The organism is Nocardioides astragali, assembly GCF_024436375.1.
Classification (GTDB): domain Bacteria; phylum Actinomycetota; class Actinomycetes; order Propionibacteriales; family Nocardioidaceae; genus Nocardioides; species Nocardioides astragali.
On the sequence record NZ_JAFMZM010000001.1, the window covers coordinates 387,773 to 443,788 of the forward strand.

At 71.8% G+C, this 56,016-nt stretch carries 53 protein-coding genes (2 of these 53 only partly in view); 26 read left to right on the forward strand and 27 right to left on the reverse strand.

The window, feature by feature from the left end; all coding sequences use genetic code 11:
• The 6 genes from J3P44_RS02015 to J3P44_RS02040 form a co-directional block, all read right to left on the reverse strand.
• A protein-coding gene (locus tag J3P44_RS02015) for a contact-dependent growth inhibition system immunity protein (RefSeq protein WP_255888556.1) crosses the window boundary here: on the reverse strand, positions 1–169 show its 5' portion. 116 nt of this gene lie to the left of the window's left edge; 169 of the gene's 285 nt are visible here — the first part of the coding sequence; it begins with the start codon at positions 167–169; its stop codon lies beyond the left edge, outside the window.
• Between the two features lie 10 nt (positions 170–179).
• A complete protein-coding gene (locus J3P44_RS25360; RefSeq protein ID WP_255888557.1) occupies positions 180–1,562 on the reverse strand; it encodes an RNase A-like domain-containing protein in 1,383 nt (460 codons plus the stop codon).
• On the reverse strand, positions 1,559–1,858 hold the full coding sequence (locus tag J3P44_RS02025) for a WXG100 family type VII secretion target (protein WP_255888558.1): 300 nt from the start codon (positions 1,856–1,858) through the stop codon (positions 1,559–1,561). Before J3P44_RS02025 ends, J3P44_RS25360 begins: the two co-directional genes overlap by 4 nt.
• The gene (locus J3P44_RS02030; protein ID WP_255888559.1) at positions 1,855–2,172 is read right to left on the reverse strand and encodes a WXG100 family type VII secretion target; all 318 of its coding nucleotides are present in this window, start codon (positions 2,170–2,172) and stop codon (positions 1,855–1,857) included. The genes J3P44_RS02025 and J3P44_RS02030 overlap by 4 nt, the downstream gene beginning before the upstream one ends.
• A 68-nt stretch (positions 2,173–2,240) precedes the next feature.
• Entirely contained in the window at positions 2,241–4,472 is a 2,232-nt protein-coding gene (locus tag J3P44_RS02035; RefSeq protein ID WP_255888560.1) for a hypothetical protein, read from the reverse strand.
• 56 nt (positions 4,473–4,528) lie between these two features.
• A complete protein-coding gene (locus J3P44_RS02040) occupies positions 4,529–5,266 on the reverse strand; it encodes a matrixin family metalloprotease (RefSeq protein ID WP_255888561.1) in 738 nt (245 codons plus the stop codon).
• A gap of 110 nt (positions 5,267–5,376) precedes the next feature.
• Here J3P44_RS02040 and J3P44_RS02045 point away from each other — a divergent pair, with 110 nt between their 5' ends.
• Positions 5,377–6,744: a GntP family permease gene (locus tag J3P44_RS02045; protein WP_255888562.1), complete on the forward strand. Its 1,368-nt coding sequence runs from the start codon at positions 5,377–5,379 to the stop codon at positions 6,742–6,744.
• Entirely contained in the window at positions 6,741–7,265 is a 525-nt protein-coding gene (locus J3P44_RS02050; protein ID WP_255888563.1) for a gluconokinase, read from the forward strand. Before J3P44_RS02045 ends, J3P44_RS02050 begins: the two co-directional genes overlap by 4 nt.
• A 7-nt stretch (positions 7,266–7,272) precedes the next feature.
• Here J3P44_RS02050 and J3P44_RS02055 read toward each other — a convergent pair whose 3' ends face one another.
• Entirely contained in the window at positions 7,273–8,865 is a 1,593-nt protein-coding gene (locus J3P44_RS02055; protein WP_255888564.1) for a bifunctional NAD(P)/FAD-dependent oxidoreductase/class I SAM-dependent methyltransferase, read from the reverse strand.
• A gap of 65 nt (positions 8,866–8,930) precedes the next feature.
• Between J3P44_RS02055 and J3P44_RS02060 the strand changes: the two genes are divergently transcribed.
• Complete coding sequence (locus J3P44_RS02060; protein WP_255888565.1) at positions 8,931–9,491, forward strand: helix-turn-helix domain-containing protein; 561 nt, start codon at positions 8,931–8,933, stop codon at positions 9,489–9,491.
• A gap of 15 nt (positions 9,492–9,506) precedes the next feature.
• On the opposite strand, the gene J3P44_RS02065 is transcribed toward J3P44_RS02060, so the two are convergent.
• A complete protein-coding gene (locus J3P44_RS02065) occupies positions 9,507–9,896 on the reverse strand; it encodes a DUF2237 family protein (protein ID WP_255888566.1) in 390 nt (129 codons plus the stop codon).
• Positions 9,897–10,013: 117 nt separating this feature from the next.
• Here J3P44_RS02065 and J3P44_RS02070 point away from each other — a divergent pair, with 117 nt between their 5' ends.
• Positions 10,014–10,196, forward strand: coding sequence for a DUF1918 domain-containing protein (locus J3P44_RS02070; protein ID WP_255888567.1), 183 nt, complete (start codon positions 10,014–10,016; stop codon positions 10,194–10,196).
• 5 nt (positions 10,197–10,201) lie between these two features.
• Here the strand turns inward: J3P44_RS02070 and J3P44_RS02075 are convergent, their stop codons facing one another.
• A complete protein-coding gene (locus J3P44_RS02075; protein WP_255888568.1) occupies positions 10,202–11,137 on the reverse strand; it encodes an acyl-ACP desaturase in 936 nt (311 codons plus the stop codon).
• Between the two features lie 81 nt (positions 11,138–11,218).
• Here J3P44_RS02075 and J3P44_RS02080 point away from each other — a divergent pair, with 81 nt between their 5' ends.
• Positions 11,219–11,353, forward strand: coding sequence for a hypothetical protein (locus J3P44_RS02080; protein ID WP_255888569.1), 135 nt, complete (start codon positions 11,219–11,221; stop codon positions 11,351–11,353).
• A 96-nt stretch (positions 11,354–11,449) separates the two neighbouring features.
• Positions 11,450–11,956: a flavin reductase family protein gene (locus tag J3P44_RS02085; RefSeq protein WP_255888570.1), complete on the forward strand. Its 507-nt coding sequence runs from the start codon at positions 11,450–11,452 to the stop codon at positions 11,954–11,956.
• Between the two features lie 20 nt (positions 11,957–11,976).
• Here the strand turns inward: J3P44_RS02085 and J3P44_RS02090 are convergent, their stop codons facing one another.
• The gene (locus J3P44_RS02090; RefSeq protein ID WP_255888571.1) at positions 11,977–13,158 is read right to left on the reverse strand and encodes an endonuclease; all 1,182 of its coding nucleotides are present in this window, start codon (positions 13,156–13,158) and stop codon (positions 11,977–11,979) included.
• A 292-nt stretch (positions 13,159–13,450) separates the two neighbouring features.
• Between J3P44_RS02090 and J3P44_RS02095 the strand changes: the two genes are divergently transcribed.
• From J3P44_RS02095 to J3P44_RS02115, 5 genes are read left to right on the forward strand one after another with little or no spacing between them, the layout of a single operon-like run.
• On the forward strand, positions 13,451–16,777 hold the full coding sequence (locus J3P44_RS02095) for a sensor histidine kinase (RefSeq protein ID WP_255888572.1): 3,327 nt from the start codon (positions 13,451–13,453) through the stop codon (positions 16,775–16,777).
• Positions 16,774–17,208, forward strand: coding sequence for a roadblock/LC7 domain-containing protein (locus J3P44_RS02100; protein ID WP_255888573.1), 435 nt, complete (start codon positions 16,774–16,776; stop codon positions 17,206–17,208). The genes J3P44_RS02095 and J3P44_RS02100 overlap by 4 nt, the downstream gene beginning before the upstream one ends.
• Before the next feature lie 13 nt (positions 17,209–17,221).
• Positions 17,222–17,590, forward strand: coding sequence for a DUF742 domain-containing protein (locus J3P44_RS02105; protein WP_255888574.1), 369 nt, complete (start codon positions 17,222–17,224; stop codon positions 17,588–17,590).
• A complete protein-coding gene (locus J3P44_RS02110; protein ID WP_255888575.1) occupies positions 17,571–18,167 on the forward strand; it encodes a GTP-binding protein in 597 nt (198 codons plus the stop codon). The genes J3P44_RS02105 and J3P44_RS02110 overlap by 20 nt, the downstream gene beginning before the upstream one ends.
• Positions 18,168–18,171: 4 nt before the next feature.
• Complete coding sequence (locus J3P44_RS02115) at positions 18,172–18,987, forward strand: ABC transporter substrate-binding protein (RefSeq protein ID WP_255888576.1); 816 nt, start codon at positions 18,172–18,174, stop codon at positions 18,985–18,987.
• A gap of 91 nt (positions 18,988–19,078) precedes the next feature.
• Here J3P44_RS02115 and J3P44_RS02120 read toward each other — a convergent pair whose 3' ends face one another.
• Together J3P44_RS02120 and J3P44_RS02125 are read right to left on the reverse strand one after the other, a co-directional pair.
• The gene (locus J3P44_RS02120; protein ID WP_255888577.1) at positions 19,079–20,248 is read right to left on the reverse strand and encodes a calcium:cation antiporter; all 1,170 of its coding nucleotides are present in this window, start codon (positions 20,246–20,248) and stop codon (positions 19,079–19,081) included.
• 58 nt (positions 20,249–20,306) lie between these two features.
• Positions 20,307–21,335, reverse strand: a complete 1,029-nt coding sequence (locus J3P44_RS02125) for a GTP pyrophosphokinase (RefSeq protein WP_305121866.1) — start codon at positions 21,333–21,335, stop codon at positions 20,307–20,309.
• Positions 21,336–21,448: 113 nt separating this feature from the next.
• Here J3P44_RS02125 and J3P44_RS02130 point away from each other — a divergent pair, with 113 nt between their 5' ends.
• Positions 21,449–22,063 carry a hypothetical protein gene (locus J3P44_RS02130; RefSeq protein ID WP_255888578.1) on the forward strand — a complete coding sequence of 205 codons (615 nt, stop codon included), beginning with the start codon at positions 21,449–21,451 and terminating at the stop codon, positions 22,061–22,063.
• A gap of 3 nt (positions 22,064–22,066) precedes the next feature.
• Here the strand turns inward: J3P44_RS02130 and J3P44_RS02135 are convergent, their stop codons facing one another.
• On the reverse strand, positions 22,067–23,479 hold the full coding sequence (locus tag J3P44_RS02135; RefSeq protein WP_255888579.1) for a phosphodiester glycosidase family protein: 1,413 nt from the start codon (positions 23,477–23,479) through the stop codon (positions 22,067–22,069).
• Between the two features lie 116 nt (positions 23,480–23,595).
• On the opposite strand from J3P44_RS02135, the gene J3P44_RS02140 reads away from it, so the two are divergent.
• Complete coding sequence (locus J3P44_RS02140; RefSeq protein WP_255888580.1) at positions 23,596–24,786, forward strand: site-specific DNA-methyltransferase; 1,191 nt, start codon at positions 23,596–23,598, stop codon at positions 24,784–24,786.
• 46 nt (positions 24,787–24,832) lie between these two features.
• On the opposite strand, the gene J3P44_RS02145 is transcribed toward J3P44_RS02140, so the two are convergent.
• Positions 24,833–26,236 (reverse strand): WS/DGAT/MGAT family O-acyltransferase, encoded by a 1,404-nt coding sequence (locus tag J3P44_RS02145; RefSeq protein WP_255888581.1) that lies wholly within the window; start codon positions 26,234–26,236, stop codon positions 24,833–24,835.
• 96 nt (positions 26,237–26,332) lie between these two features.
• Positions 26,333–27,466, reverse strand: a complete 1,134-nt coding sequence (locus tag J3P44_RS02150) for a glutamate--cysteine ligase (RefSeq protein WP_255888582.1) — start codon at positions 27,464–27,466, stop codon at positions 26,333–26,335.
• A gap of 81 nt (positions 27,467–27,547) precedes the next feature.
• Between J3P44_RS02150 and J3P44_RS02155 the strand changes: the two genes are divergently transcribed.
• The gene (locus J3P44_RS02155) at positions 27,548–28,972 is read left to right on the forward strand and encodes a threonine/serine exporter family protein (RefSeq protein ID WP_255888583.1); all 1,425 of its coding nucleotides are present in this window, start codon (positions 27,548–27,550) and stop codon (positions 28,970–28,972) included.
• Here J3P44_RS02155 and J3P44_RS02160 read toward each other — a convergent pair.
• The 4 genes from J3P44_RS02160 to J3P44_RS02175 form a co-directional block, all read right to left on the reverse strand.
• Positions 28,961–29,536, reverse strand: coding sequence for a ribonuclease FAU-1 family protein (locus J3P44_RS02160; protein ID WP_255888584.1), 576 nt, complete (start codon positions 29,534–29,536; stop codon positions 28,961–28,963). The two genes, J3P44_RS02155 and J3P44_RS02160, sit on opposite strands and share 12 nt — an antisense overlap.
• A 140-nt stretch (positions 29,537–29,676) precedes the next feature.
• Positions 29,677–30,177 (reverse strand): GNAT family N-acetyltransferase, encoded by a 501-nt coding sequence (locus J3P44_RS02165; RefSeq protein WP_255888585.1) that lies wholly within the window; start codon positions 30,175–30,177, stop codon positions 29,677–29,679.
• A gap of 117 nt (positions 30,178–30,294) precedes the next feature.
• Complete coding sequence (locus J3P44_RS02170; RefSeq protein ID WP_255888586.1) at positions 30,295–31,707, reverse strand: sensor histidine kinase; 1,413 nt, start codon at positions 31,705–31,707, stop codon at positions 30,295–30,297.
• Positions 31,704–32,420: a response regulator transcription factor gene (locus tag J3P44_RS02175; protein ID WP_504928400.1), complete on the reverse strand. Its 717-nt coding sequence runs from the start codon at positions 32,418–32,420 to the stop codon at positions 31,704–31,706. Before J3P44_RS02175 ends, J3P44_RS02170 begins: the two co-directional genes overlap by 4 nt.
• Positions 32,421–32,557: 137 nt before the next feature.
• Here J3P44_RS02175 and J3P44_RS02180 point away from each other — a divergent pair, with 137 nt between their 5' ends.
• Entirely contained in the window at positions 32,558–34,177 is a 1,620-nt protein-coding gene (locus J3P44_RS02180) for a hypothetical protein (protein WP_255888587.1), read from the forward strand.
• On the opposite strand, the gene J3P44_RS02185 is transcribed toward J3P44_RS02180, so the two are convergent.
• Both J3P44_RS02185 and J3P44_RS02190 read right to left on the reverse strand, forming a co-directional pair.
• Entirely contained in the window at positions 34,091–35,263 is a 1,173-nt protein-coding gene (locus J3P44_RS02185) for an RNA polymerase sigma factor (protein ID WP_255888588.1), read from the reverse strand. The two genes, J3P44_RS02180 and J3P44_RS02185, sit on opposite strands and share 87 nt — an antisense overlap.
• A gap of 12 nt (positions 35,264–35,275) precedes the next feature.
• Positions 35,276–35,683, reverse strand: coding sequence for a YciI family protein (locus tag J3P44_RS02190; RefSeq protein WP_255888589.1), 408 nt, complete (start codon positions 35,681–35,683; stop codon positions 35,276–35,278).
• A gap of 153 nt (positions 35,684–35,836) precedes the next feature.
• Here J3P44_RS02190 and J3P44_RS02195 point away from each other — a divergent pair, with 153 nt between their 5' ends.
• The 5 genes from J3P44_RS02195 (at position 35,837) to J3P44_RS02215 (ending at position 42,789) form a co-directional block, all read left to right on the forward strand.
• Positions 35,837–36,262 (forward strand): hypothetical protein, encoded by a 426-nt coding sequence (locus J3P44_RS02195; protein ID WP_255888590.1) that lies wholly within the window; start codon positions 35,837–35,839, stop codon positions 36,260–36,262.
• Positions 36,263–36,301: 39 nt separating this feature from the next.
• Positions 36,302–40,117 carry an ATP-dependent RNA helicase HrpA gene (gene hrpA / locus J3P44_RS02200; protein ID WP_255888591.1) on the forward strand — a complete coding sequence of 1,272 codons (3,816 nt, stop codon included), beginning with the start codon at positions 36,302–36,304 and terminating at the stop codon, positions 40,115–40,117.
• A gap of 9 nt (positions 40,118–40,126) precedes the next feature.
• Positions 40,127–40,723, forward strand: a complete 597-nt coding sequence (locus J3P44_RS02205; protein ID WP_255888592.1) for a hypothetical protein — start codon at positions 40,127–40,129, stop codon at positions 40,721–40,723.
• Positions 40,724–40,853: 130 nt separating this feature from the next.
• Positions 40,854–41,300, forward strand: coding sequence for a type II toxin-antitoxin system PemK/MazF family toxin (locus J3P44_RS02210; RefSeq protein WP_255888593.1), 447 nt, complete (start codon positions 40,854–40,856; stop codon positions 41,298–41,300).
• A gap of 70 nt (positions 41,301–41,370) precedes the next feature.
• A complete protein-coding gene (locus J3P44_RS02215) occupies positions 41,371–42,789 on the forward strand; it encodes an extracellular solute-binding protein (protein ID WP_255888594.1) in 1,419 nt (472 codons plus the stop codon).
• Between the two features lie 27 nt (positions 42,790–42,816).
• Here the strand turns inward: J3P44_RS02215 and J3P44_RS02220 are convergent, their stop codons facing one another.
• Both J3P44_RS02220 and J3P44_RS02225 read right to left on the reverse strand, forming a co-directional pair.
• On the reverse strand, positions 42,817–44,151 hold the full coding sequence (locus J3P44_RS02220; RefSeq protein WP_255888595.1) for an HRDC domain-containing protein: 1,335 nt from the start codon (positions 44,149–44,151) through the stop codon (positions 42,817–42,819).
• A 4-nt stretch (positions 44,152–44,155) separates the two neighbouring features.
• Positions 44,156–44,776, reverse strand: a complete 621-nt coding sequence (locus J3P44_RS02225; RefSeq protein ID WP_255888596.1) for a DUF3000 domain-containing protein — start codon at positions 44,774–44,776, stop codon at positions 44,156–44,158.
• A 72-nt stretch (positions 44,777–44,848) separates the two neighbouring features.
• On the opposite strand from J3P44_RS02225, the gene hemE reads away from it, so the two are divergent.
• Positions 44,849–45,913 carry a uroporphyrinogen decarboxylase gene (gene hemE, locus J3P44_RS02230; protein WP_255888597.1) on the forward strand — a complete coding sequence of 355 codons (1,065 nt, stop codon included), beginning with the start codon at positions 44,849–44,851 and terminating at the stop codon, positions 45,911–45,913.
• 124 nt (positions 45,914–46,037) lie between these two features.
• Here hemE and J3P44_RS02235 read toward each other — a convergent pair whose 3' ends face one another.
• Positions 46,038–47,012: a DUF4349 domain-containing protein gene (locus J3P44_RS02235; RefSeq protein WP_255888598.1), complete on the reverse strand. Its 975-nt coding sequence runs from the start codon at positions 47,010–47,012 to the stop codon at positions 46,038–46,040.
• A gap of 57 nt (positions 47,013–47,069) precedes the next feature.
• A complete protein-coding gene (locus J3P44_RS02240) occupies positions 47,070–47,999 on the reverse strand; it encodes an NYN domain-containing protein (protein WP_255888599.1) in 930 nt (309 codons plus the stop codon).
• A 51-nt stretch (positions 48,000–48,050) separates the two neighbouring features.
• On the opposite strand from J3P44_RS02240, the gene hemG reads away from it, so the two are divergent.
• Genes hemG through J3P44_RS02255 form a run of 3 tightly spaced genes read left to right on the forward strand, consistent with a single transcriptional unit; the run spans position 48,051 to position 51,014 of the window.
• A complete protein-coding gene (gene hemG, locus J3P44_RS02245; protein WP_255888600.1) occupies positions 48,051–49,412 on the forward strand; it encodes a protoporphyrinogen oxidase in 1,362 nt (453 codons plus the stop codon).
• Between the two features lie 4 nt (positions 49,413–49,416).
• On the forward strand, positions 49,417–50,121 hold the full coding sequence (gene hemQ, locus J3P44_RS02250; protein WP_255888601.1) for a hydrogen peroxide-dependent heme synthase: 705 nt from the start codon (positions 49,417–49,419) through the stop codon (positions 50,119–50,121).
• A gap of 38 nt (positions 50,122–50,159) precedes the next feature.
• Entirely contained in the window at positions 50,160–51,014 is an 855-nt protein-coding gene (locus J3P44_RS02255) for a hypothetical protein (protein ID WP_255888602.1), read from the forward strand.
• Positions 51,015–51,085: 71 nt separating this feature from the next.
• On the opposite strand, the gene msrB is transcribed toward J3P44_RS02255, so the two are convergent.
• A complete protein-coding gene (gene msrB, locus J3P44_RS02260) occupies positions 51,086–51,484 on the reverse strand; it encodes a peptide-methionine (R)-S-oxide reductase MsrB (RefSeq protein WP_255888603.1) in 399 nt (132 codons plus the stop codon).
• Positions 51,485–51,677: 193 nt separating this feature from the next.
• Between msrB and J3P44_RS02265 the strand changes: the two genes are divergently transcribed.
• Positions 51,678–52,760 carry a DNA polymerase domain-containing protein gene (locus tag J3P44_RS02265; RefSeq protein ID WP_255888604.1) on the forward strand — a complete coding sequence of 361 codons (1,083 nt, stop codon included), beginning with the start codon at positions 51,678–51,680 and terminating at the stop codon, positions 52,758–52,760.
• Between the two features lie 147 nt (positions 52,761–52,907).
• Here J3P44_RS02265 and J3P44_RS02270 read toward each other — a convergent pair whose 3' ends face one another.
• On the reverse strand, positions 52,908–55,673 hold the full coding sequence (locus J3P44_RS02270; protein ID WP_255888605.1) for a stealth family protein: 2,766 nt from the start codon (positions 55,671–55,673) through the stop codon (positions 52,908–52,910).
• An 87-nt stretch (positions 55,674–55,760) separates the two neighbouring features.
• Here J3P44_RS02270 and J3P44_RS02275 point away from each other — a divergent pair, with 87 nt between their 5' ends.
• A protein-coding gene (locus tag J3P44_RS02275; protein WP_255888606.1) for a sulfotransferase family protein crosses the window boundary here: on the forward strand, positions 55,761–56,016 show its start. It continues 860 nt past the right edge of the window; the window shows 256 of its 1,116 coding nt (coding positions 1–256); its start codon is at positions 55,761–55,763; its stop codon lies beyond the right edge, outside the window.

Sequence of the window (56,016 nt, forward strand, 5' to 3'; positions counted from 1 at the left end):
CGTCCGAGTCGCCGGCGCCGAGTAGCAAGGTGATCTCGTCGATTGCGGGCGCGACGCGATGAGGCTCACGCCGGGCGAAGTCATCGACCGCGCCCTCCCACGATCCGTCGTACTCGTCCCACCAGTCCTGGTGGAAGTAGGCGGCCATCAGTTGCCGGAGATTCTCCATGTCCACACTCCTATCGGGGGAACGCTGTCAGGATCTGCCAGCCGCCCGCAATCCTGTCGCTCGGAATCAGGACCACGCGGACTGCATCGGCGGGCGTCGCTCTGCCCGCCGCATCGACGGTCACGCCTGTTGGGCCCGGGAAGATGTGGTCCAGCTCGAGTTTCGTGTCGCCGCCACTTCGCAACCATTGGCGAATGTCGGCAGATCGCTTGTCCAACACTTCCGCGATCAGGCGTTCGGCGTCCTTCTCTGTCGAGAACGATGAGGCGCGCTTGATGCCAGTCGTGCGGCACCGCTCCGCGAGCTCATCGGTTGTCTTGCCAACATGCCGCGACAACGCATGTCCCGGTGGCGTCTCGTGGACTCTCAGCCACCCGGGTGCCCGAGAGAAGCCCCACCCGCCGGGCAACAACATCTCGCCCCGCTCGTCCCGCACCCCCAGCTTCGCGTACCGGTCGAGGCGTTCGCGCAGGTCCCGCAGGGTGTCCTGCGCGGTGCGCAGGCGGCTGCCGGCCGCGGCGACGGTGGCACGGAGCCCGACCAGCAGGGCGTGGAAGCGGGGTGCCTGCGCCCGGATCCTGGCGGCGGCGGCCGCTGCGGAGGCCGAGGCGCCGAGGCCTCCGGTCAGGCCACCGATGATCACGGAGACGGCGGCACCCTCGACGAGCATCCCGGCGACCTCGGCGAGCAGGGCACGGGTCCGGTCGTGCGTGTCATCGACGGCGGCGGCGTAGTCCTCGCAGGCGACTCCGACCGCCTCGAGCTCGGCGGCGGTGTCGACCACGAGCGAGCGCAGGTCGGCCAGGGCGGCGAGCGCGGTCGGGATCTCGGGAGAGCGTTGGCGCTCGATCATCGTCGTCGCGATGTCGACCTGGTCGACGAGCGGCGCCACGGCGGAGGACGCCCGGCGCCAGGCATGTGCCGCCTCCCGCAGCAGGGACACGTCGGCCCCGGGCCACACGAAGCCCTCGATGTGGTCGAGGATGAAGCGGTCCACCACGCTCAGCGACGGCTCCTGCGCACCGAGGCTCGACGGGAGAGGCGCCGCCTGCACTCGTACATAGGTGTCGCCCGTGAGTCCCAGCCCGGTGTAGGCGGCCACGTGATCGGCGGCGGCCGCCTCCGCGGACGCGTGGTTGGTCCCCGTGGCGGTGAGGAGCCGGCCCACCCCGACGAAGGCGTGCGTCAGGTCGACGAGGGAGCCCACCGCCTCGCGGGCCGCGGCGTCGTACGACGAGGCGAAGTCGGCGCTGCTCGCGTCGTTGCCGGCCATCCCGCCGAACCCGGCGAGCTTCGCCGCGAGCGACTCGGTCAGCAGGGCCGCCGTCTGGTTGGTGGTGCGGCACGCATCGGCTGCGTCGTCGAAGCCCCCGCACTCGACGCTGATCCTCACGGGCCGACCTGCCGCCAGAGCTCGACATTGGCCGCGACGGCTCGCGAATAGCTGGCGTCAGCCGTCGAGACGATGCCGCGCAGGGCGGCGAGCGCGGTGACCATGTCGGCGCAGGCGGCCCGCCACGACTCGTACGACGTCGCCTGCGCGGCGCTCGCCACTCCCGACCATCCGGACTGCAGCGACTCCTGGGCCGCGTCGATGTCGCCGGCGACGCCGATCAGGTCGCGCTGGCAGGCGGCCAGCTCGGAGAGGGTGCTCCGCAGCTCGTCGAGGTCGACCTCGTAGGCCGTCATCCCAGGCGGCCCGTCAGCCGACCGGACGACCCCGCGCTGACCTGGTCGACGCCGGTGAGGTCGCGGCGCACCTCGTCGAGCGCCTGCACCGCCCCCGTGAGCTGGTCGATGACGGCGAGGGCTCCGCGGTTCCACTCGGCCCACCGTGCGCGGAAGCTGTCAGCAGCGTGGCCGCGCCACGTCGCGAGGACGAGGTCCACGGACCTCTCGGCGCGGCGGCGGCGATCCTCGAGCTGCTCCAGTCGTCGCCGGAGCGCGGCGGTCGTGGCGGCGTGCGACGCGGGGTCGAGGGTGATCGTTCCCGAGGTGATCATGGCTCGATCGTGGCCGGGGCGAGAGGCCGCTCGACACCCCTCCGAGCCGATCTGTGGAGAACCCCGCGTCAGTAGGTCTCGGGGGTGACGTCCAGGGAGTCGCCGGCCACGTCGACCTCGATCGTGAAGTCCAGCGTGGACTCCTCGGTCTCCTCGGTCCACTGCTTCGGGCCGAAGCCGTAGGACTCGTCGACCTCGTACGTCGCCGTCGCCACGCCCTCGGAGGCGTACAGCGTCATCGGGAACGTGGGCTCGAAGTACTCGTAGTCCACGACGGGTGGCTCACTGAGCTCCCACGAGAGGTTGCGGACGTCTCCGAAGGCATAGACCGACTGGGGGCAGCCGTCGGGCTCGGGCTCGGTGCTGGCCATGCACTCCTCGAGCCACGCACCGATCTCCTCGTCCACGCGCTCGGTGAAGGCGTCGGAGGGACCGGGCGTCGTGGTGTCGGCGGACGCGTACGCGCCGAGCGGGACAGCCACCTCGCTGGCCGCGCCGTCGAGCCACTCGTTGCCGGCGTAGAGGTCGACCGAGTAGGTGCCCGGGAGCACCACGAACGTGGGGTAGCCACCGCTCGGCGCTTCGACGCTCACGCCGTTGACGGTGAGCTCCTCGACGCCATCGGTCGAGACGTTCAGCGTCGAGGTGAGCCCCTCGGCGACCTCCCACTCCTGGAAGAGGCCGAACTTCTTCCCGCCTTTCTCCAGCGAGAGGTAGGAGTCGCCGCCGACGCCGCCGGTGGCCTCGACCTCGACCATCGCGCTGTCGCCGAGGATCGTGACCTCGCCGACCTCGTAGCCGGTCGGCCGCTCCGTCGCAGCCTCGTAGATCTCCTCGGTGAGGAGGAGGGGCGAGAAGTCGCCGCTGTCGGGGAGCGCCTCTGCGACGGCACCCATGTCTCCCGCCGCGACGGCGTCGACGTACGTCTGCGCCGCCTTCTCGGGTGAGTAGAACGCCGAGCTGATCGCGCTCACCGTCAGTGGCACCGCCGCCAGTACGGCCAGCCCCGCGCCGACCACGAGCGCGATCCGGCGGACCTTGCGCGCCTGCTCGGGCGTCATCGGGTCGGGGGTCGCCACCTCGTCCGGCTCGGCGGGGGCGACGGACCCGCGCAGACGCGCGACGAAGGACGAGGGCAGCACCTCGACGAGGCGTGGCGCCACGGTGCGCGAGAGGGCCTCGGCGGCGAGACCCCACAGGCCCAGGAGGACGCAGGTCCAGGCCGCCGGCATGACCGTCAGGGAGCCGCTGACACCGAAGGCTCCGCCTCCGACGCTGACCATCGAGACCATCGTGACCAGGACGCCGCCGACCGCGAAGGCCGCGGGCAACTGCACCCACGAGCCCGGCACGGCCAGCTCGGCGCTGGTACGCCGTGAGCGCAGGTGCCACACGAGTGAGGCGAACGTCGTGGCGACCACAGCCCCCAACAGCAGCGCGAGCGGCGCGAGCACGCCTCCGCCGCTCCAGGCGTAGCTGTAGAAGCCGGAGGTCCCGATGCCGGAGAGATGTCCCATGACGTACGTCCAGAGGCCACCGGTCGGCCACCACAGCGGGAGGGACAGGGCGGTACGGAAGCCCTCCTGGGTCCACGCGAGGACGAAGAGGAGGGGGAGGGACACGACGAGCCACAGCCCGACGTGGCTGAACCAGGCGAGCGCCGCGGCTGCCCACGTCCGAGCGAGCGCCGGGAGGCCCACGCTGCGCAGCTCCCGGCCGACCAGGTCGGCGACGAACGTCAGGAAGAGGGTGCCGACGACCAACGACACCGACAGGGCGTGGAAGGACTCGCCGTCCGCACGCAGGGCCATCGCACGGGTCACGACCGCGACGACCAGTGCCGTGCCGAGTGCGGCGGCACCCGAGGTGAGAGCCCGGTCCTGCCGCGTGCGAGAGGGCGACCGGGACTCGGCCGCCGCCGCGGAACGAGCCAGCACCACGGCGTACGTCGCGGTGAGCAGCAGCGGAGGCGCCATCAGGGAGACGGAGAAGGCTTCGTTGTCGAACCCGATCCGGCCGCCCAGCGCCATCGCGGTCAGCTGGAAGGGGATGGCCAGCAGGGCGAGCACGCCCTCGGCGGCGTCGGAGACCTCTTGCGCCTCGGCGGGGCCATCGCCGCCGGCGAGCGCCACGATCGTGAGCACTCCGAGGACGACACCCACCCCGAGGGTGACGGCGTACGCCAGGAGGGGCGCTCGCCAGGCCAGCGGCAGCCCCGGGGGGCGACCGGGGGGCGAGGAGCTCGGCGCCTCTGCCGTGGGGTGGTCATGGGGCAGCGCACCGAGATCCGAGTCAGTCACTCGCGAAGTGTAGGGAGGCGCATCCGTCGGCGCAGGCGTTCGGGACGACCGACCCCTCAGCCGCAGGGCACCGAGCCCAGGCGGGCCAGCCCCTCGCGGTCCCCGGGCCCCAGCTCCACCTGACCTGAGTTGTCGCCGAACATCAGCTCCATCGGCTCCGACACGTGGGCCAGGCCGACCACGTGGGCGAGCTCGTGCACCACGACCGCCTCCATGACGCGCGGCTGCTGGGCGACGTTGGCCGGGGTGAAGACCTCGGTGTCGAGCACCACGCCGCCCGAGATGTAGTACCGCCGTCCCTGGGAGCCGTCCTCCGCGGCGCCGCCGCCGAGTCCGGCCACGCCACCGGCGAGACCCGGATACTCCGCCGCGTCGGCCCAGCCGATGACGACGGGCAGATCACCGCCGAAGGGGACGCGGGAGCCCGTGAAGGGGCGGCGGTCCGTGTCGCCGACATCCTCGAAGGCCAGCCCGGTCGCCGCCGAGATGCGCGCGACGGCGCGGTCCACCATCGGCCGGGCGCCGTCCGGCATCCCCGCCGGGTTGACGGCGTACTCCACGGTGCGGCAGGGATCCCACCCGACCGGGTCGGAGGAGCCGGGCTGGGTCATCGCGAAGGTGAAGGTCCCTCCCGAGTCCACGACCGGAGGCGCGGGCAGCCGGCGTTCGGCGCCCAGGCCCACCAGCCGACGCACCGCCTCCATCTGGGAGGAGGGGTGGAACAGGACCGCCGCGGCCACGAGTCCCAGGGCGGCGACGACCGAGACGGCGATCGAGGAGGTGGGGCGCGGCACGCCGTCGAGTATGTCCGCCATCTGTGAAGCGGGCGGCAAATGGCGCGCACCGCTCTCCTGGGTCCGGTCTAGTGTGGATCAACCCATCTCGGAGGTATCTCGTGGACACCATGACACCCGTCTACGGTGCGGGCACCCTGCTGCTGATCGCAGGGCTGGCCGTCGCCGTTCTCCTCGTCCTCATCATCGCCCTGCGGATGCACGCCTTCGTCGCGCTGGTGCTGGTCAGCCTCGGCACGGCCGTCGCGGCGGGCGTGCCGCTGGCCGACGTGCCGACGATCTCGATCGCCGCCTTCGGCAGCACGCTCGGGTCGGTCGCGCTGCTCGTCGGGCTCGGCGTGATGATCGGACGACTGCTGGAGGTGACCGGAGGCGCCCAGGTCCTCGCCGACACCCTCGTCAGCCGCTTCGGCGAGAAGCGCGCACCGATGGCGCTCGGCGTCGCGGCGCTGCTCTTCGGTCTGCCGATCTTCTTCGACGCCGGACTCGTGGTCTTCCTGCCGATCATCTTCTCGGTCGCGAAGCGGTTCGGGGGCTCGGTGCTGATGTACGCCCTTCCTGCGGCCGGCGCGTTCGCCGCCATGCACGCGATCGTCCCGCCTCACCCCGGCCCCGTGACCGCTGCCACGGAGATCGACGCCAGCATCGGCCTCACCCTGCTCGTCGGCGTCGTCGTTGCCGTGATCGCCTGGTTCGTGGGCGTGTACGTCGTCACCACGTCCTGGCTCGGCAAGGTGTACGTGCCGATCGACGACACGGTGCTCACCGGTGGCCGCGAGGCGGACACCGAGGCACCGCCGGCCTTCGGCCACGTGCTCGGGATCCTGCTCCTCCCGCTGGTGCTGATCGGGGCCAACACGATCCTCACCACCCTGCGAACGAACGGCACCATCGCCGAGGAGGGTGGCCTCGTCGACGCGGTCGTCTTCATCGGGCAGACCCCGGTCGCGCTGCTCATCGCCCTCCTCGTGGCGACGTACACCCTCGCGATCCGGCGGCACTCCCGCGGGGAGGTCGAGACGCTGCTCAACGACGCCCTCGGACCCATCTGCGCGATCATCCTGATCACCGGCGCGGGCGGCATGTTCGGAGGCGTGCTGCGCTACAGCGGCATCGGCGAGGCCCTCTCGGACTCGCTGGCCGACCTCGGCCTCCCGCTGATCGTGTCGGCCTTCGTCATCGCCACGATCCTGCGTGTGGCGCAGGGATCCGCGACCGTCGCGCTGACGACCACCGCCGGACTGCTGTCCGCTGCCGTCGCCGATGCCGATCCGTCCTCGCTCCAGCTCGTCGCCCTGGTCCTGGCCATCGCGGCGGGCGCGACGGTGCTCTCGCACGTCAACGACTCCGGCTTCTGGCTGGTCAGCCGGTTCTTCGGGATGGACGTGAAGACCACCCTCCGGACGTGGACGGTGCTGGAGACCACGCTGGGCGTCACGATCTTCGTGCTGGCGCTCGGAGTCTGGGCAGTGGGATGACCACCCCGCTGAGCACCGCCCCGCTCCACCTCGTCTTCATGGGCGTCTCCGGGTCGGGGAAGTCCACGGTCGCCGAGGCCGCCCGGGGTCGCCTGGGCTGGGAGTTCGCCGAGGGCGACGACTTCCACCCGCCCGCCAACGTCGCCAAGATGCGCGACGGCATCCCGCTCACCGATGCCGACCGGTGGGGGTGGCTGGAGTCGCTGGCCGACTGGACCGCCGAGCGCGATGCCCGAGGGGAGCCGACGATCATCGCCTGCAGCGCCTTGCGGCGGGCCTACCGCGACGTGCTGCGACGAGGTGGCGAGGGCACCTTCTTCATCCACTGCACGGGGGACAAGCACATGATCCTGGAGCGGATGGGCGCTCGCGAGCACTTCATGCCGCCGAGCCTGCTCGAGTCGCAGCTCGACACCCTCGAGCCGCTGCAGGCCGACGAGCAGGGGATGGACGTCGACGTCGGCCTGCCGGTGGACCGGATCGCCGCGCTCGTGCTGGCGCGGCTGGACCTGTCGACCTGAAGGCGGATCAGGCGATCCGTCGCGCCCGCAGCACCGCGTCGCTGATCGCGATCTCCTCGCCGGAGTGCGGGTGCGTGGCCGTCCGCGGCCGCGACTCGCACACCTCGACGACGAACTCCGGGCCGAGCGCCGGCAGCAGCGACTCGGCGGTGAAGAGGAAGGAGTGGTGCCCGTGGCACAGGCCGGTGGCCATGTCGTCGGGGTGGTGCCCCACGACCAGCAGCGTCCCTCCGGGCGCCACCGCCGACGCGAGGCGGCCCACGAGGTCGACCATCCGCCCGTCCGGCAGGTGCATGAACTGTGAGGACACCAGGTCCCACGTCTCGCCGTCCCACTCGTGGGTGCGTACGTCGACCCGGCGGGTGCTGACCCGCCCGTCGACCCCGGCCTCCGCGGCCTGCGCGGCCGTCTTCTCCAAGGCCGCCTCCGCGAAGTCGACCGCGGTGACCTCCCAGCCCTGGGAGGCCAGCCACACGGTGTCGCCGCCCTCGCCGCACCCGATGTCGAGCGCCCGGCCGGGGGTCAGGGACGACGCCTCGGCCTCGAGCTGCGGGTTGACGCGACCGCTCCACACCTGCTCGCCGGAGTAGCGCTCCTCCCAGGCGGGCTGCTCGAACAGCTCGGCCCGGCGCTCCTCGACGGCGCGGGCGGCGTCGGCGGCGGCGAGCTCGGCGTTGATCCAGGCACCGACGCGGTTGCCGTGCGCGGCCGAGGCCATGAGGGTCATCGCGACGTCGGTCGCGTTGCCGGCGGCGTACACCCCGGGCACCGAGGTCGCCCCGGTCGGCTCGACCGCGAGCACCGAGCCCAGCGCGGCCCCGCCCATCTCGAACGGCTGCGGATCGATGCCCAGCGGAGCGAGGTAGTCGGCGCGCGCGTGCGGCTTCGCTGCGACCACGATCGCCTGCCGCTCCAGCACCGAGCCGTCGGCCAGCCGCAGGCCGACCAGGGTGTTCCCGTCGGTGACCACCTCCTGCGGGGTGCCGCGCTCGAAGCGGACGCCGATGGCGGCGAGCTTCTCGACGTCCTCGTCCGGGATCTCGACCCCGTCGTGCACGATCATCACCACGTCGTCGGAGAGCTGGCTGAACAGCAGCCCCTGGTGGCCGGCCATCGGGCCGGTGGCCAGGACGGCGATCGCCTGGTCGCGCACCTCCCACCCGTGGCAGTAGGGGCAGTGCAGCACGTCGACGCCCCACCGCTCGGCCAGTCCCGGCACGTCGGGCAGCTCGTCGACGACACCGCCGGTCGCCAGCACGCGCCGGGCCCGGAACCTGCGGCCACCGGCGGTGGTGACGAGGAACCCGTCGGCCTCCCCGGACAGGCCCACCACCCGGTCGGCATCGACCTCGACGCCGTACGCCGCCACCTCGGCGCGGCCGATCTCGAGCAGCTCCAGCGGGGAGATCCCCTCGCGGCTCAGGTAGTTGTGGGCGTGGTCGGCCGGCGCGTTGCGGGGCTCGCCGGCGTCGATGACCAGCACCGACCGCCTGGATCGGCCCAGCGCCATCGCGGCGCTCAGGCCGGCCGCGCCGCCGCCGACCACGACGACGTCGAACTTCTGGCGGTCGTAGGTCTCACGATTGGTGTTCTCGCTCATGACACGAGCATGCGTCCGCATCGCACTATTGACAAACATCCTTGCCACAATGGCAAACTGGCCGCATGGACGACGAGGGAGTGCTGCGAGGGGTCGGGCCGCGCCTGCGCCAGCTGAGGCTGGAGCGCGAGGCGACCCTGACCGACCTCGCGGAGGAGACCGGCATCTCGGTCAGCACGCTCTCTCGCCTGGAGTCGGGGCAGCGCAAGCCGACCCTCGAGCTCCTCCTGCCGCTCGCCCGGGCGCACCGGGTCGCCCTCGACGAGCTCGTCGACGCGCCCGAGACGGGCGACCCTCGGATCCGCTCCAAGCCGGTCGTGCGCCACGGCCGCACCTTCATCTCCCTGACCAGGCGTCCGGGCGGGCTGCAGTCCTTCAAGATGGTGATGCCGGTCGAGAGCGACCCGCAGCCGACGCTGAAGACCCACGAGGGCTACGAGTGGCTCTACGTCCTCAGCGGCCGCATCCGGCTCCTGCTCGGCACCCGCGACCTGATGCTCGAGCCGGGCGAGGTCGTCGAGTTCGACACGCGGACCCCGCACTGGATCGGCAATCCCGGCCCGACCCCCGCCGAGGCGCTGGCCATCTTCGGGCCGCAGGGGGAGCGGATGCACGTGCGCTCCTGAGGCGGATCCCGAGGGTCACTCCCAGGCGCGGAGGTCCGGCGGCACGTCCACGGACAGCGACTTCAGTGCCTCGAGCGGAACGACGTCCAGCGCCCGCTCCGACGTCGCGGCCAGGACCACGGGGGCGGCGACGCCCGCTTCGTACGCCTGGAGCCAGCGCGCGGCGACGACGCACCAGCGGTCGCCGGGCACCAGGCCGGGAAAGCTCCACTCGGGGCGGGGCGTGGAGAGGTCGTTGCCGACGGATCGTTGGTGGGCGAGGAACTCCTCGGTCATCACAGCGCACACCGCGTGCAGGCCGGCGTCGTGGGGACCGACGGTGCACGTGCCGTCGCGGTGGAAGCCCGTCACGGGGTCGGTCCCGCACTGCTCCAGGTCGCCACCGAGGACGTTGCGCTCGCTCATGGGTAGAGCATGCCCCAGTGGGCGTCGGACGGGCCGGGCGACTTGATGAGAACTGCCGCGACCCCTTGTCCCGCACCGCGTCTCGGAGCATCGTGGTCTGGGAAGAAGGAGGTCGACATGCACGCGAGCGTGGGGGACCGGATCATCACCGAGAGCAACAAGGTCGACGCGCCCCGGCGCGAGGGCGAGATCATCGAGGTGCGCGGTGCGGACGGCGGTCCGCCGTACGTCGTGCGCTGGAGCGACGGCCACGAGGGGCTGACCTACCCAGGGCCGGACGCCCACGTCGTCGAGCGCTGACAGCGTCAGGACGACTGGCGCGCGGCCTTCTTGGCCTCCGCCTCCGCGCGGCGCTCGACGAAGCGGGTCGCCTCCCCGTCGAGGGCCGAGACCGCGGCCGCGAGCTCCTCGCGCGCCCGCTCGCCCTCCTCGTCGAGGCCCTCGAGCTCCCAGACGCCCCACTGCCGCAGCAGCGGAGTGACGATGTCGTCGTGGTGGATGCGCAGGTCGTAGATCCCGGCCTTGGCCATCTGCACCGCCTTGCGCGAGAAGCCCGGGATCACGCTGCCCGGCATCTGGAAGTCGACGACCTCCTCGGTGATCGCGCGCATCGTCTGGCTCGGTGTCAGCTGGAGGGCCGCGGTGACGATGTTGCGGTAGAAGATCATGTGCAGGTTCTCGTCCTTGGCGACCCGGCTGAGCAGCTTGTCGGCGATGGGCTCCTCGGTGTAGCGCCCGGTGTTGCGGTGCGAGATGCGGGTGGCGAGCTCCTGGAAGGAGACGTAGGCGCAGACGTTGAGCAACGACTTGTCGAGCGCCTCGTAGCCCGACTCCATCGTCTCCATGCGGGCGCGCTCCAGCTCGACGGGATCGACGCCGCGGGTGACGAGGAGGTAGTCACGGATGCAGAAGGCGTGCCGGCCCTCCTCGGCGGTCCAGCGGTTGACCCACGTTCCCCAGGCGCTGTCGCGGCCGAACGCCCGGTCGATCTCGCGGTGATAGCTCGGCAGGTTGTCCTCGGTCAGCAGGTTGACCTCGAGCGCGGTCCGCGCGATCGGCGAGAGCTGTGACTGCGCCAGCTCCCAGGGTTCGCCGCCCAGGTCGGCGAAGTCGCGCCCCAGGCTCCATGGCACGTACTCGTGCGGCATCCACTCGTCCGCCAGCGCGAGGTGGCGGTTGAGGTTGTCCTCGACCGTCGGCTCGAGCTCGGCCAGCAGTTGGGCGGTGTCGAGAGCGGCCATCGATCCATCTCCTCAAGTGAGTGCGAGGACGCCGTGCCCTCGCGACCCTGCCTACACCCGGAAGGCACGGCGTGACCAGAGGTGTGGACCCTGTCGGTGCTGCGCGGCGGCACCGGCGAGGCGTTCCAGTACGCCTTCCAGGGCCCGGGGTTCGTCGTGGTCCAGCCCTCCGAGGGCCCTGTCGTGCCGCCGCACAGCCACGGCTCGAGCGGCTGACCCGGCCCTCGCCCACGCGACGGTGGAGCCCCCGGCCGTACCTACGGGCCGGGGGCTCCACTGTCGACGGGGCGGCGTGCTGGCTACGGTGAGGACATGGACGTCCGTGAAGGGGATCGTGCGGCCAGGGAGTTCTCGGCGTTCGTGGACGGCCTGGACTATCCCATGTACGTCGTCACCGTGGCGGAGGGCGGTGAGCGGTCCGGCTGCCTGGTCGGGTTCGGCAGCCAGGTGAGCCTGGACCCGCCGCGCTTCCTGGTCTGCATCTCGGTCGCCAACCACACCCACGCCGTCGCGCTGGGCGCCGACCTCCTGGCGGTGCACCTGCTCGGCCCGGAGCAGCACGGGCTCGCCGAGCTGTTCGGCGCCGAGACGGGCGACGAGGTCGACAAGTTCGAGCGATGCACCTGGCAGGCCGGGCCGGGCGGCGTGCCCGTCCTCGACGACTGCCCGCGCGTGCTCGTCGGTCGCGTGCGCGAGCGACTCGACCTGGGCGACCACACCGGGTTCGTGCTCGACCCGGTCTCCGTGACCGCGCGGGACGGGGAACCCGGGCTGACCTTCCACGACGTGGACGACATCGACCCGGGGCATCCGGCCTGAGGTCCCGCGGGGGCCCCCCGTCAGTTCCAGATCGCGGCCGCCCACTCCGGGTGGTCGATGAACGGGTTGCGGTTGCCCTGCCACTGGGCGTGGATGCGGTCGTTGCGCCGCATCTCGAAGGCGTCGACCGGGTCGGCGGCGTTCCACTGCAGCAGGACGTCGAGGTCTCCCAGGCGCGGCACGGCGCTGCCGACGGTGGTGCTCATCTCGAGGTTGGTGAAGCCGTCGTCGCCTTCGTAGCGCACCGCCATGTAGAGCAGCATCCGCGCCACGTCGCCCTTGACCGCGTCGCGCGGCTCGAAGGAGTCGGAGTCGGTCCAGCAGTCGTTGCAACCCGACACCGCGGAGCCGCCGTTGTCGAAGTCCTTGTTGCCCCGGGTGCCGTTGACGGTGACGTCCTCGGCACGGAGGTGGTGCAGGTCGGTGCCGGGTCCGGCGCTGGTCGTGAAGCCACCCCGCGATTGAGCAAAGACATGTTCCCGGTTCCACTGGCCGGCGTTGCCACCGTTGTTCGCCTTCGAGATCGAGCGGCCGGTGTAGAGCTCGATCACGTTGGCGGTGTTGGCGGGGTCCTGGTCGGTGTCCTTCAGCGCGGTCCACACCGCGTCGTACGACAGCTTCGTGTGGTTGTCGATGATGTCGTGCAGCGAGGTGCGCAGTGCCGTGCCCGACTTCCCGACCGCCGGGGCGTAGTAGGTCGAGTCCCACGGACTCGTGCCGCCGGTCGGTGGTGGGTCGGTGGGACCGCCGCTCGAGAGGGCGAACGCCGAGGTGCTCGTCATGCCGGGGTGCGAGAAGTACGCCGACAGCGCGCCGGTGACGTCGATCTGCTTGCCCATCAGGGACGGGTTGGACCTCAGTCCCCACTGGGACCGGAAGGCCGAGGGGATCTGGACGTAGAGCATCGACGACGTGTTCGTCTGGCCGGCCGAGTCGGCGATCGCGAGTGCGTAGTCACTGGGGAAGCCGGAGCGTACGACGGTGCTGGTGGCGGTCGGCTGTCCCACGACGTAGCCGCGCACGGTCTGCGTGGCGCCGGTCTGCTGTCCGATGGCCTGGCTGACGGTGAGAGGCGTGGCGGCCTGCGCGGGCCCGGTGAGGGCGGGCAGCACCAGCACGGACAGCGACGTCGACAGGGAGAGGACGAGGGAGGTGACAAGGGCGGCCGCGAACGACCTGCCCTTCCCGAGAAGGAGGGTCATGGACGGTGAGCCTGCCGCAACTCGTCCCGGGGCGGAAGAGAGGCGAAGATACAGGCTTCCCGTGTGCCTCACCCGTCACTCGACACCCCTGCTGAAACGGGTCTGGTGTGACCAGTGGTGCCGGTGGGACACTCGGCACGCTCAACGAGGTCCCTCTACGCCTCCTTACACCTTGTCATACCCAGTTCTGCGAAAACGCCACGGAATGTCGCGAGAGTCTTTAGGTTGAGTCTCGCTCCGGTCCTGCCGGGCACGTTTCGTCGGCGAAGTCACCCCCTAACGCGAGGCACACATGACTCTGGATGCAGCCCAGTCCCGGAAGGGCGCGGGTCTCTCGGTCGCTGGTTGGCCGCTGCGCCGCAAGATTGCGCTGGCCCTGGCGATCCCGCTGCTCCTCGCGGCCACCCTCGGTGGTCTCCGGGTGCAGGGCGACCTCGGCGACTCCCGGCAGGCCGCGTCCGGCGCCAAGCAGGTCACGATCATCCAGCCCGCGGTCGACTACCTGACCGCGGCCGAGGCCGCCATGGTCGCGGCGCAGTCCGACAGCGCCTCGAGCCAGGGCGACCTGATCGACTCGATCGACGACATCATCACCGACGCCGAGACGCTCGTGCAGACGCGCGACAGCGCCGACCTCAACGACCTCCAGAAGGCCCACGTCAACGCGCTGCTCGACCTCAGCCAGGCGCTGCGCGCCGAGGGGGCCGAGGAGCTCGGCCCCGCCACCTGGGTCGCCCTGGTCCGCCAGCTCGAGTCCAGCGTCTCGCAGCTGATCACCAGCGTGAACGCCGCCCAGGAGACGCCTGAGCCCCGCCTCGAGCAGCTCTCGCAGGCGATGAGCGGTCGTCTCTCGCTGGCCATGCAGCAGGGACTGACCGCCAGGACGCTGTCCCTGTCCACCTCCCAGGACCTCTTCTCGGAGCTCGGCGTGGAAGCGGCGGCCATCGACCGTCTCGCCGGTGCCGTCGAGGGCGGCGAGGTGTGGGCGGCCGCGCTGCGTACGGCCAACACCCGCCACGCCGGCGAGATCCGCGACGACGCCGTCACCGACCTCGGCGGACGCGACGCCTTCACTCCCTACGACGAGATCACCAAGAAGCTCATCAGCGGAGTCACCGCCTCGCTCGACGACGCGGCCTCCGACGCACAGCGCGCCGCGCTCGTCGGAGCGGTCATGACGCTGATCGCCCTCGGTGCAGCCATCCTCATCGCGTTCGTCATCGCCCGAAGCCTGCTGGAGCCGATCGGCCGGGTGCGTGAGGGTGCCCTCGCGGTGGCCCGCCACCGCCTGCCCGACGCCGTCGCCCGGATCCGTGCGGGCCAGGAGCCTGAGCCGATCACGACGATCGACGTCACCACCAACGAGGAGATCGGCCAGGTCGCGCGAGCGGTCGACGACCTCCACCGCCAGGCCATCCACCTCGCCTCCGGTGAGGCCCAGCTCCGCCAGACGGTCAACGCGATGTTCGTGACGCTGTCGCGCCGGTCCAACTCGCTGGTCAACCAGCAGCTGGCCCAGATCGAGCGCCTCGAGCACGACGAGGAAGACCCCAAGCGCCTCGAGTCGCTGTTCCGCCTCGACCACCTCGCCTCGCGCATGCGTCGTACGGCCGACTCGCTGCTGATCCTCGCCGACGCGCCCAACCGTGCAGCCGGCCACTTCAGCCTCAGCGTCGGGGAGACCCTCCAGGCCGCGACCTCCGCGGTGCAGGACTACCAGCGCGTGCAGATCCTGTCGAACCTGGGCACCCGCGTCGGCGAGGACGCAGCTCCCGACGTGGTCCACCTGCTCACCGAGCTGGTCGACAACGCGCTGACCTACTCGCCGCCGGCCGAGCCGGTCCGCCTGGCCGCCAAGCTGGGCGCCGACGGTGTGACCATCACGGTCACCGACTCTGGCCTGGGCGTCCCGGCCGCCGAGCTGGAGCAGCTCAACCGCGACCTGGCGCACGGCGCCGAGGCGACGCCCGACACCGCACGACGCATGGGTCTGTTCGTGGTCTCCCGCCTCGCCGAGCGCCACGGCATCGAGGCCCACCTGGCCCGCAACCCCGGTGGCGGCATGACGGCCACCGTCCTGCTCCCGCCGTCGATCCTGCCCGAGCTGCCGCAGACAGCGGCACCGGCCACCTCCCCTGCGGAGTCGGCGGAGACCCTCGAGTCCCGCACCGTCGAGACGCACGAGGTGTCCAAGCGCGAGGCCCGCAACCGCTCGCGTGCCGAGAAGGCCCAGGCCAAGGCCGCGGAGAAGGCTGCCGGTAAGGCCGCCGCCGAGAAGGCCGCTGCCGACGAGGTCGAGGCAGCCTCCCGGGCCGCCGAGGCCAAGGCTGCCGAGGAGGCCGCCGAGCAGGAGGCCGCCGCGAAGGCCGCCGCCGCGCCCGATGCCGACGACTCAACCGGTACGCCTGGCCGGCCGTCCCTCGAGAGCCTGCTGCCGCGTCGCGAGCCGGGCGCCAACATGCCCCGCACGGGTGCGGACGCGTTCCTCCCTCCGGAGACCTCCAGCGCCAGCGGACCGCTGTTCGGCAAGCGCACGCCTGCCGACGCGACGTCGACTGACGGCGTGGGTGCCGACGCAGCCGAGTCCTCGGAGCCGACCAAGGCCGAGAAGGTCGCCCGGGTCGTCCCGATCACCGCACTGGCCGCACGTCAGCGGGCCCAGGCCCAGGAGGCGCGGGTCTCCGAGCCCGTCGTCGAGGAGCCCGTCGTCGAGGAGCCCGTCGAGGAGCCCGTCGCCGAGGAGCCCGTCGAGGAGCCCGTCGCCGACGAGCCCGTCGCCGAGGAGACTGCTCCCGAGGAGACTGCTCCCGTGCCCGTCGAGGAGCCCGCCCGGGCCCACGACCCGCTGTCCGACCCGCTGCCGGCGGACGCCTTCGAGGCGGCCGAGCCCGTCGCCGAGGACGAGCCCGAGTCGGAGCCCGAGCCCGAGCCGGTCGTTGCGGCCGAGCCCGAGCCCGAGCCGGAGGCCCAGCCCGCCGCGGAGGTCGACGAGCACCACATCGAGGTCGACGCCGACGACCCGCTGGGCCTGGGGACGCCCCGCCAGCCCGAGCCGGTCGCCGAGCCCGTCGCCGAGGAGCCCGCGCCGGCCGAGGAAGCTGTCGAGGAGACCTTCGAGGAGCCGGTCGCCGAGACGCCCGCCGAGGAGCCTGTTGTCGAGGCCCCCGCCGCGTTCGTCGAGGCCGCCCCAACCGGTCCGCACCACAACGGTGCGTCCCCCAACGGTGCGTCCCCCAACGGTGCGTCCCCCAACGGTCTGCCTCGCAACGGTGCCGAGCCGGCCCGTGCCGGCGGCGACTCGCCGATCTTCAAGTCGATGCGTTCAGGCTGGCTCGCCGACGAGGGTGAGGGCGAGTGGCACGAGACCGAGGTCGACCGCGGCTGGGAGATCGCCGAGCACGTCGACGAGGTTCCCGTCGCCGAGTCCACGGTCACCGGACTTCCGCGACGCGCCCCCGGAGAGCGTCTGGTTCCGGGTAGCGTTACCCCGCCCGTGGCGGCCAAGACGCGTGACCCCGAAGCCATCCGTCGCCGGCTCCAGGCACACACCGCGGGAGTCTCCCGCGGTCGACGAGCAGCCCAAAGTCCCCCACAGCACACGGAAGCAGGCCCCGCATGACGCACGAATCCTCCGCCCCCGCCGCCAGCGCCGCTGGTGACGACCGCGACCTCGACTGGGTGATGTCGCGCTTCGTCGAAGAGGTTCCCGACGCCGCGCACGCCATCCTGGTCTCCGCCGACGGTCTCCTGATGGCCTCGAGCACCAGCATCCCTGGTGAGCGCGCCGAGCAGGTGGCTGCCGTCTCCTCCGGTCTCGCCAGCCTCGCGGTCGGTGCCGCGCGCCTCTTCGAGGGCGGCTCGGTGATGCAGACCATCGTGGAGATGGAGATGGGCTTCCTCATGCTGATGAGCGTCGGTGACGGGTCGAACCTCACCGTGCTCACCACCGAGGAGGCCGACATCGGCCAGGTCGGCTACGAGATGGCCCTCCTGGTGGACCGCGTGGGACGTACCGTCGAGGCTCAGGCCCGCGTCGGTACGGGCGGCTGACCGGACTCGTGTCATGACGCCGCCACTCGAGCCGGAGGACGAGGCATACCGCCCTCGTCTCATCCGGTCCTACACACTCACCGCGGGCCGGACGGCAACCAATGTCGACCTGGCCATGGAGGCCACCCTGCGCCTCCAGGCCGGTGCGGAGGCGCCCGTCCTCACCCCCTCTGCCGCGCAGGTTCTCGAGGTCTGCGATCGGCGTTCCGTCGCCGAGGTGTCGGCACTGACCAAGATGCCGATCGGCGTCACCCGGGTGCTGCTGGGTGACCTCATCGAGCAGGGTCTCGTGCGAATCCAGGCCACCATCAACGACAAGACGTCGACAGATGAGCGACTCGAGCTCATCGAAAGGACCCTCCGTGGACTTCGAAACTACTAAGGCACAGCGAGCGGCTGCCTCGACGAAGATCGTCATCGCCGGCGGCTTCGGCGTCGGCAAGTCGACGCTCGTCGGCGCCGTGTCGGAGATCGACCCGCTGCGCACCGAGGCGCTCGTCACCAACGAGTCCGAGGGCGTCGACGATCTGGCCGCCGTGCCCACCAAGGCCACCACGACGGTGGCCATGGACTTCGGTCGCCTCACCCTGGCCGAGGACCTGGTCCTCTACCTCTTCGGTACGCCGGGACAGCGCCGCTTCTGGTTCATGTGGGACGACCTGTGCCGCGGTGCCATCGGCGCCATCGTGCTGGTCGACGTGGCGCGCCTCGACGAGTCGTTCTCGCCACTGGACTACTTCGAGTCCAAGGGCATCCCCTTCATCGTCGCCGTCAACGAGTTCGACGGCGTGCCGCGCTACCCCGTCGAGGAGATCGCCGCCGCGCTGGCCCTGCCGGCCGAGGTGCCGATCATCAGCCTCGACGCCCGCGACCGCGAGCAGGCCAAGGGTGCGCTCGTGAAGATCACCGAATACTCCCTCATGCGACTTCGTGAGTCGCTCACCGCGAATGCGAACTAGTGACATGACCCGAGCAGCTCGTCGTCCCCACCCTGCCCGCGCCGCGGCAGCAGCCCTGTCCTCAGCGGTCCTGATGGTCACGCTGAGCGCCTGCGGTGGCAGCGCCAGCGGGGAGTCCACGGACGCCCTCAGTGACGTCTCGCCGGTCTTCGAGGGCGCGCTCACCGTGTGCACGGACATGCCCTACGCGCCGTTCGAGTACGAGGAGAAGGGAAAGCCGACCGGTTTCGACATCGACCTGGTGCGGAAGGTCGCCGATGAGCTCAAGGTCGACCTCGACGTGGTCGACGTCGCCTTCGACGACATCATCTCGGGCACCTCGCTCAACAACGACGTGTGCGACGTGGCCATCTCGGCCATCACCGTCACCGGTGAACGGGCTCGTGTCCTCGACTTCTCCAGCCCGTACTTCGACGCCAAGCAGGCCCTCGTCACGCCGCGCGGCTCGGGCCTCGACGAGATCGCCGAGCTGAGTGGCACCCGCGTCGGCGTGCACCAGGACACCACCGGTGAGATCTACATGGGCGACTACGCACCCGAGGGCACCGAGGTCGTCCCCTACGAGGACTTCGCCGACCTGCTGGAGGCGCTCGAGGCCGGGGAGCTCGACGCGGCGATGCTCGACAACACGGTGTCCGGTCAGGTCGTCACCGACAACCCGAGGCTCAAGCTCGCCCGCGAGTTCGACACCGGCGAGCAGTACGGCATGGCGGTGAGGAAGGACGGCAACATCCCGCTGCTGCGCACGATCAACAGCACCATCGCCGACCTCCGTGAGGACGGCACCTACAACAAGATCTTCAACAAGTACTTCGACTGATCCACATCGACGCCGATCCGGTCCCCCCGACCGGGTCGGCGTCGTCGTGCGTCCCGGCCAGGATGGCGGCATGGCTGTGGCGCCCCCGGGTCTACGGGGCGACGGTGAGGAAGAGGAACGCCGCCAGCAGGACGAGGTGCACGCCTCCTTGCAGCGGCTTGGCCCGACCCGGTACGACCGTCAGGATCGCCACCGCGGCCGTCAGGAGCAGCAGCACGCTCTGCAGCTGGTTGAGCCCGAGCTCGAGCGGGCCGTCGAGCCACAGGGAGGCGACGGCGATGGCGGGGATGGTGAGGCCGATGGACGCCATCGCCGACCCGAGCGCCAGGTTGAGGCTGACCTGGACGCGGTTGCGCGTGGCGGCGCGGACCGCCGCGATCGTCTCGGGGGCGAGCACGAGGAGTGCGATGACCACGCCGACCACCGCGTGGGGGAACCCGAGCGCGGCGACGCCCGACTCGATGGCCGGGGACTCGATCTTGGCCAGCCCCACGACGGCCACGAGGGACGCCACGAGCAGGGCGAGGCTGGTGTAGGCCGCACGGTCGGTGGGCGGGTCGGCGTGACCGTCCTCGTCGAGGTCGACCGGGTCGTGCTCGAAGGAGCCGGCGCTGTCGCCTCCGGCGGCGCGGTGGGCGGCGGCCTCGCCGGCCGAGGTGACCAACGGCGAGTGCCCGCCCTGGGTCACCGGGAGGAAGAAGTCGCGGTGCCGGATGGTCTGGGTGAAGACGAACATCCCGTAGAGCGCCAGCGACGCGATGGCGGCGAAGGTCAGCTGGGCTCCGGTGAACTCCGGCCCCGGCTCCGAGGTCGTCACCGACGGGACGACCAGGCACAGCACCGCCAGCGCGATCACCGTGGCCAGGGCGGCACCGGTGCCCTCCGGGTTGAAGACCGCGAGGTGGTGCTTGAGCGCCCCGACGAGCAGCGAGATGCCGACGATGCCGTTGACGGTGATCATCACCGCGGCGAAGACCGTGTCGCGGGCCAGGCCCGCGGTGTCCTTGTCGGTGGTCACCATGAGGGTGACGATGAGTCCCACCTCGATGATCGTGACCGCGACCGCGAGGACCAGCGAGCCGTAGGGCTCGCCCACGCGGTGCGCGACGACCTCGGCGTGGTGCACCGCCGCGAGCACGGCACCGACGAGCAGCAGCGCGAGCACGGCCAGCACGAGCGATCCCGGGTGCCGTCCCCACGTCAGCACCAGCGCCACGGCAGCCAGGAGGGGAGTGACGGTCGTCCACGAGAGCCGGGGCATGCCGCCACCCTAGGGACCCCGGCCCAGCCCTCGACTCAGCCCTCGAGCCTGCTCCCGCTCAGCTCTCGGGGGTGGTGAGCTTCTCGAGCCGTGCCCGCAGCAACGGGACCCGGTGGCTGTTGCCGGCGAGCGTGACGTACTGCTCGCCGAAGATCGCCAGCAGGGCGTCGTCGAGGCGGCGTACGGCTCCGGCGGGGTAGCGGTAGCCCATCCGGCGGATCACCGCGTCGGCGTCCACCGAGGTGAGCAGGTCGCCGAGGTCGTCGACGGTGTCGATGCCGAGCTCGGCCAGGAGGCCGGCGATCCAGTCGTAGTGGTCGGTGTGCGACCAGCCGGCGTCGCTGTAGTGGCCGGCCAGGAAGGTGGCGAGGTCCTGGCCGACGATGTGGTCGGCCTCGCCCTCGGTCGGGTTGCCGGGTGCCGCGGCCTGGATCCGCTCGCGGATGGTCGCGAACTCGCGGTCGGCGAGCTCGATCAGCCCGGCGGCGAGGGTGAAGCGACGGTCGAGGTCGGCCGCCGCGTCCTCGGGGACGTTGCCCTTGTAGCGGATGTCGTGCTCGAACTCGGCCCACGCGTGCTGCAGGACCGTCCGCACCTGGACGCTGGCTCGATGGCCGGCGAGGTCCGCGTGGGCGTCGCCGTCGCCCGGCTCGCCCTGCGCCGGCCCGTCGGTCGTGCGCACCAGCAGGTGGCGGCTGGCATAGCCGAAGCGGCCCGACCGGGCGGTCTCCTCGCCGAGGTCGCGGTCGTCGAGGATGGTGAGCTCGTCGGCGAGGAGCTCGGCCACGGCGGCGACGTCGCTGTGGACGTAGGTGATGACGCGTACGCCGATCTGGTCGGTGATCTGCCCGAGCGGCTCGGGGTAGAGGGGGCTGCCGTCCTCGGTGCGGTTGGCCTTGGCCGCGAACGAGGCCACGCTCTTGGTACGCCCGGTGACGCTGAGGTAGTCGATCCCGGCGTCGTCGAGCAGGGTGCGGATCAGCGTGACGTAGCCCGCCGTCGCGGCGGCGAGCTGCGGCTGACGCGAGGCGTAGGTGCGTACGGCCTCACGCACCGGCTCCCGCTCGGCGGATCCAGGCTCGCTCATGGCGCACACCCTGCCAGACCGGCAGGCCGGCCGGTCACGACGAGCCCGGCCGACGAGCCCCGACGACGAGCCTGGCGGGGGAGCGGCCGCGGGGTGGCTATCGTCAGATCACCATGACATCCACGTTGAGCACCTCACTGCGCCGCTCGGGCGCCCGCACCCGGTCCGCCCTCGTCCTCGCCGCAGGCATCGCCCTGTCAGCCGGTCTCACCGGCTGCGGCTCAGACGGTGCGTCCGGCGGTGGCGACGACACCGCGACCGACCCGGCCCCCTCCTCCAGCACACCTCCACCCGCGGAGGACGCCCCCGCCGAGTCCCCGACGGAGACGAGCACACCCGAGACCGGCAGCGGCTCGCTCGAGACGATCGAGGCGATCGGCTCGGCAGGCGTCACCGAGGCCACCCTCCTCAGCGCCACGGAGGCGGGCGGTGCCGAGTCGACGCTCGCCTTCGCGCTCGACACCGACCAGGCCAGGGCCGACTTCGGCGCGCAGTTCGAGGGCCGCTTCGGCGACACGGTGAGCGCCGCGGCGGTGGACGCCATGGAGCAGGCGCCGGACTCCACGACCTACGGCGCGACCGTCTCCATCGGCTGCGACGCGCCCCGCGGGGTCGCCGTCGAGGCGGGAGAGGCGGGCTTCGAGGTCATCCCCCGGCTGCCGAAGAAGGGCGTCCAGTGCCTGGCGCCGGTCACCTACGTGGTCCTCTTCAACGCGCCGAACGCCTGAGCCTCAGGACGGCGTCGGGGCCGGCGGAGTCGGCGTCACCGTCGGGGTCGGGGTCGGGGTGGGCGTGGGCGTGGGCAGGATCGGGACCACTGGCGGCAGCGGGGCCCCGTAGAACAGGCCGAAGCCGTTGGGCACCTTGCGCTCGCTGCCGTCCGACGGCTCGTTGACGATCGCCATGGCGCCGGTGCCGTTGCGGGTGTACATCGCCGACGAGCCGCCACCGTCGAGGTTGATCGCGTTCTCCACCCCGAGCGCCGTCATGAAGTCGGCGAGCTCGACCATCGTGTAGCCGCGGCTGACCGCCGATCGCCCGTCCACGACGAGGATGTGCAGCTTGCGCCCGTCGGCGTCGATGCCGACCGCCGTACGCGGGTGGGCGATGGTGTTGTTGATGACGGTGCGCACCCCGTTGACGAGCAGCGGTCGGTCGCCGCTGATCGCTGCCGTCGGGCGGCCACCCTCGATCCGCTTCGACAAGGTGATCCGCTGCCGCGGCTGCACGCTCTTGAGCTGCTTGGCTGCCTTCCCGACGCCGATGAGCACCCGATCCTTGGAGCGGATCTTCCGGCCGGACGAGAGCTGGCTCCGGTTGGAGACCACCCGGTTCTTGCGGAGCACGACCTCGCGGGCGTTCTTCTTCCCGCCGGTGACGTCGTATCCCTTGGTCCGGTTGAAGGCGTGGGTGAAGACCCCGATCTGGCCGCGCGGCACGCGCGGGTGGTTGAAGCCGCTGACGAGCCAGTCGCGCTGCTGCCGGATGGTGTACTGCACGCTCAGCGGGCTGACGTGCGGGCCCGACTCGTCGAACCACAGGGTGGAGTTCACGCCGGGGATCCACCCCTCGCGCGACCCGGTGAGCACGCCGCCGTCGTCGATGGTCACGCCGAGGGGCGCGTCCGTGCGACCGATGTCGAAGAAGTCGCCGTTGACCGCGGCGAGGGCGCCGCTCCACCGGCCGAGCTGGCTCACCGTGCGGCGGCTGGTGACGAAGCTGGGGGTCAGGGCGCCGAAGCTGATGCTGGCAGCGTCGAGGTTGACCGTCACCAGGTTCATCCGGACCTGCCCGATCGGCTGGCGGCCGTCCACCTGGTCCCACTCGCGCAGCGTCACGCCGGGCGCGATCTCGTACGTCGTCTCGTTGGCGACCACCGCGGCGCGGCCACGCCCGTTGACCGGGTCGCCGACCACGACGCCCGGTTTGCCGTCCGAGGTCTGGTTGCGACCGCGGTAGCCGCTCTTGCCGCCTGACGTGAGCTCCGCACGGCTGGAGGTCGTCGACTCACCGCTCGGGTCGCCGTCGTCGGCGACCGACGGGCCGACCCCGAGGCCGGCGACGAGCACCCCGGCGGTGGTGAAGGTCAGGGCCCGGCTGCGGGTCAGCTGGGAGGGCAGGGAGCGGCGCGGGAAGACAGACACGCGTTCCAGAGTAAAGGACGTCGTGGGACTGGTGGGAAAATTGGGAACACCGGCGCTGCGGCGCGTCAGGCTGTCCACCCCCTCCCGGACGCCGGCGAGCGCCTAGGCTGCCGGGCGTGCCCGAGACGCCCCCTGTGTGGAACACCTTCCACGCCGGCGACAACCTCGACGTGCTGCCCCGCCTCGAGCCAGGCTCCGTGGACCTCGTCTACACCGACCCTCCCTACAACACCGGCAACGACTTCGCCTACGCCGACCGCTTCCGCGACGACGCCCACGCCGATCCGTACGCCGGCCGGCACGCCGCGTGGACGGCGATGATGCGCCCGCGGCTGGAGGCCGTGCGCGAGGTGCTGGCACCCCACGGCGCGGTCTTCATGAGCATCGACGACAACGAGGCGGCGCACCTGCGGCTGCTGATGGACGAGGTGTTCGGGGAGGCCAACTTCCTCGCGCAGATCGTGGTGAACCTCAACCCCAAGGGCCGCCAGCTCGGCCGGGGGTTCGCGACCAGCCACGAGTACGTCCTGGCGTACGCCCGGAACCTGTCGTCGTGCGCGGTCGACGGCAGCTCGACCGCGTCCGTCGACGAGGCCGACTTCCCGCTGCGCACGCCGGACGGGCGACGCTTCCGCTACCTCCCGCTGCGCAACACCAACAAGAAGTTCAACCCGGTGAGCGCCCCGACCCTGCACTTCGCGCTGCACGGCGACCCCGTCACGGGCCGCGTCGCCACGACCGAGTTCCCCGGGAGCCAGGCCCTCACCCCGGTGTTCGGCGACGGGCGCCCGGCCGTGTGGCGCTGGTCGCGACCGCGTGTCGACGAGCGCCCCGACGACCTGGAGTGCCGCGTGATCCGCGGGCGTACGGGCGCGCGGGTCGACATCTTCCAGCGGGACTGGCTGCACCGCGAGGGCGGACGTCGCAAGAAGCTGCGGACCATCTGGCTGGCGGAGGAGATCGGCTCGACCGACACCGCAGTCGCCGAGCTCAAGGCCCTGGTCGGCCACGTCTTCGAGTCGCCGAAGCCGACCGGGCTGGTGCGGCGGATCCTCGAGACCGTGCCCCGTGACGTGGTGGTGCTCGACCCGTTCGCCGGCAGCGGCACCACCGGTCACGCGGTCGCGCTGGCCAACGCCGCGGACGGCGGCACCCGCCGCTGCATCAGCATCAACTCCACCGAGCCGACGCGGGAGGGCTCCAACGCCCGGCTCGCGGGCCTGGCGACCGTCGCCGACATCACCCGCGCCCGGCTGGCCGCGGTCGCCGAGTGCGTCGGCGGCGGGCTCGAGACCTCCGTTGGTTGAGGAGGTCGCGCAGCGACCGTCACGAAACCGCTCGACCAGCGGCAGGTCAGACCCCGGCGGCCCTCTCGAGCGCCTTCAGCTCGTCGTCGAGGTACTGGAGCAGCACCTGCAGGTGGGGCACGGTGCGGCGGCAGCCGGTCAGCCCGAAGCACATCTTGCCGTCGTAGGACGTGCAGGTGATGTTGAGCGCCATGCCGTTGATCGGGATGGAGAGGGGGTAGGTGCCGGTCAGCTTCGCGCCGTTCCAGTAGTGGGTCGTACGCGGGCCCGGGACGTTGCTGACGATGAGGTTGTAGGGCGGTCGCACGATGCCCTGCATCCGCAGGACCGGGCCGAGGATCGCCGGCGCCTGTCCGAGAGCGCTCATCGCGAGGATCTGGGCCGGAGTCATCGCCGAGAGACCCTCCTTGCCGTCCTTCATCGAGCGATGGATGGCTGACAGCCGCTGGGCCGGGTCGGGCAGGTGCGTGCCGAGCTGGACCATCACGGCGCCCACGGCGTTGCCGCCGTCGGAGGAGGCCAGGTGGGACTGCTTGGCCGCGAGCCCGACCGGGACCATCGAGACCAGCGTGGTGTCGGGCAGCGCGTCGAGCTCGGCGAGGTAGGTGCGCATCGCACCGCTGACCATCGCCAGCACCACGTCGTTGATCGTCGTGCCGGTCGACCTGCCGACGGCGCGCAGCCGCTCGACCGGCCAGTCCTGCGCGGCGAAGCGGCGCGAGCCGGTGATGCTCTGGTTGAGGATCGTGCGCGGGGCGTAGAGCGACAGGGCGGAGGTCTCGTTGCGCACGCTCTTGTTGAGGGTGCGGATCAGCGCACCGGGCATGCCGGCGGCCTCGGACGCGATCGCGAGCGCCGTACGCACCGTGGTCGCGGAGACGTCGGAGAGCGACGCGCCCTCGCCGGGGACCTCGTCCTCGCGCGGCCTGGGCGGACGCTTCGCCCACGGAGCCGGCATGTTGCGCTCGTCGGGGTCGGTGGAGAGCACGCTGGCCAGCAGGCGCATCGCCGAGACGCCGTCGACGAGGGCGTGGTGGGTCTTGGTGTACATCGCCACGCGACCGTCGCGCAGGCCCTCGATGACGTGGGCCTCCCACAGGGGACGCTCCCAGGCGAGGCGGGTGCTGTGCAGCCGTGAGCAGAGCTCGAGGAGCTCGCGGATCCGTCCCGGCTTGGGCAGCGCGCTGTGCCGCACGTGGTGCTCGATGTCGAACTGCTCGTCGGGCTGCCACACCAGCTGGCCGGCCGTGCGGGCCGAGCGGTGCGGGTGCTTGAGGAACAGCGGGGCGATCTCCTCGACATCGCGCATCTGCTCGTACATCTCGCGGACGTAGCTGCGCCCGGCTCCCGCGGGCTTCTCGAAGAGCTGTAGCCCGCCGACGTGCATCGGCATGTTGCGGTTCTCGGCCAGCAGGAAGCCGGTCGCGGTCGGGTCGATCGGGTGGACCACGTGACCTCCTCTGCCCCCGGTCTGGGAGCGTCCGGGCATCCTCTCGTCCCGCGAGCACCGCCACAAGTGAGGGCGCCCAGAGTCTCAGGTCTCGGCTCAGGACTCCAGCGAGTGGGCGAGCTCGTCGACCAGCGCGTCGACGACGGCGACGAGGTCGCCGCCCGACTCGTGCGCCACCGCCCGCTGCCGCTGGTAGGACGCCCCCCGGGCCGGGATGTCGGCGACGGTCCGCAGCTCGGCCTCGCAGCCGAGCCGCCTGGCCACCGGGGTGAGCCGCTCCAGCAGGTCGGCGACGTCGTCGGTGACGAGTCGCTCGTGGTTGCGGTCGTCGATGATCACGATCGCGTCCAGGCCGTAGCGGGCGGCACGCCACTTGTTCTCCTGCACCTGCCAGGGCGGCAGCGTCGGGAGCCTCTCGCCCGCGGCGAGACGGGTGTCGAGGTCGACGACCAGGCAGTGGACGAGCGCCGTCAGGGCCGCGAGCTCACCGAGGTCGGACATCCCGTCGCAGACGCGGTGCTCCAGGGTGCCGAGCTGCGGCGACGGCCGCAGGTCCCAGCGCACGTCGGCCATCGACTCGATGATCCCGGTCGTCGTCTGGTCGGCGATGCACTTCTCGAACTCCTCCCAGGTGTCGAAGGTGAAGGGGAGCCCGGCGGTCGGCAGCTGCTGGAACATCAGGGCCCGGTTGGAGGCGTAGCCGGTGTCCTGGCCGGCCCAGATCGGCGAGCTCGCCGACAGCGCGAGCAGGTGGGGGTACGTCGTCAGCAGCGAGGCGAGGACCGGCATCACCCGGCCGCGCTCGGGCATGCCGACGTGCACGTGGACGCCCCAGATCAGCATCTGCCGGCCCCACCACTGGGTGCGGTTGATGAGCTCGGCGTAGCGGTGGCCCTCGGTCAGCTGCTGGTGGGACCAGTCGGCGAACGGGTGCGATCCGGCGCCCAGCAGGTCGGCGCCGAGCTCGCGGGCGGCGGGCGCGACGACACCGAGCGTGTCGCGGAGGTCGCTCACGGCCTCGCCCACGGTGTCGCAGACGCCGGTCACGACCTCGACGGTGTTGCGCAGCAGCTCCTTGTGCAGGCGCTGCGGCTCGTCGAGGCGCCCAGCGGCCAGCTCGTGCACCTCGGAGGCGATGCTGACGAGGTCGCGGCTGACGCCGTCGACGAGCGCGAGCTCCCACTCCACGCCCAGTGTCGGCTTGGGCGACGCGTGGAAGTCGATGCGCATGCCGTCACTCTAGGGAGGGCGGGCGTGGACGGGTTCACCCCTGCGACAGGTGGGCCGGTCGGCGGGTGCGAGCATGGCCGGGTGGACCAGCAGGACGGGCTCCCTCCCCACGAGAGCGGCGAGCAGGGGACTTCCCAGGAAGTGGCGGCGGAAGAGGCTGCGGAGCGGACCCGTGAGATCCACCTGACGATGGACCTGTGCCTGCGGGTCGGGGAGATGCTCCTGTCCTCGGGAGCCGGTGCCGCCGACGTGACGGCGACGATGCGGTCCGTGGCCGACCACTTCGGGCTGCGCCAGGCCGAGATCGACGTCACCTTCACCGCCCTGTCGATGAGCCACCAGCGCTCGCCCGACGACGTACCGGTGCTGATGATGCGCCACGTGATGCAGCGCGACATCGACTACGAGGACCTCACCGCGGTCGACCACCTCGTGCGCGACGTCCTCACCGACCGGGCCGACCTCTACCTGGCCCGCTCGCGGATGGCCACGATCGTCTCGCTCGGGCACGCCTTCCCGCGCTGGGCGGTGACGATCGCGTGGGCCGTCATGGCGGCCGCGGTCGGCGTCTTCCTGGGCGGTGGCCCGGTCGTCTCGGTCGTGGCGGCGGTGGCCGCCGTGCTGATCGACCGGGTCCAGATCCTGATGGCGCGGCGCCGGCTGCCCTTCTTCTACCTCCAGGTGGCCGGTGGTGCCATCGCAACGATCCTCGCGGCGGCGGTGGCCGCCACCCCGATCGACGTCGACGAGTCCCTGGTGGTGACCGCCAACATCATCCTGCTGCTCGCGGGCATCGGCCTGATGGGTGCGGTGCAGGACGCCCTCACCGGCTTCTACCTGACGGCCAGCGCACGCCTCATCGAGGCCATGATGGCGACCGCCGGGATCATCGCGGGCGTCGCCCTGGGCATCTCGGTCGCCGACGGCGCCGGCATCCCGCTGGGTCCACTCGTGCCGGGCCGGTTGGGCGACACCGACCTCCCCGTCGTGCTTGCGGGCGCCGCCGTGTCCGCGGCCGCGTTCAGCGCGGCGTGCTACGCGCCGCGTCGTGCGGTGCTCCCCATCGGCCTGATCACGGCCGTCGCTGCGCTCGTCGCCCAGACCGTCGAGGTCAACGGCTTCGGTCGCGCCGCCGCGGCAGGCGTCGCGGCCTTCTTCATCGGCCTGGTCGCCTACGCCGTGGCCGGCCGGGTGCGGGTGCCGCCGCTGGTGGTCGCCGTGCCCGCCATCGTGCCGTTCCTGCCAGGTCTTCAGATCTACCGCGGGCTGACCTTCCTGGCCGACGGCGGCTACTTCGTCTCCCAGGGCATCTTTGCGCTGATGACGGCGATGTCCGTCGCGATCGCGCTGGCGTCCGGCGTGATCCTCGGGGAGTACGTCGCCCAGCCCCTCAAGCGCGAGGCCCGCAAGCTGGAGAACCGGCTCGCCGGACCCCGCCTCGTCGGCCCGTTCCGCGCGCTGACCCGTGCCGAGCGGCGCGCGCTCAGGCGGACGTCAGGCGAGTGACTCGGACATCCGGCTGAGCTCGGCGAGCCAGCGGAGGTGCGTGCCGTCGTACGGCGCCGCGCTCGCGCGCACCGCGGCCAGGACCGCGTCGCAGCTGTCCTGCGCCGCCTCGATGATCTCGGCGGGGTAGCCGAAGGCCACCTGGTGCTCGGCGAACTCGTCCTCGTCGTCGACGTAGATCTCGCCGGGCGTGCGGCCGGCCTCCCTGGCCCCCTCGAGCGCGAAGTCGGGAAGGGGGTCCGCCAGCCGTACGACGTCGAGGTCGAGGTCGACCATCCGCAGCACGTGGCCGTCCCACACGCCCTCCGTGGTGATGTCGACGTAGGTGTGGCACCAGGTGCCGGGGGCGTGGAAGGTCGCGGCGTACCAGCCGCCGGCCGGGACGACCGTGACCGTGTCCACCTCGGAGTGGAACTCGTGGCCGGGGCGGTGGTAGCGCCTCCCCGCCGGTACGCCGATCCACTCGCCGTTCTCGTCGGAGCCGAGGTGGATGCCCTCGAACTGCCAGTGGGGCCGGTCGCCCCACTTGGTCATCTCGCAGCGGATCGGGGTGCCGGGCTCCATGTCCCCATCTCTATCAGCCGAGCTGACGCTTGTGCACATGCCGGACCGGTCGAGCTGACGCTTGTGCGCACACAGGACGGGTCGAGCTGACGCTTCTGCACGCGCTCCCGACAGGGGCCGTGCAGCAGCACTGGCGTTCCTCACTCAGGACCGAGATAGACCCAAAGGTCCAATGAGTTCCGATCGGTGACTTCCAGCGACAGCGGCTCCAGGCGTGTCCAGCCATTCGCCTCGTACAAGGCGATCGGCGCAGCAGCGTCCTGCACGACGTCAAGCACCGCGCGACGCCCCCTCATACGGGCATGTGACGTTGCGGTTTCCAAGAGGGCCTGACCAAGTCCTGTCCGACGCGTGAGGGGTGCAACGAGCAAGCGGGCAATGACCGCGAGTTGCTCGGCCCCCAGACCCGTGGCTCGCTGCGCGGCATCGAGGATGGGATCGCCGGCGGCCTCGTGAACGCCGACGTGACCGACTATCTCGCCGTCCTCTTCGGCCACCCAGGCCGCCGACTCGTATGGCGGCGTGATGAAGCGCGGCGCATCGTCAGGCAGGTATCGCGGGTATCCGTCTGTGCGGTGCACCTCGAGAAGTAGCGCGAGGCAGCCAGGTCCGTCCGAGTCTGCCTTGGGACGGATGTGCACCGTCACGAGCCTAGCGCCCGGGCGTCCTGCAGTCGGTGCCGCGTGCACAAGCGTCAGGTCGGCGTCCTGTCGGCGTGCACAAGCGTCAGGTCGGCTCTGCGTCCGCGTGCACAAGCGTCAGGTCGGCAGGTGGACGGTGAGGGTCGTGTCGCCCGGCACGCTGGCCAGGTCGACCGTGCCGCCGTGCGCGGCCACGATGGCGTGGACCATGGAGAGGCCGAGCCCGGCACCGCCCGCGCGGGTGCGGGCCGCGTCGCCGCGGGTGAAGCGCTCGAAGGCGCGCGGCACGAGCTCGGGCGAGAAGCCCGGCCCGTCGTCGTGGACGGTGAAGCCGCCAGTGGAGCCGGTCACGGTGACCGTGCTGCCCGGTGGGGTGTGGCGGCGCGCGTTGGTCAGCAGGTTCGTGACCACCTGGTGCAGCCGGTCCGCGTCGCCGGGGACCGTGATCGGGGCGTCGGGCAGCACCAGCCGCCAGGACCGCTCCGGGTCGACGACCCGCGCGTCGTCGACCGCCTCCAGCAGCAGGCGCGAGAGGTCGACGGGCTCGCGCTCCAGAGGGCGGCCGGAGTCGAGCCGAGCCAGCAGGAGGAGGTCCTCGACCAGCGCGGTCATCCGGCTGGACTCGGTCTCGACCTTGTCGAGCGCGGTGCCGGAGGTCTCGGGCCGGCGACGGGCCAGCTCGGTGTAGCCGGCGATGGTGGCCAGCGGCGTACGCAGCTCGTGCGACGCGTCCGCGACGAACTGGCGGACCTGCTGCTCGCTGCGGTGGCGCTGGTCGAGCGAGGCCTCGACGTGGTCGAGCATGGTGTTGAGCGCCGAGCCGACCTGGCCCACTTCCGTGCGCTCGTCGGTGAGCCGCTCGGGCACGCGCTCGGTCATCTGGATCTCGCCCGACGCGAGCGGCAGCTCGGCGACGCGGTGGGCGGTTGCCGCGACCTCGCGCAGCGGCGCGAGCTGGCGGCGTACGACGAGGGTGCCGGCGGCCGCTGCGCCGGCCACGCCGAGCAACGTGGCGAGCAGCTCCCACTGGACGAGCGAGGCGATCGTGTCGTCGACCTCGTCGACGGGCAGTCCTGCCACCGAGCGAGGACTGCCCTCGCGCGCGGCCATGACGCGGTAGCTGCCCAGTTCGGGGAGGGTGATCGTGTGGATCCGGCCGTCGGGGGGCACGCGCTCGAGGATCCTGAGGGCGTCCTCCGGGAGTGGTTCGAAGTCGGCCGGGCCGCGGCCCGCGTCGGCGAGCAGGTCGCCGGTCGCGTAGTCGGCGTAGAACTGCGCCGTCACGGTGCCGATCCGCTGACCCCGTCCCTCGGGCTCCGGGCCGCGTTCGACGTGGAAGTCCATCGGCGGGTCGGCATAGCTACGGCCCAGTGCGCCGCGGACGTCGTCGTCGAGCTGGCCGTAGAGATAGCTGCGCATCGCGACTGTCGTCGTCAGGGCGATGAGCAGCGCCGAGACCGCGACAAGGAGCACCGCCACCGCCACCAGTCGCACCGTCAGCGTGCGTGGCAGCCGGTCGGCGAGCCTCACGAGGCCGGCTTCAGGACGTAGCCGGCACCGCGCATCGTGTGGATCATCGGCTCCCGCCCGGCATCGACCTTCTTGCGGAGGTAGGAGATGTAGAGCTCGACCACGTTGGCCTGCCCGCCGAAGTCGTACTGCCAGACGCGGTCGAGGATCTGAGCCTTGCTCAGCACCCGTCGCGGGTTGCGCATGAGGAAGCGCAGCAGCTCGAACTCCGTGGCGGTCAGGCTGATCTCCGCGCCGCCCCGGTGCACCTCGTGGCTGTCCTCGTCGAGGGTGAGGTCGCCGACCGCGAGCACGTTGCGGGCGTCGGCCTGGGCCGCGCTGCCGCTGCGGCGGATGAGCCCGCGCAGCCGGGCCACGACCTCCTCGAGGGAGAACGGCTTGGTGACGTAGTCGTCGCCGCCGGCGGTCAGCCCCGCGATCCGGTCCTCGACCGCGTCCTTGGCGGTGAGGAAGAGGACGGGTACGTCGTTGCCGTCGGCGCGCATCCGGCGCAGCACCTCGAGGCCGTCGAAGTCGGGGAGCATGATGTCGAGCACGACCGCGTCGGGGCGGAAGTCGCGGGCGGCCGAGACGGCGCCCTGCCCGCTGTAGGCCATCCGGAGGTCCCAGCCCTCGTAGCGCAGCGCCATCGCGAGGAGCTCGGCGATGTTGACCTCGTCGTCGACGACGAGCACACGCACGGGCGAGCCGTCGGGGCGGGTGAGCTGCAGCACGCGACCATCCTGCCGCCCTTTCCTGTGCGGTTGCTGTGCAAGCCGTGTGGCATGGCCGTCAGCTCCGGGCCAGTCAGTTGCACCGCGTTCGGCGATTTCGGCACCAAGGAGGCTTCGCGAGATCTATCGTCCCGCCCATGACACGGGGGAAACGATGGGTCATCGGCGTCGCCGTGATCCTGGTCGGAGGACTGTTGAGTGTGGTGCCGGCGTCGGTCTCGGCGGCGACCGGCCCCATCGCGTGGCCCGAGGAGACGATCCTCAACCCGCACGCCACGCCGTACACGATCACCGTCAACGACGCCGGTGGAGTGGGCACGCTCATCGCCCAGTGGCGACCGGCCGAGGATCAGGTCCGCGAGCTCGTCCTTCCGCACGAGGGTGACGTCACGTTGCCGTTCGCCGAGTCCGCCGACAACTTCTCGACGACCGTCTACGTCTACCGATGCCCGGGCACCGTCGTGGACCGGACCTGCGCGAGCGCCGGCTACAGCCGCCCGTTGCGCATCTACGTCGAGGCGGACACCACTCCGTTGGTCGGCGGTCGAGGAGCGATCGGTCCCACCGCTCAGGCCTTGTCGTTCAGCTACGTGCCCGAAGGGCTCGGTACGACCTCGTGGCGGCTGCTAGCCGCCGACGGTGCGGTGCTCCAGACCGGGACGACCCCGCTGAGCACCCGTGGCGAGATCGTCGTCAGCGTTCCTGCGGGTACGCCGGAGCAGCGCGGCTCACTGGAGATGGTCATCACGTTGGACGGAACGGCGGTGGGGCACCTGGAGGGGACCCAGGTTCTCCTCGCCAACATCGACGGCGTCGCGCCGCCACCGCCCGTCATCAGCACGACAGGCTCGGTCATCTACTCCTACGACGACGGCTACCTGGACTCCGTCGGGGTCACGGTCAGCACCACGGGCGCCCGAACCGTCGAGGTCGTCGCCGTCAACGAGGCCACGGGTGTCGTCCACTCGGTCCTGCCCGCCTTTCCCCGAGCGGATCCGTACACGTTCGAGTTCGCCGGCCGTGACAGCCGACGGAGGTCGCTGCCGCCCGGCACCTACCGGTTGCGCGCAGTCGCCACCGATGCGGGCGACAACTCGAGCACCGGCCTTGGCGCGCCGATCGAAGTGCGCGCCGAACGCCTTCGCCAGGACACGTGGACCCGGACCGTCCCTGCCGCCAAGACCATCGTCAAGAAGTTCGTCGGCGACTGTTCGACCCTGCACAAGCCCGCCTCGCGGGGCTGGCGTGGGTCGCTGGGCTACTACAGCGCCACTCGGTGCCGCCGGCCCAAGGAGTCGTTCGTCCAGGTCGTGCATGGGATCTACGTTCCGCAGAGCGTCCTCGACAAGTACACCCGGATGCGGATCTCCCTCACGGGAGGACCCAGCCGGGGTCGCGCCGGTTCCTACCTGATCCTGGGCTACTACTCCGACAACAAGCCGTGGCGTTTCACGAACCGTTCGGTACATCGGGGATCGGGGGTGGGCATCAGGCGCGGAGCATCGGTCGTTGGCGGACAGGTCAACCGACTCGTCCACGACCGTTTCGAGGACCGACCCTTCGTGGCGTGGAGCACGGGCCTGACGGCTGGGAGCCGCTACGACGTCAAGAGCTTCACCGTCCAGCTGACCCGTCAGGTCCTCGAGCTGCCGGACTCCCGACGCGGTGCATCACACCTGGTTGAGCCGAGCCGCCTGCCGGGTGAGGTGGGTGCGCTCGGCCAGGTTGGTCGCCAGCGCAGCGGCTTCGACATATAGGCGAGCGGCCGTCGCGAGGTCGCCCGACTTCTCGTGGAGGTACGCCGACACCGCGCGGTGGCGGGGTAGCTCGGGGTCCACCTCGCGCAACGCGGCGAGACCCGCCTGTGCACCGTCCGCCTCGCCGACGGCGACGGCCCGGTTGAGCCGGACGACCGGGCTGTCCGTGATCGCAGCCAGCTCGTCGTACCAGGCAAGGATCTGGACCCAGTCGGTCTCGGCGGCGCTGCGGGCATCCGCGTGGAGGGCGGCGATCGCCGCCTGGAGCTGGAACTCGCCGCGTCGCTCGCGCGCCAGCGCGGCCTGCAGGATCGTCACGCCCTCCTCGACCAGCCCGGCGTCCCACAGGGACCGGTCCTGGTCGGCGAGCGGCACGAGGGTGCCGTCGGCGCGGGTGCGCGCCGGCCGGCGCGCGTGGTGGAGCAGCATCAGCGCAAGCAGGCCGTCGGTCTCGGGGTCGGCCCGCTCCCGGTTCGTGAGCGACGCGAGCTGACGGGTGAGCCGGATCGCCTCCGCGGCGAGGTCGACGTCACCGGTGTAGCCCTCGTTGAAGACGAGGTAGAGCACCCGCCGGACGGTGTCGAGGTCGCCCGGCCGGTCGAAGGCCTCGCCCGAGACGGTCCGCTTGGCGCGGCTGATCCGCTGGGCCATGGTCGCCTCGGGGACGAGGTAGGCCTCGGCGATCTGACGCGTGGTGAGGCCCGCGACCGCACGAAGCGTCAGCGCCACTGCCGACGCGGGCGTGAGCGCGGGGTGGGCGCAGAGGAAGAAGATCCGCAGGGTGTCGTCGACGTCCTCGATGGTCCCCCGCTCGGGCTCGCTGTCCACGGCGACCTCGCGTCGCTGCCGGGCCGTGTCGGACCGTACGACGTCGAGGAACCGGCGCCAGGCGACCGTGACCAGCCAGCCCTTCGGGTCTCGCGGGACACCGGTCTCGCCGAAGGTGCGCACCGCCTCGACCAGGGCGTCCTGGACGGCGTCCTCGGCCGTCGCGAAGTCGGCACCGCGACGGACGAGGACGCCGATCACAGCCGGGATGAGCTCCCGCAGGGGGACCTCGTCGAAGGCGTCCACCGGCTCATGCATGGTGGCTGAGACTCACTCCCCGGTGGCGGACGGGGCGCCGTAGAAGGGGCGCACCTCGAGCCACTCGTGGATCGGCCTGCCGCCGGCCCCGGGCGCCGCGGACAGCTCGCCCGCGAGCTCGACCGCCCGGTCCCAGCCCTCCACGTCGACGACGTACCAGCCGGCGATGAGGTCCTTGGTCTCGGCGAACGGGCCGTCGGTGACCGGGGGCTTGCCGGGACCGTCGTAGCGGACGAACGCCCCCTCCTGCGACAGCGCCTGCCCGTCGACGAACTCCCCGTTCTCCTCCAGGCGCTTCGCGAAGTCGCCCATGAACGCCACGTGCGCGTCCACCTCCTCCGGCGTCCAGCGGTCCATCGGCACGTCGTTCGCGGGGGCGGGGGCGCCTCGGTAGTGCTTGAGGATCAGGTACTTCGGCATCTCGATCTCCTGTGTCAGGTGCAGCCATTGTGCTGCGTCCACCCCGGGGACGGAGCCGTGCGCCGGTTCTCGACATCAGGGGCCGGACAGGTCTTGGCCCGCTCAGGGCGCGCTCACAGGTGACGCACAGCCGGCCCGTCCACGCTCGGTGCCATGAGCGACGACACCAGGAACGACGACAGGACGAACGACGACAGGACGGACGACGAGACCCAGCCGGTGCGCGCGGAAGGTACGCCCCCCGACGCACCCCCTCCGGAGGCGGCCGGCAGCGGCCGACGCGGGTTCCGTGAGCGACTGCGCGCCCTGCGCCGGTCGGAGGACGGGAGCCGTACGTTCGGCCTCGCCGCCCTGGTCGCCTCCGCCCTCGCCGGCATCATCGTCGGCGGCGTCGGCGCCGCGACGTTCCACGCGGTCACCCGTGACGGCCCGGGCGAGCGGCCCGGATGGGTGCACCGCCGCGACATGGGGGGCGAGGGGGACTTCGGCCGGCACGGACCCAAGGAGCGCGGACCGCACGGCGTACCGGGTCTGGTCCCGCCGAGCATCGCGCCCGAGGACGAGGGCAGCGACGGCTGACCGGCTCCGCCCGAAAGGCGGTTGCCGCGGTGGGCGAGAATGTCGCCCGTTGTGAAGATCACCTACCCGCCCCAGCTCCCGGTCTCCGCGCGCCGTGAGGACATCGCCGCGGCCGTCCGCGACCACCAGGTCGTGATCGTCGCCGGCGAGACGGGTTCGGGGAAGACGACCCAGCTCCCGAAGATCTGCCTGGAGCTGGGCCGCGGCGCCGGACCGGCCAACGGCGGTCGGCTGATCGGCCACACGCAGCCGCGCCGGATCGCCGCGCGGTCGGTGGCCGAGAGGATCGCCGAGGAGCTCGGCACCGAGCTCGGCGACGTCATCGGCTACCAGGTCCGCTTCACCGACCGCACGAGCCGGGCCAGCCGGGTCAAGCTGATGACCGACGGCATCCTGCTCGCCGAGCTCCAGCGCGATCGCGACCTCCGCAAGTACGACACGATCATCATCGACGAGGCCCACGAGCGCAGCCTCAACATCGACTTCCTGCTGGGCTACCTCAAGCGGCTCCTGCCCCGCCGCCCCGACCTCAAGGTGATCATCACCAGCGCCACGATCGACGTCGACCGGTTCGCCGCCCACTTCGACGCGCCCGTGGTCGAGGTGTCCGGGCGTACGTTCCCGGTGGAGGTCCGCTATCGGCCCCTCCTCGAGCTGCCGGAAGCCGACGACGAGGGCGAGCCGGTGCAGCGCGACCAGACCGAGGCGATCCTCGACGCGGTCCGTGAGCTCTCCGCCGAGGGGCCGGGCGACGTGCTCGTCTTCCTGCCTGGCGAGCGCGAGATCCGCGACACGGCCGACGCGTTCGACGCTCTGCGGGGCTCGATGTCGGGGGGCGACCGGCTGGAGATCGTCCCGCTCTACTCCCGGCTCAGCGCGGCCGACCAGCACAAGGTGTTCTCCAGCCACCCCTCCACCGTGCGCCGCGTCGTGCTCGCCACCAACGTCGCTGAGACCTCGCTGACCGTCCCCGGCATCCGGTACGTCGTCGACACCGGCGTCGCGCGGATCAGCAGGTACTCCGTGCGCACCAAGGTGCAGCGGCTGCCGATCGAGCCGATCAGCCAGGCCTCGGCCAACCAGCGCTCCGGGCGGTGCGGGCGCGTGGAGGAGGGCATCGCGATCCGGCTCTACTCCGAGGAGGACTTCGAGGCGCGGCCGGAGTTCACCGACCCGGAGATCCTGCGCACCAACCTTGCCAGCGTCATCCTGCAGATGGCCTCGCTGCGGCTGGGCGACATCGCCCGGTTCCCCTTCGTCGAACCTCCCGACCGTCGCAACATCAAGGCCGGCACCGACCTGCTGGAGGAGCTCGGCGCCCTCACGACTGCGCCTGCCCAGCGGGGCGTACGCCTCACCGAGGTCGGCCGCCGCCTGGCCCGGCTCCCGATCGACCCGCGGCTGGGCCGGATGATCCTCGAGGCCGAGCGCATCGGCTGCGTGCGCGACGTCCTTGTGATCGCGGCGGCACTCTCGATCCAGGACCCCCGCGAGCGGCCCGAGGAGCAGCGCGCCCAGGCCGACCAGCTGCACGCCCGTTTCAAGCACGAGTCCAGCGACTTCCTCACCTGGCTCAACCTCTGGCGCCACGTCAAGGCGCAGCAGCGCGAGCTGTCGTCGAGCGCCTTCCGCCGGATGTGCAAGCGCGAGCACCTCAACTACCTGCGCATCCGCGAGTGGCAGGACTACGAGTCCCAGCTGCGCCAGGTCGCCAAGGAGATGGGCTTCGAGGTCGGGCACGCCCCGGACGCGCCCGACGAGGACGGCATCCACCAGGCCCTGCTCTCGGGCCTGCTCAGCCACATCGGTGCCCTCGAGGAGCGCGAGAAGGCCCGACCCGGTGAGCGACGGCCGATGCGGGAGTACCTCGGTGCCCGCAACGCCAGGTTCGCGATCTTCCCCGGCAGCGTGCTCAAGGGCCGCAACCCGAGCTTCCTGATGAGCGCCGAGCTCGTCGAGACGTCCCGCCTGTGGGCGCGGCAGAACGCTGCGATCAAGCCCGAGTGGGCCGAGCAGCTCGGCGCCCACCTGGTCAAGCGGACCTACTCCGAACCCCACTGGTCGCGCAAGCGGGCCGCGGTGATGGCCCGCGAGCGCGTGACCCTGTACGGCGTACCGCTGGTCGCCGACCGGCTCGTCCAGTACGGCAGGGTCGACCCGCCGCTCGCGCGTGAGCTCTTCATCCGCCACGCCCTCGTGCAGGGGGAGTGGGAGTCGCGCCATCGCTTCCTCGCCGAGAACGCGCGCCTGCTGGAGGAGGCCGAGGAGCTCGAGCACCGTGCCCGGCGCCGCGACATCGTCGTCGACGAGCACACGCTGTTCGAGTTCTACGACGCCCGCGTCGGCGCCGACGTGGTGAGCGGGCAGCACTTCGACCAGTGGTGGAAGCGCGCGCGCCAGAAGCGGCCGGACCTGCTCACCTTCGACCCGGCCATGCTCACCCACGACACCGCCGACCAGGTGCGCCAGCACGACTTCCCCACCGAGTGGCACGACAGCGACGAGGCCGGCCTCACGTTCCCGATCAGCTATCACTTCGAGCCCGGCGCGGCCGACGACGGCCTGACCATCGAGGTGCCGGTCGCCACCCTCAACCGGATCGAGGCCGACGACTTCTCCTGGCTCGTGCCGGGACTCCGTGAGGAGCTGGTGACCGAGCTGATCCGCTCGCTGCCCAAGAACCTGCGCGTCGCGATGGTGCCCGCGCCCAACACCGCGCGCGAGTTCCTCGAGGCGACGCCGCCCGGTGCCGAGCCGTTGCTCGACGCGCTCGAGCGCTTCGCGCGCAGCACTCGCAGCCTGGTCATCGGCCGTGAGGCGTGGGACTGGTCCAAGGTGCCGGCGCACCTGCGACCGACCTACCGCGTGGTGACGGAGGAGGGCGTGGAGGCCGGGCGGGGCAAGGACCTCGACGCCCTCAAGGAGCCGCTCCGCCCCACGTTCGAGCAGGCAATGGCGGACGTCGCCGCCGACTCGGGCATCACCGCGACGGGGCAGACGACGTGGACCTTCGGCGCCGTCGAGGAGTCCTTCGTCCAGCGCCGTGCCGGACACGAGGTCCGCGGCTTCCCGGCCCTCGTCGACGAGGGAGCCACGGTGGGCCTGCGGATCCTCGCCACCGTCGACGAGGCCGCCGCGCACCACCGCCTCGGCGTACGCCGCCTGGTGCTCCTCGCGCTCGGCCCGCCGGCGCCCGTGGACGACGTCCTGGCCGCCGCCGGCCTCGACCAGCGGGCCAAGCTCGCTCTCGTCGGGTCGCTCTACCCGTCGGTCGCGGACCTGCTCGGCGACGTACGCGCCGGGCTGGTCGGCGAGGTCGTGGACGCGCGGCAGGGCGTGCGGGACGAGGCGGCGTACGACGCAGTGGTGGCGGCGGCACGCGACGCGGTCGCGGACGGCCTGAGCGCCGCCGTGCACGAGGTGATGCGTGTGTTGGAGGCGTGGCGCACCACCGACAAGGCCATCTCCGGCCGGGCCGACCTGATGACCCTTCCGGCGATGACCGATATGCGCGCGCAGGTCGCGCGCCTGATGGCGCCCGGCTTCATCGGTGAGGCGGGCGTGGCGCGGCTGCGTGACTACCCGCGCTACCTCGCGGCGGTCACGCAGCGTCGCGAGCGGCTCGACGGCCAGGTCGCGCGCGACCGGCAGCTCATGGACCAGGTCTCCGGGCTCCAGGAGGCCTGGCTGCACGCGGTGGCGGCACTGCCCGACGGCCAGCCGATGCCGCAGCACCTGCGCGAGTCCCGGTGGCTGCTGGAGGAGTACCGCGTCTCCCTCTTCGCCCAGCAGCTCGGGACGCGCGAGAAGGTCAGCGACCAGCGGATCCGGAAGGTGATGGGCAGCGCGATCTAGTCTGTGCAGATGACCGGCCGCACCCACCACCGTCCGATGACGCCCGGCGACGGCTTCTTCGCCGAGATCGCCGGCGGTGCGGATCCCGCTCTCCTGCGCGAGGCGGGCGACCTCGCTGCGACCGTCCTGGTACGGGGAGCGCGTGAGTCCGACGACCCCGCGCTGGCCGAGCGCATCGTGCACCTGGCCGAGAGCGAGGGCCTCGAGATCCTCGCCGAGGTCTGGTCGGGCGCTCCCGCCGACACGCTCGCGGGCAGCCTGTGGCGGCTGTTCCTGCTGCGCTCGTGGGTGTACGCCGACCCCGAACGCGTCGCGGTCGAGTTCGAGGCCGGGCAGCGGAGGGCCGACGTCGCCCGTGTGGTCGCCGGTGTGGCGAACCCGCCCGGACCCGACGAGCTGCGCGGCATGCTCGACGACGTGCTGCGGGGCATCGCCCGCGGCGACTTCGCCGTCACGTTGTTCCGGGCCGCGGCGTTCGCCCGCATCGTCGCCGCCGGCCGTGCCACCCGCGGGGAGTCCTCCCACGAGGACATCAGCCGGATGCTCGCGCTGTCCGAGCAGCTCGAGGCCGCGGGACATGGGGAGATCAAGGACTCGCTGGGCTGAGGCCATTACACTGTCCCCTGAGTGCGTCGGGCTGTGGCAGCCCCGGGTCCCACAATGAGCCGCTACGAGCGGCCTCGCGCCGTGAGGCGCTCCCGGTCCGGCGCACTCACACATTGTCTAGGCTCTTCCTATGGGTCTCCTCCGCCGCGTCACCGGCCTCCTCCGGGGAGGGTCCTCCGGGCGTGAGCCGCGCGAGGGCGTCTCCGCGTTCTACGCACCCGACATGGACGGCGAGCCGGATCCCGGCGAGGTCGTCTGGGCCTGGGTGCCCTACGAGGACGACCCGGGCCGGGGCAAGGACCGGCCGGTCCTGCTGCTCGACACGGACGGCGACGGCTGGGTCGGGCTGATGCTCAGCAGCAAGGACCACGACCGTGACGCCGCCGAGGAGGCCCGCTACGGCCGCGTCTGGATGGACATCGGTCCGGGCGGCTGGGACGCCCAGGGGCGTCCGAGCGAGGTCCGGCTCGACCGGCTCGTCCGTCTCGAGCGCGACGGCGTACGACGGGAGGGTGCCGCCCTCGAGGAGACGATCTTCCGCGACGTCGTCGAAGCCTGGCGCGGACTCGACCGCTGACGGCATTCGGCACCCCATGGCCTGCTGCGCGGAGGTCCGGGGATTGGGAGACATGGCCTAGGGTCACTGCGTGGTTCTCAGCCCTCTCGCCCTCCGCCGCGCCGCCCTGGCCGGCTGCGCCCTGACGGTCGCACTCGCGACCGCGGCGTGCACCGGCAACGCCGAGCCGCAGCCGCGGCCGACGAAGTCGCCGGGCAAGGGCCAGTCAGGTGCCACGGACAAGCCGCGCGAGGTCGTCTTCGGCGCCTACGGCAGCGAGGAGGAGGTGGCGGCCTTCCAGGACGTCGTCGACTCCTTCAACGCCGCCTCGACCACCCGGCAGGTGACGCTGAAGTCCTGGCCGGACCACGAGTCCGCGCTCGAGGACGTGCTCGCCGGCAACGCCCCGGACGCCTTCCTGACCTCCCGCATCGACCTCGACCAGCTGGTGGAGGCCGAGGCCCTGCAGCCGGTGAGCCTGCTGCTCGACGAGCGCGGCGTCGACTTCGGCGACCGGTTCTCCCGCGACGCCGTCGACGCCTTCGCCATGGACGACGAGCTGCAGTGCATGGCCTACTCCGTCTCCCCGATGGTCATCTACTACAACACCGATCTCGTCGACTTCGACAAGATGGAGCGCCGCGAGTACGACGTCCCGACGGCCGACGACGAGGGCGTACGGGACCGGTGGACGCTGGCCGAGTTCGGTGCCGCCGCGCAGTTCGCGTCGCGACGCGGCGACCGGCGCGGGGTCTGGATCGACCCGACGCTGCAAGGGCTGGCGCCCTTCATCTACTCCGGCGACGGCCAGGTCTTCGACGACGACCGCGAGCCCACGTCGCTGGCCTTCTCCGACGACAACACCCGCGAAGCGCTGGACCAGACGCTCGCGATCCTGCGCAACGCGGCCGTTACGCCGACCAACGCCCAGCTCGCCCGGGCGACGCCGGTGCAGCTGTTCAAGCGCGGCGAGCTCGCGATGATCGCGGGCTTCCGCAACCTGGTGCCAGAGCTGCGCGACGCCGTAGGCCTCGAGTTCGACGTGCTGCCGATGCCGACCATCGACACCCGGGCGACGGTCGGCGACATCAGCGGGCTCTGCCTCTCCGCGGACTCCGAGGTGACCGGCGACGCGGCCGACTTCATCGCCTACGCCGTCTCCGACGCCGCGATCGCCACGGTCTCCTCGACGGGCTACATCGTCCCCGCCAACACCGAGGTCGCGGCATCCGCGGACTTCCTCGCGCCCGACCTCGAGCCGGCCAACGCCACGGTCTTCAACACGAGCATCCGCTACATGGAGGTGCCGCCGTTCATCGACCAGCGCGTGGAGCTGGTCGAGGCGGTGACCCCGCTCCTGGAGCGCCTCGTCACCGCGCCCGGTGTGCTCGACCTCGAGGCAGTGACCGAGCAGATCGACGAGACCTCGCAGACGATCCTCGCGCCTCCCGAGGAGGGCGAGGAGACCGAGTCCCCGACGGACTCGCCGAGCGAGTCCCCCTCCGAATGAGCGGGCACGGGGCCGGTGCCTCGCGCCCTACTCCTCCGCGTCGGCCGCGAGGATCGCGCCCACGAGCGCACCCGTGACGAGCTCGGCCTGCCACGGGCGGGCACCGTAGGCCGCCAGCTGGGCGCGGACGGCCTCGGCCAGGGCGGCCGGCTCGCGGGTCGCCGGGGGGGCCCACATCAGCCGGCGGAGGTAGTCGGGGGTCAGCAGGTTCTCCACCGGCAGGTGGTGGACCTCGGCCAGGTTGAGCATCGACTCGCGCGCGGCCTTGAACCGCCGGTCGGCGACGGGCTCGCGCTCGGCCCACGTGCGGGGGTGCGGGGGACCGTCGCCACGCGGGGCGCGGCTGGGCAGCTCGTCCTCGGTCATCTCGCGGACCCGCTCCAGGGCCTCGACCCAGGTCGCGGCATAGCGGCTGGCGCCGCGCCCGTGGAAGCCCGGCGTGGACAGCAGCGCGCGACGGTCGGTCGGCATCGCGGTGGCCGCGGCCACTATCGCGGAGTCGGGCAGGATGCGTCCGGGGGTCACGTCGCGCTCGGCGGCGATCGCGTCGCGGGCCTCCCAGAGGGCCCGGGCGGCACCGAGCGCCCGGCGACCGCGCAGCCGGTGCACCCCGGACGTACGACGCCACGCCTCGTTGCGGACGGTGGGCTCGAAGTCCAGGAGGTGCTCGAACTCCTGGCGGGCCCACTCCGCCTTCCCGGTCCTCTCGAGCTCGGTGACCATGTGGGTGCGCAGCTCGAGGAGCACCTCGACGTCGAGTGCGGCGTACTCGAGCCAGGGCTGGGGCAGCGGGCGGGTGGACCAGTCGGCGGCGGAGTGCTCCTTGCGCATCCGCTGGCCGAGCACGGTCTCCACCAGGGTGGCGAGGCCGACACGCGGAAGGCCCAGCAGCCGGCCGGCGAGCTCGGTGTCGAAGAGGCTGGTGGGTGTCAGGCCCACCTCTCGCAGGCACGGGAGGTCCTGGGTCGCTGCGTGCAGGATCCACTCGGTGCCGGCAAGGGCCTCCTGCAGCGGGTCGAGCGTGGTCAGCGGGATCGGGTCGACCAGCCAGGTGCCGGCACCCTCGCGACGGAGCTGGATGAGGTAGGCCCGGTTGGAGTAGCGGTAGCCAGAGGCCCGCTCGGCGTCGATGGCGACCGGTCCGGTGGCGGCCGCCAGCGCCGCGCAAGCCTCGGCCAGCCCTTCGTCGGTGTCGACGATCTCGGGGAGGCCGTCGCGCAGCTCCAGCAGCGGGGCCGGGGGAGCTTCAGGTGCCCCGGGTGCTTCTGGTGCTTCTGGTGCTTCTGGTGCGTCCGCTGCCTCGGGTGCCTCAGGGACCTCGTCGGCGGACTCGGGCTCGATGTCAGGAGGAGTGTCGGGCATCGGCTCAGGTGCCGCGCTGCCCGCGCCGGCTCGGGATGGCGGTGACACCTTCGGGGACGGGCGGTAGGCCGACGGCGGTGCACATGAGCTCGCCCCAGGCCTCGACGTGCGGCGTCATGTCGAGCGCGCCGTCCTCGTCGACGGCGGGGGTCCACGACGCCCGGATCTCGACCTGGGCGGTGCCGGCCTCGTCGGCCATCCCGCCGAAGCTCTCGGTGGTGACGCAGGTGACCGTCCCCGACGCCGCGTGGTAGCCGGCGCCGTGGGCCTCCAGTGCCTCGGTCAGCCAGGACCAGCCGACCGCAGCCAGCATCGGGTCGGCGCCGAGCTCGGGGTCGATGTCGGCGCGGGCGTAGGCGACGCAGCGGAAGGTGCCGTCCCACGCGTCGTTGCCGGCCGGGTCGTGCAGCAGGATCAGGCGGCCGGTGCCGAGGTCCTCGTCGTCCACCGTGACGTCGCCACTCAGGGCCGACGACCACGGTGCGATGCGCTGGGGTGCCGGCATCTCCTCGCAGAACACCTCGGGGCGCAGAGCCGCCTGACGCATCGACTCCACAGCCGCGCGGAACTCCGCGGGCCCAGCCGCGGCAGCACTGCCCGGGTGGGTCTCGTGACGGGCCACCATTCGTCCAGAGTAGGCCAGTCGTGCGCACTCCCGATGCGCCGCCACGCCGCCTGACCTGCGAAGATTCGCATCGTGACCGACGCCGACAGCACCGCGCGCTCCGGGGCCCACCCGGGACTCGCCGAGAGCCCGTTCCTGAAGGCCGCGCGCGGCGAGGAGCCGGCCCACACGCCGGTGTGGTTCATGCGCCAGGCGGGTCGTTCGCTGCCGGAGTACCTCGCGGTGCGTGAGGGCATCGGCATGCTCGAGTCCTGCATGGACGCCGACCTCGTCACCGAGATCACGCTCCAGCCCGTACGCCGCTACGGCGTGGACGCGGCCATCTTCTTCTCCGACATCGTGCTGCCGCTCAAGGCCGTGGGCGTCGACCTCGACATCGTGCCGGGGGTCGGGCCGGTCGTCGCCTCGCCAGTGCGCACGCTGGCCGACGTCGAGGCGATCCCCGACCTCACGCCCGCGCACGTGCCCTACATCTCCCGCGCCGTGCGCCAGCTCGCCGCCGAGCTCGGCGCGACGCCGCTCATCGGCTTCGCGGGTGCCCCCTTCACCGTGGCGTCCTACCTGGTCGAGGGCGGGCCCTCCAAGGAGCACGCGAAGACCAAGGCGATGATGTTCGGCGCCCCTGAGCTGTGGGACGCGCTGATGCGCAAGATCGCCGGCATCGCGGCCGCCTACCTGCGCATCCAGGTCGAGGCGGGTGCCTCGGCCGTGCAGCTCTTCGACTCCTGGGCGGGGGCGCTCACCCCGGCCGACTACCGCGACTCGGTCATGCCGCACTCCCAGCGGGTGCTGGCGGCCGCCGGCGAGCTCGGCGTGCCGCGCATCCACTTCGGCGTCGGCACCGCCAACCTCCTCGGCCTGATGGGCGAGGCGGGCGCCGACGTGGTGGGCGTCGACTGGCGTACGCCGCTGGAGCACGCCATCCCGCTGGTGGGTGGCCGCGCCGTGCAGGGCAACCTCGACCCGACGCTGGTGTTCGCGCCCACCGAGGTGATGACCGCCCGGGCCGCCGAGATCATCGATGCCGGCCGGGCCGCCAACGGGCACATCTTCAACCTCGGCCACGGGGTCATCCCGTCGACCAACCCCGATCAGCTCACGGCGCTGACCGAGTTCGTGCACGGCTACCAGCCCTGATCGGCGTCACCGGCGTCAGGTCGGGTGCGGCGGCGCGCACGCGGTAGACACGCGGACATTGCTCCAGCTCCGGGCGTGGTGGCACGCTCGTCCCGAGGCGGGCGACGGACCAATGTCCGCGTGTCTACGCGGCCGGGGTCGGTGCGTCGGTCGTCCGGCGGCGGCGTACGACCAGCCAGATCGGCAGGCCGACCACGAGGGCGAGCACGGCGAAGGGGAGCAGGGCGCCGAGGATGGTGGCGACCGTCACGAGGATGGCACCCAGGGCGTTCGTCCCGCCCTTGAGCCCCGCCACGAACCCGGCGGGCTTCTCCTCGGTCTCCTCCTCCTCAACCTCCCCGTGGTGGGTGGAGATGTCGACCGTGATGGTCGACAGCGAGGTCTGGTCCTCCAGCCACGCCTGCTGCGACTTCAGCGAGTCGAGCTCGGCCTGACGGCTGGTCAGCTGGGACTCGATCCAGATGACGTCCTTGAGGCTGTCCGCCTCCGCGAGCAGCAGCTCCACCCGCTCGAGGCTGGCCTCCTGGGCGCGGACCCGTGCCCTGGTGTCGATGACCTGCGTAGTGACGTCCTCCGAGCCTCGGGTGGACGAGCGGAGCAAGGCCGCTCCCTCCAGTGCCTCCATCGAGGCGCTGAACTTCGAGCTCGGCACCCGGATCACCATGCGTGCGTACGTCGTGATGCCGTCGTCGTTGGTCTCGGTGTTCTCCTCGGCCACGTCGCCGCCTTGCGCGTCCACTATCCGCTGGACCTCGCGCCGGGCCGCACCGACGTCCTTGCTGACCAGCGAGATCGCACCGGTCGCGATGATCGAGCGTTCCGTATCCGGGGTCGCAGCCGAGTCGGACCCCGGTCCGGCTCCTGACTCCGAGCCGGTGTCGGATCCGGAGTCGGACGTGGAGGCACCGCCGTCGTCGTCACTGACCTCGTTGCCCGAGGCGACCTCCGGTGCCTCGGCCGCCCCGGAAGCGCGGTCGTCCTGGGACGCGACCGCGGAGCTGTCACCGCCCCCGTCGGCGTCGTTGGCGGAGCAGGCGGCCATCAGCGCCGTCATGGTGATCGCGGTGAGGATTCCTGCGGCGCGGATGCGAGTCGTCATGGATGTCGGACGTGGACCCCGTCGACGTCGGTTCCGGCCGTGACGGAACTGTGACCCTCAGTCCTTCCGGGTGGGCCGGACGACGGGCTTCTCGGCCGCGGCCACCTTCTTGGCGGTCTTCTTCGCTGGGCGCGTCGCGGTCTCGGCCTTCGCGGGGGCCTTCGCCGTGGTCTGCGGGGTGGTCTTCGCCGTGGTCTTCGTGCTGGTCTTCGTGCTGGTCTTCGTCGGCGCCGTCCCCTTCAGCCGCACGCGCATCCCGTTGCCCGAACCGGAGGTCTCGAGGTAGGGCTGGGCCGCCACCAAGGTGCTGAGCCGCGCCCCGCTGCCGCCGAACGTACGCGCGTCGAAGGACGGGTGGGTCCGGTTGATCTGGTTGCCGAGGGCCCCCAGGCTGGCCCAGCCCTCGTCGTCGGACACGGCGTTGAGGGCGCGGGTCAACGCGCTCTGGAGGTTGATCGTCGGCGCGGGTGCGGCCCCGGACTCGTCGTCGGTCTCATCGTCGGGCTCTGCGGTGGCCGGCTCGTCGGCGTCTGACCGCTTGTCGTCCTGGACCACCTCGAGGTCGATGAACTTGTCGCACGCGTTCTTGAGCGCGTCCGGGGCCTTGTTCTCGCCGAGGACGTAGACGATCTTCCCCGACTCGCGCAGCCGGTGGGCGAGGCTGGTGAAGTCGCTGTCGCTGGTGACCAGCGCAAACGCCTCCACGTTGTCGTCGTAGAGCAGGTCCATGGCGTCGATGACCAAGGCCAGGTCGGTGGAGTTCTTGCTCTTGGTGAACGCGTTCTGGTGCATCGCCCGCAGGCCCAGGCTGTTGAGCTTGCGCGCCCACTGCGTCAGGTGGGGGTTGGTCCAGTCGCCGTAGACCCGCTTGATCGTCGGCTTGCCGTACTTCGCGACCTCGCTCAGCACCTCGTCCGCGTAGGCGGGCCTGGTGTTGTCGCCGTCGATCATCACGGCGATCCGGTCGGCCTGCCCACTGGTCTCCATGCCGAGCAGCCTAGGGCGGTCCGGGGCGTGGGGGTCTGGCAGGCTGGCGGCGTGGCGTGGGACGTGGTGGTCGTGGGTGGCGGTGTGGCCGGCCTGGTCGCGGCCCGCGACCTCGCCGCGACCGGCCGCGACGTGCTGGTGCTGGAGGGTTCTCCCCGGATCGGCGGCAAGCTGCGCAGCGCGGAGGTCGCGGGGCTGACCGTCGACGTCGGCGCTGAGGCGATGCTCGCGCGCCGACCCGAGGGTGTCGGGCTCGCGGCCGAGCTCGGTGCCGAGGTCGTCCATCCCACCGCCGCCACGTCAGGTCTCTGGTCGCGCGGCTCCCTCCGCGAGCTGCCCCGGTCGCTGATGGGTGTGCCGTTCGACCTCGACCGGCTCGCGGCCAGTGGGGTGCTCAGCCCGGAAGGGCTGGCCCGGGCAGCTGCCGAGACCGCCACCAGCCCGGAGATCCTGGCGGCCGACGACGTCTCGGTCGGTGACCTCGTGGCCTCACGCCTCGGCGACGAGATCGTCGACCGGCTCGTCGAGCCCCTGCTGGGCGGGGTGTACGCCGGACGTGCTCGGCGGATCTCCGCCGCCGCCGCCGTGCCCCAGCTGCTGGCCATGGCTCGGCGTGGGAGCCTGCTCGAGCAGGTCGCGGCCGTCCCCACCTCCACAGCACCGGTCTTCGCCTCCCTCCCCGGCGGCATGGGCCGGCTGCCCGCCCTGGTGCGCGAAGGCGGGGGCTTCGAGGTGCGCACCTCGGCGACGGTGCGCGCGCTGCGGCGTACGACGAACGGCTGGGCGCTCACGGCCGGGCCCACCACCGACCCCGAGACCGTCGAGGCGGACGCGGTCGTGCTGGCGACGCCTGCCGGCCCGACGGCGCGGCTGCTCGGGGAGGAGGTCGGCGGTGCGGCCGCGGAGCTCGCGGAGATCGAGGCCGCGAGCGTCGCCGTCGTCACCCTGGCCTTCCGCGCCCAGGACGTGCCCGACGCGCTCTTCGAGCGGTCGGGCTTCCTGGTGCCGCCCGTCGAGCAGCGCACGATCAAGGCGTCCACCTTCTCCTTCGCCAAGTGGGGCTGGGTGCGCGACCTGGACGCGGACGTCGTCGTCCTGCGGACCTCGCTGGGCCGCCACGGCGAGGAGGTGACGCTCCAGGCCACGGACGAGGGGCTGGTCCGGGTCTCCATGGCCGACCTCGGGACCATGGCCGGCATCACCGCGCGTCCCGTCGACTCCCACGTGCAGCGGTGGGGTGGCGCCCTCCCGCAGTACGCCGTGGGCCACGTCGACCGGGTGGCCAGGATCCGCGCCGCCGTCGCGCAGCAGCGGGGGCTCGCGGTCTGCGGTGCGGCGTACGACGGGGTGGGCATCCCCGCCGTCATCGGGTCGGCCCGCCGCGCTGTCGCCTCGGTCACCCGGGCAGAATGACGACATGAGTGAGAAGAGCAAGGCCGCTCGCACGAAGGAGCTCAACGACACCATCCGCTACACGATGTGGTCGGTGTTCAAGCTCCGCGACGTCCTCGGCGACGCCGACCGGGAGGCGGAGGCGATCGACGTCGAGGCGTTGTTCGAGGTGCTGGCCGAGCAGGACGTCGTGGTGCGCGGCCTCTACGACGTCAGCGGGCTGCGTGCCGACGCCGACCTGATGATCTGGTGGCACGCCGCGGACTCCGAGCAGCTGCAGGCGGCCTACAACGCCTTCCGCCGCACCGCCTTCGGGCGCCGGCTCGAGGCGGTCTGGTCGCAGATGGCGCTGCACCGGCCTGCCGAGTTCAACAAGTCGCACATCCCCGCGTTCCTCGCCGGCGAGGAGCCCCGCGCCCACATCTGCGTCTACCCGTTCGTCCGGTCCTACGAGTGGTACCTCCTCGAGGACGGCGAGCGCCGCCGGATGCTGGCCGAGCACGGTCAGCTGGCCCGCGGCTACGCCGACGTGCGCGCCAACACCGTGGCGTCGTTCGCGCTCGGCGACTACGAGTGGATGCTCGCCTTCGAGTCCGACGAGCTGCACCGCATCGTCGACCTGATGCGCGACCTGCGCGCCTCCGACGCCCGACGCCACGTGCGCGAGGAGGTGCCGTTCTACACCGGTGCCCGCGTGCAGCCGGCTGACCTGCTCGCCCGCCTGCCCTGAGCGCGGAACGGCGGGCGGGGCAGTAGCGTCAGATCACCATGACTCTCCGACCTGTCATCGCCGCCCCGTTCTTGGTCCTGCTCCTGGCCCTGCCGCTCACCGCCTGCTCCACCGAGGACGAGATGCGCGCCGTCGACCCCGCCGCAGCGGGTGAGCCCTTGACCGGCACGCCGTCGCCGGATGCGCCCACCCCCGTCCCCGAGGGCCGGGTCCGCACCAACGGCCTGGTCACCGTGCTCGACCCCGGCACCGGACCGCAGATGTGCCTGGGTGCGGTGGCCGAGTCCTACCCGCCCCAGTGCGGTGGCCCCGCCATCGAGGGCTTCGAGTGGGGCGAGGTGGGCTTCGAGGAGGCCGCCGGCGTGAAGTGGGGGTCGTACGCCCTCACCGGCACCTTCGACGGCACCACGTTCACGGCCACCGACGCCATCCCGGCCGCCCTCTACGACACCATGGCCGAGCCCCAGGAGGAGCCGCTCGGGGCCGCCTGCGAGACGCCGGCCACGACCGACACCGCCAAGGCGACGCCCGAGGACATGGACGCGACCCTGGCCGCCGCGTCCGCCCTGCCCGGCTACGCCACGGCGTGGCTGACGGGAAACACCATCAACGTGGCGGTCACCGAGGACGCGGCCGGTGCGGAGAGCACCCTGCGGGCGACGTGGGGCGGCCCCCTGTGCGTGACGACCGTCGAGCGGACCGACGCCGACCTCAACGCGATCAACCAGGAGCTCCAGGCGGCCCTGCCGACCCTGCTGACCAGCGGCTCGTTCGCACCGGACACCCTCGACGCGCAGGTGGTCTTCGACGACGGGTCGATCCAGGAGTGGGTCGACGCGACGTACGGCGAGGGGCTGGTGCGGGTCAGCTCGGCGCTGACCCCGACGGACTGACGCGCGGGGTATCTAGGGACGTTCTGGTCGGCAGATGGTCTTGATCGCCTACCACTTCGTCCCTAGATACCTCACTTCTTCTCGTTGAGCGTGATGCTGATCGAGTTGATGCAGTAGCGGTCGCCGGTCGGGGTTCCGAACCCGTCGGGGAAGACGTGGCCGAGGTGCGAGCCGCACTTCGCGCAGCGCACCTCGACGCGCTTCATGCCGGCGCTGTTGTCCTCGATGTACTCCACCGTGTCGGTCATCGGCTGGTAGAAGCTCGGCCAGCCGCAGCCGGAGTGGAACTTCGTGTCGCTGGTGAACAGCTCCGACCCGCAGGCCTTGCACGAGTACGTGCCCTCGGTCTCGGTGTCGGTGTACTCGCCGGTGAAGGCGCGCTCGGTGCCGGCCTGCCGGAGGACGGCGTACTCCTCGGGCGAGAGCTCCTCACGCCACTGCTCGTCGGTCTTCTGCACGTCATAGGGCATGCCCCAAGAGTACGAGGCGGCGGAAGGTCACGATTCGGCAGCGTCGCCGGGAGCCCGAGCAACCGGCTCGAGCTCACGGTGTTCCATGACGACGGTCGGATCCAGCGGTGGGTCGACCACGAGCACGGCGAGGGCGTCGTCGTCGTCGAATCGATCCTGCAGCCGGTCGACTGACCGGGCTAGGGTCTCGACCATGGCGAAGGCGTCGGAGGCGTACGTCCGGGCGGGGGAGCGCGAGGTCCGCATCTCGTCCCCGGAGCGGGTCATCTACGAGGCGACGGGGTCGACCCCGGAGGCCACCAAGCTGATGGTGGCGGAGTACTTCGCCTCCGTCGAGGACGGCCTGATGCGCGCGCTGCGCGACCGGCCGACCGCTCTCGAGCGCTGGACCTCGGGCGTGCGCGAGGGCATGAAGCTCGCGACCGGACCGCAGGACCGCGACGCCGACGCGTTCTACCAGAAGCGTGTCCCCAAGGGGGCTCCCGACTACCTCGAGTCGGTCGAGATCACCTTCCCCTCCGGCCGCACTGCCGACGAGATCTGCCCGACGGAGATCGCGGTGCCGGTGTGGTGCGCCCACATGGGCACGCTCACCTTCCACCCCTGGCCGGTCCGTCGCGACGACGTGGACCACCCGGACGAGCTGCGGATCGACCTCGACCCCCAGCCCGGTACGACGTTCGCCGACGCCGTACGTGTCGCCGGGGTGGCGCGCGAGCTGCTCGCCGACCTCGGCATGACCGGCTTCGCGAAGACCTCGGGCAACCGGGGCGTCCACATCTACGTCCGGATCGAGCCGCGGTGGGAGTTCGCCGACGTCCGGCATGCCGCGATCGCGTTCGGCCGCGAGCTGGAGAAGCGCGACGACGGCGTGACGACGGCGTGGTGGAAGGAGGAGCGGGGCGAGCGGATCTTCGTCGACTTCAACCAGAACACCCGCGACCGCACCATCGCCTCCGCCTACTCGCTGCGTCCGATCGCCGGTGCTCCCGTCTCGACGCCGGTGACGTGGGACGAGCTCGCCGGGCTGGACTCGCCGCGAGCGCTCAACCTGTTCACCGTGCCGGACCGACTCGCCGCAGACGGCGACCCGTGGGCCGCGATCGACGAGGTGCACCACTCGCTGCAGCCGCTGCTCGACCTGTGGGGGGAGCACCCCGTGGAGCTCAACTACCCGCCCGACCACCCGAAGATGCCGGGCGAGCCGCCGCGCGTACAGCCGTCGAAGAAGGTCGAGTCCCACTGGGACGCCGAGGGCAACCGGATCGCCGACTGATCGGCGTCCCGCTCGCTCCTCCCGGCGTCGGTTCACCATGGGATGTCGCCGAACCGTCACTTCCCACGGTCAATTGAGGCAGGGAAGTGCGGGTTCGCCGACATACCGTGATGAACCAGCAGCGAGGCGGACGACCAACGGCCCGCGCTACTTCTCCCAGGGCGCGGCGATCGGGAAGTACTGCTCGAGGAAGTCGTGCAGCAGCGCGTCGGCGCGCTCCTCGTCGAACGCCGCCAGCAGGTTGTCGGCGATGCAGAAGAAGTCGCGGTCGCGCCTGAGCATCGACCTGAGCTGCACCGGCAGCTGCTGGTGCCCGAGGTCGACGTAGCCGTGGTGGGCGCTCGCGCGGAAGGCCTGCCCGGTGATCAGGCCGTAGTTCTGCGCGAAGGACGAGAGGAGCGACAGGTCATCCTCCGAGCGGAAGGGAGCCGCTGTGGTGCGCGCGACCTCGTCGGGGAAACGCGCCGCAATCTCCTCGAGCACGGAGCGCCGCTGCGGGTGCGGGCTGTGCATCATCGTGTTGGTCAGCGTCACCCCGAACGCGTCGGCCAGGACGCGGCGGTTGTTCTGCGCCGCGGACAGGTAGGGGCGGTCGTCGGTGCCGGGCAGACCCACCGCGCGGTGGTCGGCGACGAAGGCGGCGTACTGCCCACCCGGTGCGAAGAAGTGCTCGGGACGTCGCGGTCGGCCGAGGAAGACGTCGTCGTTGACGTAGACGAAGGCCTCGGCCAGGCCGGGCACGGCGTGGAGCCGGGTCTCGATGGCGTGCGAGCTGAAGGTCGGGAGGGCCGACGCGGGCAGGATGTCGCGGTGGTCGACGACCCGGATCCGGTCGTGGCCGGTGTCGAGCCACGACGGCACCTGGCCGGCGGTGACCAGGTGGATGCGGCGCACCCACGGCGCGAAGAGGTGCAGGCTGCGCATCGAGTAGCGCAGCTCGTCGCGGCTGCGGTAGCGCGAGGCGCCGCCCGCCCGGGCGCTCGGCGTTCCGCCCAGACCCGTGATCCGCTCGTCGCGCGCGGTCAGCCACGCCTCGTCGTCGCCGTCGACCCACGTGTAGACCACGTCGACATCGAAGCGGACGTCGTCCACGGTCGGCAGCGCCATCGCCTCCAGCGTCGGGACGCTGACGCCGTCGACCTCGATCGTGGTGCGCGCGGCGCCGGCGGGGACGCGGTCGCCGAAGCGGTTGAGGCTCGGCGCCAGCAGGTCGCCCTCGGGGGACTCCTCCCAGAACTGCACGCCCACCTCGACGCCCTCGCCGAGCACGCCGTCGTGCCCGCCGCGCATCGGCCACGGCTCGAGGAACAGCGAGGCCGTACGCGTGCGGGCCAGGTCGTCGGTCATGGCCGCGACCGTGCCGCGGCGCTCGTGCCAGCCGCGCTCGGCCGGGTCGCGCACCGAGAGCCAGTCGGGGACCGAGCTCGCTGCCAGTGCGGCGAGGAGGTCGCCGCGGCGCGAGGCGGGTACGACGACGACCGGGTGCGGATCCAGCCCGCGGGCCGGCATCACGAACCACCCGTCCCCGGTCGCGACAGCGGCGGAGATCAGCGCCTCGAGCGCCGTCGTACGAGCCTGGGCGGGGGTGAGGCCCGCAGCACCGGTCGTCTCGGGCAGGTCGCCCAGCGGGCCGGGGCGCAGGCCGTGCAGCACGCGGCGCGGGGCCAGCGGGTCGGCCCGGCGGGCGATCGCGTTGCGGAAGGTGTCGACCCACTGGCGCGCCAGGGTCTGGCCGTCCCAGCGCTCGGACCGCGCGAGCGCAGCGGCGCCCAGCCTCGTGCGCAGCTCGTCGTCGGTGGCGATCCGCAGCATCGCGGCCGCGAGCGCGGCCTTGGACGCCGGCGGCACGAGCAGCCCGTCGACGTCGTGGGTGATGATCTCGCGGGGTCCGGACGGGCAGTCGTACGACACCGGCGGGACGCCCGCCGACATCGCCTCCTGCAGCACGAGCGGGTAGCCCTCACCTCGCGACGCCAGCACGGCCACGCTGGTCCGGGCCCACTCGGCGGCGATGTCGGCCGTGGTGCCGGGGAGCTCGACGCGGTCCTCGAGGCCGAGCTTGCGGACCTGGGCGGCGAGGTTGTCGGCGCGCGGACCGTCGCCCCAGATCCGCAGCGTCCAGCCGGGGACCTGCTCGTGGATGCGCCAGAACGCGTCGACGACGTGCTCGAACTGCTTCTCGGGCGCGAGCCGGCCGGCGGTGACGAAGGTCTTCTGGTCGAGCGGTGAGCGGAGCTGCGGCTCGGCCGGCAGCGGGTTGGGGATCACCAGCAGCTCGGGGGCCGCACCGCCGAGCCGGCCGGCGAGCCAGCGCGACATGGACTCGGTCAGGGAGACGACGATGTCGGCGCGCGGGGCGAACTCCAGCAGCGCCCCGAGGTCGTTGACGCGGGCGGAGGACGCCCGGTGCTCCTGGTGGACGAGGGCCACGTCGAGGGGTGCGAGCTGGGCGACCACGGCCAGGAGCTCGGGAGTCGTGGTGACGACCACGTCTGCGTCGAGCCCGCCCAGCGCCTCGCGCAGGGTGACGTCGGTGAGGCCGTTGAACTGTGCGTCCCAGGCACGCGGCACGATCACGGACTCCCGTGGCGCCAGCTCGTGGGCGAGCTCGGCAGACGGGCGGCCGGAGACCGCGGTGGGTCGCTCACCTCGTACGTCGACGAGGTAGGTGACCTCGAGACCGTCGGCCAGCGGGTAGTGGGTCGCCGTGCCGCTGCGCGTGACGCTGAGGATCCGGACCCGGTGGCCCTCCCCGAGCCCGAGCAGTGCGTTGGCCTGCTCGATGCCGGAGCGGGCGGTGCCGCCCATGCCGTCGGCGTTGAAGAGGACGAAGACGATGTCGAGCGGGCCGTCGCGGCGCGTGCGGCGCACGGCTGCGCGCACCTTGCCCCCGAGCTTGTCGGTGAGTGCCACGTGTGCCTGGTCCTGTCCGTGGAGGGGTCTGGCGAGCGGGTCGCCACGATCCTAGAGGCCGGGGGAGCGGCCGATAGGGTGACCGGCATGCCGACGTCCCCAGCCCCCGACGCGCAGCCGGGCACCCCGCTGGTCCTGGTCTCCGGTTCCGGTCGCAGTGGCACCAGCTCGCTCGCCGGCACGCTGAAGCGGCTCGGCCTGCACGTGCCGCAGCCCGAGGTGGAAGCGTCGGAGACCAACCCTCGTGGGTTCTACGAGCCGCAGTGGGTCATCGACTTCCACAAGCGTCACCTCAAGGAGCTGGCGCTCTTCAACATCGACAGCCGCCCCGCGGCGGTCGACC

Excerpts from the sequence above, each read along its gene's own strand:
- J3P44_RS02025 (WP_255888558.1), bottom strand. The coding sequence starts at position 1,858 with ATGACGGCCTACGAGGTCGACCTCGACGAGCTGCGGAGCACCCTCTCC.
- J3P44_RS02030 (WP_255888559.1), bottom strand. The coding sequence starts at position 2,172 with ATGATCACCTCGGGAACGATCACCCTCGACCCCGCGTCGCACGCCGCC.
- J3P44_RS02045 (WP_255888562.1), top strand. The coding sequence starts at position 5,377 with ATGACACCCGTCTACGGTGCGGGCACCCTGCTGCTGATCGCAGGGCTG.
- J3P44_RS02050 (WP_255888563.1), top strand. The coding sequence starts at position 6,741 with ATGACCACCCCGCTGAGCACCGCCCCGCTCCACCTCGTCTTCATGGGC.
- J3P44_RS02055 (WP_255888564.1), bottom strand. The coding sequence starts at position 8,865 with ATGAGCGAGAACACCAATCGTGAGACCTACGACCGCCAGAAGTTCGAC.
- J3P44_RS02060 (WP_255888565.1), top strand. The coding sequence starts at position 8,931 with ATGGACGACGAGGGAGTGCTGCGAGGGGTCGGGCCGCGCCTGCGCCAG.
- J3P44_RS02065 (WP_255888566.1), bottom strand. The coding sequence starts at position 9,896 with ATGAGCGAGCGCAACGTCCTCGGTGGCGACCTGGAGCAGTGCGGGACC.
- J3P44_RS02070 (WP_255888567.1), top strand. The coding sequence starts at position 10,014 with ATGCACGCGAGCGTGGGGGACCGGATCATCACCGAGAGCAACAAGGTC.
- J3P44_RS02075 (WP_255888568.1), bottom strand. The coding sequence starts at position 11,137 with ATGGCCGCTCTCGACACCGCCCAACTGCTGGCCGAGCTCGAGCCGACG.
- J3P44_RS02085 (WP_255888570.1), top strand. The coding sequence starts at position 11,450 with ATGGACGTCCGTGAAGGGGATCGTGCGGCCAGGGAGTTCTCGGCGTTC.
- J3P44_RS02090 (WP_255888571.1), bottom strand. The coding sequence starts at position 13,158 with ATGACCCTCCTTCTCGGGAAGGGCAGGTCGTTCGCGGCCGCCCTTGTC.
- J3P44_RS02095 (WP_255888572.1), top strand. The coding sequence starts at position 13,451 with ATGACTCTGGATGCAGCCCAGTCCCGGAAGGGCGCGGGTCTCTCGGTC.
- J3P44_RS02100 (WP_255888573.1), top strand. The coding sequence starts at position 16,774 with ATGACGCACGAATCCTCCGCCCCCGCCGCCAGCGCCGCTGGTGACGAC.
- J3P44_RS02105 (WP_255888574.1), top strand. The coding sequence starts at position 17,222 with ATGACGCCGCCACTCGAGCCGGAGGACGAGGCATACCGCCCTCGTCTC.
- J3P44_RS02115 (WP_255888576.1), top strand. The coding sequence starts at position 18,172 with ATGACCCGAGCAGCTCGTCGTCCCCACCCTGCCCGCGCCGCGGCAGCA.
- J3P44_RS02120 (WP_255888577.1), bottom strand. The coding sequence starts at position 20,248 with ATGCCCCGGCTCTCGTGGACGACCGTCACTCCCCTCCTGGCTGCCGTG.
- J3P44_RS02125 (WP_305121866.1), bottom strand. The coding sequence starts at position 21,335 with ATGAGCGAGCCTGGATCCGCCGAGCGGGAGCCGGTGCGTGAGGCCGTA.
- J3P44_RS02130 (WP_255888578.1), top strand. The coding sequence starts at position 21,449 with ATGACATCCACGTTGAGCACCTCACTGCGCCGCTCGGGCGCCCGCACC.
- J3P44_RS02150 (WP_255888582.1), bottom strand. The coding sequence starts at position 27,466 with ATGCGCATCGACTTCCACGCGTCGCCCAAGCCGACACTGGGCGTGGAG.
- J3P44_RS02160 (WP_255888584.1), bottom strand. The coding sequence starts at position 29,536 with ATGGAGCCCGGCACCCCGATCCGCTGCGAGATGACCAAGTGGGGCGAC.
- J3P44_RS02180 (WP_255888587.1), top strand. The coding sequence starts at position 32,558 with ATGACACGGGGGAAACGATGGGTCATCGGCGTCGCCGTGATCCTGGTC.
- J3P44_RS02185 (WP_255888588.1), bottom strand. The coding sequence starts at position 35,263 with ATGCATGAGCCGGTGGACGCCTTCGACGAGGTCCCCCTGCGGGAGCTC.
- J3P44_RS02190 (WP_255888589.1), bottom strand. The coding sequence starts at position 35,683 with ATGCCGAAGTACCTGATCCTCAAGCACTACCGAGGCGCCCCCGCCCCC.
- J3P44_RS02195 (WP_255888590.1), top strand. The coding sequence starts at position 35,837 with ATGAGCGACGACACCAGGAACGACGACAGGACGAACGACGACAGGACG.
- hrpA (WP_255888591.1), top strand. The coding sequence starts at position 36,302 with ATGTCGCCCGTTGTGAAGATCACCTACCCGCCCCAGCTCCCGGTCTCC.
- J3P44_RS02205 (WP_255888592.1), top strand. The coding sequence starts at position 40,127 with ATGACCGGCCGCACCCACCACCGTCCGATGACGCCCGGCGACGGCTTC.
- J3P44_RS02210 (WP_255888593.1), top strand. The coding sequence starts at position 40,854 with ATGGGTCTCCTCCGCCGCGTCACCGGCCTCCTCCGGGGAGGGTCCTCC.
- J3P44_RS02220 (WP_255888595.1), bottom strand. The coding sequence starts at position 44,151 with ATGCCCGACACTCCTCCTGACATCGAGCCCGAGTCCGCCGACGAGGTC.
- J3P44_RS02225 (WP_255888596.1), bottom strand. The coding sequence starts at position 44,776 with ATGGTGGCCCGTCACGAGACCCACCCGGGCAGTGCTGCCGCGGCTGGG.
- J3P44_RS02235 (WP_255888598.1), bottom strand. The coding sequence starts at position 47,012 with ATGACGACTCGCATCCGCGCCGCAGGAATCCTCACCGCGATCACCATG.
- J3P44_RS02240 (WP_255888599.1), bottom strand. The coding sequence starts at position 47,999 with ATGGAGACCAGTGGGCAGGCCGACCGGATCGCCGTGATGATCGACGGC.
- hemQ (WP_255888601.1), top strand. The coding sequence starts at position 49,417 with ATGAGTGAGAAGAGCAAGGCCGCTCGCACGAAGGAGCTCAACGACACC.
- J3P44_RS02255 (WP_255888602.1), top strand. The coding sequence starts at position 50,160 with ATGACTCTCCGACCTGTCATCGCCGCCCCGTTCTTGGTCCTGCTCCTG.
- msrB (WP_255888603.1), bottom strand. The coding sequence starts at position 51,484 with ATGCCCTATGACGTGCAGAAGACCGACGAGCAGTGGCGTGAGGAGCTC.
- J3P44_RS02265 (WP_255888604.1), top strand. The coding sequence starts at position 51,678 with ATGGCGAAGGCGTCGGAGGCGTACGTCCGGGCGGGGGAGCGCGAGGTC.